Below are 57,671 nucleotides of genomic sequence, written 5' to 3' on the forward strand. Positions count from 1 at the left end.
ATGGTAATGCGTAGGGCGCGGGGCTATCTCGTAAGAGGTAGCCCTTGCTTTATTATGACTCCTAAGCGAACTTTTGTCTACATCGACGGATTTAACTTTTATTACGGTAAAGTTAAAAGTACAAAATATAAATGGGTAGACTTTGGAAAACTTTGCACTTTTCTTCTTCCTAAAGAAAAAAATAACATTATAAAAATTAAATATTATACTGCTATGGTTAAACCTAGGCAAAATGATCCTGGACAGTTACGACGCCAACAAGTCTATATTAAAGCATTAAGAACAATCCCAAATTTCGATATTTATTTCGGACATTTTCTATCTCATCCAATCAAAATGATGCGTTCCGATGGAAAAGGTTTTGTAGAAGTTATAAAAACGGAAGAGAAAGGATCGGACGTAAACTTAGCCTCACACATGATTTTTGACGGTTGTAAAAATGAATATGATACCGCTGTAATTATTTCAGGAGACTCAGATCTTTTAGAACCGGTTAGAATTATAAGAAACGATTTAAAAAAGTCTGTTGGTTATTTAAATCCGCAAAATAATCCTAGTAAAGTTCTTTTACAGAACTGTGATTTTATGAAATCCATTCGATTTAATACAGTTATAAACTCACAGTTCCCGGACACGGTTATAGACAAGGATGGAAACCAAATTACCAAACCACTTGAATGGCATTAATATTTCATATTTCTAATTAAATGCTTCCATCGGTTCCCAGTCCACGAGTTCGAATTCGATTTCTCTTCCGCTCATTTCGTTATTTAAGATACTAAATCCTTCCGTGTTGACTCCACCCGTAAGCATACCCACCCTTTTACCGCTTCTTTTTTCTATGATGAGAATGTCATAGAAATCGTCCGCATGTTCGTCGTTATACGTATCTATTTTGACTACACCTTCTACGGGAATCGTCAAAATATGAAACTCACCCGATGCGGTTCCTTGCCAATCGAGACTTTTTAAACCCTTCGGTTTTCTTGTTCCTAAAGCCTGTATCCTTCCTTGGTTGTTATTGATACTGACTCGAATCGATTTCATAAAACCGACTGTAAGACCGTTGATTTTAACGATTGCGTCATTTCCGGTTAAAACTTTAGGATTGGGTTTTGAACTTTTAGCCATATTCTAAACCTCACTTCTAGCGCCACGTACGACGTCTAAATTCAGTAGGAAGAACATATAGTTGATCGGAGTTACAATCTTACCGTCTGGGAATATAAAATAGATAACGTCACCGTCCCGACGTATCTCAAAATTCTCATCAAAGGCGTCTTCACCCGTATATATATTACGAGTCAACCAACCGTATTGCCTGATATACACATTACGAATCCTTTGTATTACAGCCGTTCGTATATCCGCATCGGTCAGACTTGTCCCGAGAGCTTCCGGATCTGTAGGTATTTCCCCCGTAAAGGTTACGTTTAACCATTCTCTTAAATCCTTTACCAAAGCCAAAGCGGTGCATACGGTCGAAGCTTGGTTTCTAATCAGGTTTTGGGACTGATAGGTTGTGAGTGCGAACTCTATCTTAAAAGGACCGGCATTCGGTTTTTTTGTGATTACAAGACCTCCCGCGCGTAATACGTTTTTAATCTGAGTTTTTGTTAAAATTTCGGGGGCATCCACTATATTCAAATCCTTGAATGTAGCAGTTTCCCTTACGTTCGAGGAAGCTTTAATTGCGTTGTGTAAGACCGCGATCATCCAACCCGGATAAGTTCTTAAATTGATTCGATCTGCTTTGTATCTGATAAGTGGTGAAAACCCGGCCACCATATATTCCGAGTTTAAAGACTTTATATCTTCTATTCTTTCATCAATCGACTTTTCAAGGTCAAGTCCTGCTCCTCCGAACCTTTCATCCGATCCTTCGGCTGAATTTCCGTTTGCGAGTTTATCCGCTAAATAAAGTCTTACCGGTTCAAGAGATGTACATACGTTTATATAAAATCCTTTGACTGCTTCCGTATCAAATACAGTATCAATCGCATCCAGATAACTTTTAGTGGTAGCGGCTCCTGTGACTCCACCCGACAAATACACAAATCCGGAAAGATCAGAAAGTGGTTTTTTATCTTGGGATATGATTTCTAAAAGTCCGCTTGAATTAAAAAATGATTCTTGTCTAAAGAGTAAGGACTTTAAAGTTTGAGGTATTGACTTTACGTCTAAGTTTTCCGTTAATTGTATATGATCGAGTGTGTTAGTTTTTCGATCGGGTTGGGAAAGTAATACGGCCGTATACCCGACCTGACTGGAAATATAGGATACTAACTCAGAAAGTGTCTCATAACTTTTTATATCGACTACTAAATCCTTACTTAGGTCCGTCGATGCCGTGCCAGATAATGTCACTCTTAAAGTAATGCCATCAAAACTCAATATAGCGTTTGAAGCGTTTCCTATGTATTGGATTCTAAGGTCGTTTGCCTCAAGGGTTTGAGAAGTTAAAATGCTTTCGTTGTCGGCGACTTGTAGTATGGTTCCGTTATTTGAGACCCTAAACCGTAGCTGATTCCCTTTAGGCCCCGGGGTTATCGCTTTTACAGTATTCGTTATTCCTAATGTAGTTGCAAAAACTAAAGCGCTTGCGGACTTATTTTGTGAAACGTTGAGTGCTTTGATCGTTTGTGGACCGTTTGCAAACCTGGAGTCTTTCGAGGGAGAGAACGCACAAACTACCGCATCTGCTAAATCCCCCGATCCTAGGATTTGTCTTGCTTCGTCTGGTCCTCCAAACTCCAATACCCTCTTCGTGAGTGGTAGTGATGGATCGTTTGTATAGGGTCCGTTATCGCTAGGTCCTATGAGTATTAGAGTATTAAAATCGGGTGATATTCCCGCACTTTGTGGTTTGGTACGAAAAGCGCCACGAGAACCGGGCTGGATGTATCCACGTCCTAAAAATTCTACTTCACGCGTTCCCACTTACGGCCTCCCAAACCGCTTCAAAGGAAGCGTTTGAGATTGCCTTTAGTTCTCTTTTAAAGTAATTCCGAAATCGGGGAGAGATGATTTTTCCTAATTCTTTTTCTTTTCTGGAAAGAAACTCATCCGGAGTTTCTTTTTTATTCGAGTTGTTTTTTGATTCCTTCTCCTTACCTTTACTTTGTTCTGTCTCCATTCTTTATGACCTTTTTTAAGAGCTTAAGTTTTTAAACTGACTTCTGCTTTTTGACAAATATAGGTCGAATTCCTTTGTATCGGGAAAAAGGAATTTAGGTTTTGTCCTAAAGATCGATTTTGTTTGTACGATTTTAACTTTGATTTCAAAACCCCAAAAAGGTTCGGCAAAATCGTTTGTTGTTAAGTTAGATTCTGTATCTTCGGGTAAAAATACGGTTACACCCGGATGCAGGACAGGTAAGTCGTTTGTCATGAGCAGGGTTAAAGCTAACGAAGAGTCGTATATAAACTTATTTGAATTTCTTCCGCTTGCACCCGATGAAAATCCGGTGATAATTACATCGGATTCGCAGTTAAACTGAAACTGTTGAAAGTATTTGTTACGTGAGAATTCGTCTAAAAAGGATTTTGTGGGTAGTCTTCTAGATTCTGGGGTTTGTGAAATTTCGGTAAGGTAGTTTATAAACTGTGCTGAGTTTTTGAAGTGGTGTTCGCTCAGTCCTAAAACTTGAGTGTGTCTTTCAGTTGCGCATTCAATTCCGATTTTTGGAAATTTAGTGTTTGGTCCTTTATTTGATATTCCTTCCTGGAATAATGGATGACCGTGAATTACCGGTACATTTAAATTTCTTTCTTCAAGTCCTGTTAAGGAAATAAAATTCCTAAAATAGTCTACGACAACGTCTTCCGGGGGTGCGGGGTATGTTATAAAAACGGCTCCTTTATCTTGGCCGCCCTGTCTTCTGACTTCTTCTTCCTTTAAACTGAAATCCATTTAAAGGGAAGCTTATTTTATTTTTAAATTATCGGTTTTTAAAATTTGGAATAGAGTAAATCTATGTTTAGATTTTTAGAAGGAAGAAAGTTATATCACTCCGTGGTCTTTTAGGTCTTGCTCTGTAAGTCCCGTAATCTTTAATACATATTCTAAACTGACGCCATCCAATAACATATTTCTGGCAGTTTCAATTTTACCTTCGATTTTACCTTCGATTTTACCTTTAATTTCACCTTCTTTTCTTAATTTTTCGGCTGTTGTCATGGCTAAATCCTCGTAATCTCTACTAATCTTAGAATGACTGAGTAAATTTGTAATTTCAGTCGGTTCAAGTTCTCTTACATTAAATATATACAAAAACAGTTTTTGTAAAATTTCAACCCTTTTCGATTCGTTTTTTAGACCTGCTAAGAGTTCAAAAACTTCACCTAAATGACTTAAAAAAGAAGTATCCCCTTCCCAAATTTTTTGAACCACTCCTAAAATGACTCTTAGGGTGATACTTTCCAATCGGCTTAGATCCACTTTGGACAGATCGAATAATTCTAGCTCAAAATCCGGAATGTATTTTTTAAATACTTCCTCTTCGTTTTTGGAGAGTATGAATCTATCTTGAAAACTATTTCCTAAAGTCCAAAACCTTTCACCGTGATAGAATACAAACGGAATCACGACTGAATATTTTTTATCCGCCCTATATTGAGACTTGTAAATCGCGGATATATAACCTAATAGTTGACTAAAGACTGCCTCATCCAAATAACTTTTGTGTTCAAATAATAGATAGACGTTTGTTTTTTTCCCGGATTTCAGTGGGATCTGAAAGAGTAAATCGGTTTGTTCTTCTTTTAGGTTTTCCGAAATAAAACTAGATTGTGTAAGTTCTAAACGTTTTAAGTCTAAAAGTTCGATTACATTTTCGGGTAAATTAAATTTAAAAAATGAAATCGCATCCTCTTTGTCCTGTAAAGCTTCCCGGATGAAACGATCATGTGGATTTGTCATATCAGACATGGTATTTTAAATAAATGAACATAATCTCTATTTGTAAAGGTTCATTTTCTTTTTTTACTGAGTAGTTCTTTGATTAAATCCTTAGTATCCAAGGCGACCGCTTTTTTTAACTGTTTGGATTTGAGTGCTTTTTTAACGTCCTCTTTCACTCCGCTAAATACCTTTTGCGCAGGAATGGCCGCTTGAAAAAAATCTCTGCTGCGTTCGTTGACTACTACAAATTTTACAAGAGACCTCTGAACGTTTCCATTTTTGTATCTTTGTTCTCGTGCAAATACATCTCCTTGTCCTGTCATACCAGGGTCTTGTCTGTACTTGTATTTGTTTCTTGTGACTAGTTGACCATGTGCGTTTTCTTCCTTAAAACTTCCTGTCTTTATAATGACTGAATTGATCGTATTTTTTTTAAAAGACAGAGGTGTTCCATCCTCGTTTTTTGTGATTGGAACGATTACATAGGGTCCATTTTTTCCCATACGTGCCCGACTCCCTCCCAGTAAAGATGGCCTCATGTCATACCTAGGTCTCCCCTTTTCAATCACAGCCATATAGTTATATTTTCCCTTGTTTGGGTGAAAAACTCGGTAACCTCCCGGAATTTCCTGGATTAAAATCCCACCTCCCCCACCCGACTTATTTGACATAGCCATTCTACCCCACCAAGATGGTTTTGCGGATAATACGTTATGTGTCCATGATTCCTTAGCGGCTAAGGCTATCGTACTCAGTATTTTTTGAGTTCTTGGAAATTTACCTTGTTTGTAAAGAGTTTCGTAATTCATAAAAAAGGGGTATTACCACCCCTTTAAAAGAAGGATACTGATCGTGGAATCAATTGCTAAAGTCTTACAGGTACGTTTGTAAACACGTGGAATTTTTCAGGAGCTAACTCTTGTAAGACGCTATACCCTTCTACGATTCCAAGCCTTGTTCGTAAAGCACCACCCGCACCATACGGAAACAGTGTTTTTGTATAGGGTAGAAGTTCGGACAAAATTAGAGTTCTTGTTTCGTCACTGGAAGATTTTGTGTTAAAGTCCCCCAAAACCATAATCGTGGTTCCTGGAAGATCCTCGTTTAGATCTTGTACGATCGTAACCGCTCCCACTAAATTCCTTTCCACCGTTTTCATATATAGAATCAAGCTGGAGCTTGGAGTAGTCTCCCTAAATATCACATAACGTGTTTCCAGAATACCTCCTACTCCCGGGGTTATACTTAACTCCGCAGCTCCTCCGTTTGGAATGGATATGTTTTCTACATTGGAAGGACCTGAAAAATGTCTTAAATTCCCAGCACAAACCCGGTAGCTATAATCTCCTACATAGGATCCGGTGAATAAAGAATTAGGAACGGAAGGAATTACAGTAAGGGTAAAACTAGGTGTAGGAGGAGCTTCCTTATCACTCGTCGGCCCTTCTACACGATTTCCGTTTTGATCGTAACGCATAGGAACACCCCATTCATGACTATCCATCCAAATATCATCGTCAAATTGTATAAAATTATTTTTGGAATTGGAATCGATCACACCATATACGTTATTCGACAAGGAAACGTTTCCAGGTGAATAACTGTTATTTTGAACCACCATTCCGGAACCGCTACGATCAAATGTTTGATCGTATAAGGCTTTGGTAGAAGGGTGCATTTTTGCATAATTCGTAAGTCCAAAATATCTGGTACGAATTCTAGACGTAATATATTTCATTTGATCGATTGAAGGTAATGAACCCCTACAATCCGTATAAAATTCATTCCCTAAATTTTTGGCATGGGTTTTAAAACCGTCTTGTTCGTTTCTATTGTGTTTTTTATTCCCGAACCAAAATCGTCGCATTTGGTTTTCCATTGCTCTTTTTAAAGCTGCATTTGACTGTATCAGTTCCGGATCTTGTATATTCTGTACAGTATCGACCACCCTGTTAAAAGAAAATCCTTCCGCGCTATAGTTCACCTCGCTATATATTCGTTCCATCTGTGCGTCTGTGAATGTGGGTTCGTCGGATTGTCCGATATTCGAAGTATGAAACCATCCACCACCATGAGATTTGTACCGGTTATATTCCGCTATGGTTTGAGTAATTTGTCGTCTTGGTACTTCGTTAAAAAATTTAAAATCCTTATCCGTGGAGGCAAGTGCCACAAAAACCTTATCCAAAGATTGCATGGATAATGTGGCACCCGATGAGTTAAAATCTACAAACGGAGAAGCTCCATTCAAAGCCGTGTTTGCCTGAAATCCTTTTTGAATTTCCACTAACTGTTCTAATGTATAGGGTCCTGTCATATTTGATTTTCCTTATATTCTTCGTTACAGAATTTTTGAACTCTTTCGGATAGTTTGTGTGTGGATTCAAAAAAAGAAAGATCCTCGATCCGGCATTTTCCTTGTTTAATTAGCTCAATGATTCTGTTCGAAATTTTGTCTTTATCTAAGTGGCTTATCACACCGTTTAGATTCGATTTTTGAATCTGAGTCGTAACAGGATTTTTTGTTTCGTTTTTTTCTTTGGATAAATTTCCGATTTGGGATTTTAAGGTTAAAATTTCCGTTTTTAGATTCGTATTCTCTTCTGATTTTTCCAAAAGATAGGAAATCGCTTCGGCAAGCGTTTCTTGACCTGCTTTAAGGATTTCGAATGTGTTTTTAACCTCTTCAAAAAATAGTTCTGATTTTTGAATTTTTTCTTCTAATTCTTTCTCTTTTTTTTCTTTGGATTTGGTTTCTTCCTCCGAATTCTCAAAATAAGAATTTACGGTATCTCCCGCAAATACAGTAGCTTCGGCCTCCTCCAAACCTTGAGAAAGTGCCCAAATTTCTATTTTTTCCTTTTCCGGTAAAAGACTCCCCGCTTCTAAAAGTTTTGTCACCTCACCGTTTAATTTTTCCAGATCCGGTTTTGTATCTTGAATATTCGATTTTGATATATTCGTATTCTCAGATACTTTTTCTTTGAGTCGTAAAATTGCGCTTTTAAGCATATTTTTCCCCGTTCAGTTTTAAAAACAATAGATCCGATAACGTCTCTAATTCCTCTCCTTCTAAGTGATATTCCTCAGAAAGTACGGATTTAAGGACAATCGATCCTAGATTCATTTCCTTATTTTTAAACCGATTTGAGATATCGGAGAAGATGGTTTTTAAAAATCGCTCTTGTAGTGTCGGGTCTAGTTCTATGATTTTAGTAAAAAACTGAAGTTTTTTTTCCACTCTTTGAATTCTTTCCACTAATTCTTTCTCTTCTTTTAGGATTTGATTTCGGTTTTTATACCCTTCCTGATTTGAATCCATTTCTTTATCTATGTCTTTTAAAAATACCGCACCTTTTAAAAGTTGTACTGACGTATTCGGGTTATACACTTCTTGTATGGGTGCAATCGCACATTTTTTAAGTTTGATTTTACGGATTTTATTTCCTTGTTTGTCGATGGGTCTTGCGTATCCGGATACGGATGCACCCCATCCGTGAAATCCTGCTTGTAGTCCTTTTCTAATTTCTTCGGCGAATTTATTTTCCGGAAATAAATTTCCCAGGATATACAATCCTTCGTCTGAAATTTTTAAATTTGCGGGAAAATCGTCCTTGTATCCGATCTGTACGGCTCCCCCTATGATCGATTCTATTTTAGATTTTTGTAATTCGACTAAATGAGACGCGGTCAGTCTATTTTGGGATCTGAGTTCTGTGATTTCCTTGTCGATTATATCCGTTAAATGGTTATAATCAAAATAACCCTCGTTTAAGAACTCCTTACGCATCAAAGGGTCTTGGTATGCGGATTTGAGGATAATTTCGCCTTGTTTGTCTTCTTCTTCCGTGGACGCTTTGACTAAAATTTTAATCGTGCCGCTTCTTTCTTCGGGACTTGCTTTTAAGATTTGAAAAGGATGTAAAAATACTGTCTCCATAAAGAAGACTTTAAACGGTTTAAAATCGTATCGGAAAAAAAAGACTTACTTTTATCTATATTCACCCAGTAAAAAACGAAATAATACCTTAAAATAACTACACTGATAAATAATTAAAAAATAACCGGCAGGATGGATTTTTAAACTTTTAATCACTCTTGCAGTAAAACCCATTAAAAACCAGTTCCCGGAAAGATAATAACCTTTTACGGGTAAACCCATGTAGAACAGGTTATATATTACACCTTCCTCTATTTTTAATTCAGGGTCCATAATATATTTTAAGACGTCTGGAACTTTTATTTTTTTCAAAGTTTTGTTTCAATTATGAATCATGTCCCTTTTTTATCGGATGAATTTTTAAATCAGATTTATTTTCTATTTGAATGTATGACTTACTTTCAAAAAGCTTGTTATACTCAATTAATTCCATTTTAATTAGTAGGGTTATCGAATAACTTCTACTGTAGTTTTTGGATTTTTATAGTCCGAAAACCTTTTTTTGTTTTAAAAAGAAGTGATTAAATACGCCTTTAATCTTCCTTTTATAGTATCTTTTGGATTCCAGTAGACTTTTGCTTGAGTCGCCGTATTTACACGATCATAACATTCCACTAAATATATTCCTTCCATCGAAAAGTCCAAACTGGAAGTATCTAACCAAATATCAGGTGATATCGTATTTCCGATCGTTAGAATGGGTAATTCGTTAAAAGCTTTATCCACTTTTACGATCAACTTGTTTACAATCGTTCCTATCGGTAATATTTCGCCTAGGTTGTAACTTCCGAGTGGGCTTGAAAAATCCAATTCCACCACTTGTGAGATTTTTAGACTTTTTTCCTGACTTTCCGTTAAAATTTCATCCGACGAAAACGGACCTAAAAAAGCGGGCATACTTGTCAATATAGCAAAATTGGAATGTATCGGTTTTCTTTTTTACTATCTCTTAATTTCGGATTTAAAGTCTAAATTCGGTCCCCATTTAAAGGAAATTGTCGTATTCGCACGCGCTTGACCTGGGCTAAACTCATCCACTACGTCCGTTATATATCCAAATTTACAGATTTCATTCGTATTGAATGGATATTTTTTTAGAGGATCAATATCGATCTGAAAAGGGATTCCCGGTCTTATGGGTATAAACGGAATTTCAAAACTTCCGTTTGTGATTTTTAATTCCTCTAAATCACAAAATATAGAAAATAATAAATCCCGAATGCTAGAAAGTTCCGTTTTATAATTCTCTTTACTCGATTGTCTTAGATTTTCCTCTCTAAAAATAAGACCCGGGATTTTTACGTGTAAAAACTTTGGTCCAAAAATCGACCGGATCCTATCCTCATACTTAGGTTCTGAAAGCACAGTCCCAAAGGTTTGAAACGTGTTTTGAATCACATGTACACCCGACACTATATTTTCCTCATTTTCCTCGATTCTATAATTTTGAATATCCTCTAAATCGAAACTATAAACCGCATCTATCCTAGAACTTTCTAAGTCCCTGTATTTACCGTCTGTTCCAAACATATAAAATGGAGTAGGTCGAAATATCACTTTGGATTCCTTATTTCCAACGTCATAGGTTTCGAGTCGATTGGATCCGATTTCCCCAAAACTTATTCCCTGTCCGAATACTCCCTCTATATCAAAAGTCTCTAATGGATCTACAAATAGTTCATAAAGTGGCTCACAAAGATAGGACCTTAGTATCTCCCAAAAGTTTACATACTGACCGACTGTAAAACTGGACAATACTTGAGACTCGTATACGAACTGTTCCGTGTATGCCCTTCTCGGTAATAGTATGGAAAGTAAGGCGTTCGGATCGTTTTCAGTTGTAGTCGGTTTTAAGACGTTATGATCACAATATCTTGAAACGTTTAATAGATTACAAAAAAATTCATCCCAAAAGTTTTTAATTAAATCACTAAGTTGTCCCTGTAAAAACACTTTTGTTGCACTCGTTATCACTCCTGCATAAGTACTTTGTGTTCTAGTTCCGGGTCTTCCTTGGGTTCGTTGGTAGTCTATAAAAAAATCTGTGTCTGTTAGGATCGTTTCTAGACTCGTTATATGTACGGATTTAAAAGAATTCGCTTCTGGTGAAAAATCTTTTGTGATTGTCTTAATTTTACCGGAATTGAGTTTTTTAAATCCGTTTGATTTTGATTTACCGTTTGAATTGTCGTAATAGAGTAAAACGATACTTCTGACTCGAAATATCTCCTGAAAACTTTTAGTTTCAAACGTTTTCATTTCCGAAATTGGAAGTGACTCGTCTTCCCCCACCTGTACGATATATTTTTCTTGCCAGGGAATTGTAAGTGTGATTCCACCTCTTCCAGGACTTAAAGATCTTTGTGACCGTATATGAGTCACATATTCCACCGGAAAAAAAAGATTTTCAGAGGAACCGGGAAGCCTGATTTCTATCGAAAACCGTTTAGGTGGAATGGAAATATCGGTTCTTTTGGATATTGATAATTTCTCCATAATATAAATAGAATATAGTTATGTTATATCGGAGGGGAAGTTTTAGAAGGTGGTAAGGGCCCTGGGTTATATCCGTGACCGTGTTCGTTAAATGATTTTTTATTGGAGATGATATCTTTTTCAGACTCGATTAAACCACTAGATTTTATATCCCCATCGACTTCTAAACTTCCGGTAATTTTGGTATTTGCGGTTATTTCTAAATCGTTTAGATTAATCTTTGCTTTTGAGTTTAAAAAATCGATTTCAAGAATTACTGTCTGGTCCTGGTCATACACCTCTATCTTATTTGTGGTTTGTCTGGTTAAATAACCGGATTCATGAAAATCGATTATATCTTTTTCAGGATTCAAAAAAGGATATTTTCTAGAAAACTCGTTTAGGTTTAATAAATCGGAATCTTTGGTCGGAAAAGGAAATACTTTCGTAACTACGGGACTACGATACGAACCTCCTATAAACTCGATTAAAACGAGTTGATTTTTTTTGATCCCATAAGCCCTACCGTGCGCTTTTCCATCCGGATATAAAAAGGGACCTAACGTTCTTACCTTTAAAAAGATTTCTCCGAAAGTGGTGAGTACGTTCACACGAAAACGAGGAAGTACTTCGGTAACGGTTGCAAACATACTAGGTGTAATTTTTGAATCCTTAGAATGCGGTTTTTGTTCAAACTCAAATGTGTCGTTTGTAAAGTTTCCCCTCATACGGATAGTATATAACTAGTTCCGGTTATCGACTCTATCTTTATGTTAAAATAATACGTATCCTTTTCCTGTAGAGTATTCAAAAAATTAACCGTTTTTACCCTAGGGTCTGATCTGAATTGACTTAATATATTTTGAATGTGTTTATTTTTTAACATTTCGTCTAAAATTTCCCCCGGTAAAATCGGATTACCTAACGTTTTATCCGAAAGATAAGAACCTTCCACCATGTCGATTATATCTAACTTTTCGTTGACTAACGCCTCATCCCCCATAACCAAAGCGAGATCTCCAGTAGGTGAGATTTCAATTCCCCTATTTTCGTTTAATTTTAGGTCACACCCGATAATTGCGATTTCTAAATCTTTCGGATTCGGGTTATCGGGTAAGGGAGTATATATATTCGTATTTTTTCCGTAGGGAATTTTAATCGCCCTTTTGTCTAAATTTACAGTATCCCTACTCATATTAAATCTTGCTAATGCTTGACCTAAGTTTTTATCTCCTAATGTTTTTTCAGCTACGTTTTCCCAGCTATCACCTGGACTTACTTGATAGATTTTATATTCGTTGTCTATGGATGAAGTATTCAAAAAGGCTTTGATTTCTGTTAAAATCTCTTGAATTGTAATCGTATATCTATACACGTCGTTATCGATCCAATCGCTTAGATCCGCGTTGGGCTGTAAGGACATCGCCTCGATGGATCCGGAAGAATCCACAGGGATTAAAACTTGTGCAATTAAACGAGTTAAGGAATTGGAATCATTGATTGCAGTATCTAGGTTTTGTCTAAATTCAGCCTCATGACTTGCGGATTTTTTAGAAGTAATCTCTATTTTCTCCAAAATTTCGTCTTCGCTGAGTCCCCTTTTTTTGGTTTTGATTCCTAATTCGTTTTTAGCGTTTTCGAATGTTTTTCTTGCTAGTTTACCTTGTGTATTAAATTGATCCTTCATCCGCGGCCAGGACGTCAGTACCCTTTTTGTAGAACTGGCAAATACTTGTACTCCGTTTGCAACTCCTAGTAAGGCACCTGATAGTTTTAGAGGTAGGTTGACTATATTTTCCAGCTCGTTCATAAGCCCGGATATGGTTCTAAAAACGTTAAAATTGGATCTTACCGATTTACTTGTGATTTGTGTTTCTAGTTCTTTTACGGTTACAAGGGTAAGAGAATACTTGTAAGTATTTGTATCGGAAACGGATCTTGAAATCGTAAATCCGTTATTTGGTATGACTACCTCTACGATTCTATTCCTGTCGTAATCTCGAAACACTAAAGCATGCGTTCTAAAACTGAATCTTTTTTCATAAAATAGGGAAACGATTTTAGAAGCTTGGGAATCGTTTGAAGTATATTCTACCCTTTCTAAACTTTTACTATAATGGAGTAAAAACATAAAGTCCTGGAATTCCTGTAGACCCGATCGAAAGTCTCCCCCTCCAAAACTCAAATAACTGCTTCTTAATTTGTTATAATAACTTGTAAGCTGATTTTTAACGATACTTTTAGCGGCTGTAAATGCGGACTGTACAAATCCAGATCCTCCCGAAATAGAACTACTCGGTTTTGAGGGGAGTCCTAAATGGTAGATATGAAATTCACCCTCTAGTTTTATTTCGTGGTTATCGGGTCCGTAGTCTATGACTACACTCGAACCGAACGTTTTAGAAATACTGGTTCTATACTTAAAATTTTCAGTATATGTTAGGGGTCCGTTTACAAAAAAATATTCGTTACTCTCGATTGTATTTAGGTTATAGTCTCCGTTTTTTTCTTTTTCATAAAAGGCAAACGAGAATACGTTTTGAGGCTCATACGAATTGAGTCCTAAAAGTGTATTTACACCCGATTGAGCAAGATCCGTGATTCCCACTTTTTCTATATTGTATGTAAATTGTCTTTATCGGGAATTTCCCGATAATTGTTTTTTGAATATACATTCAAAAGTTAGTGGCCCTACCTTACATTCCCAAAACGGAAACAGAATACAGACTAGCAATTCAAAACTATCTAATCGCTTCAGGTTCCAGGCTTTCTAATTTTAATCCGGGTTCTCGTATATATACCTGGATCTGTGCGATTGCAAGCGTCTTAGCAGAAGGAGATTTAAGAACCTTAAACGGATTTGATTATTCGATCCGGGAAGGAATATACAACGCATTAGGTTTTAATAGACTTCCCGGTCTAAAATCAATCGGTATCGTTCGAATAGAATATAAAGACCACTTAGAAAATATAGAAATTCCTATTTTCACTCTAGACCTTTTTGGTCTTTTATTTGAATCCATATCCCCCGTTACTCTTTTAGTCGGACAAGAATATTTAGAAATCGAGATTAGGGCCAAAGAACCTGGCACAGACTACAATATTCGTAGACTATCCATCAATACGGAAGAGGGATTAGGTTCTTTAAATATTCAACTGCCTACAAATACTAGGGTTTGGAATCCGAGTGATTTTACGGGAGGTAGCAACAAAGAGACCGAAGAAAGTAGACTTAAAAGATTTAGAAATTTTATCATTTCTCTGGGTAGATCCACTCCACTCGGTATCTATACGGCCGTGATTTCGATTCCTGGGATTGCGGGCGCTCAAATCACGACGAATAAAAATCCGTATTCCGGTACTCTTGAATTTGGTTGGATCAATATTTATGTATCCGATGGTACCTCAAACCCACCCCAAAGTCTTTTGAACTTGGTTTTAAAAACCATCGAAGGGGACTTAAACGATCCTGATAATTTTCCTGGCTATTCAGCAGCCGGTACTTGGGTAAACGTTTTTAAAATTCCAGTTCTTGGAATTACAGTTCGTTTTCGTCTGGAGGTTTTAAATATCTCTCAAGTTTCCTTAGAGGAAGCGAGTACAATCGCAACGAATGCACTTACCTCCTATTTAAATACTCTTTCCATCGGTTTTGACGTTTTACTCAAACAAGTTGAGGCGACGATTCTAAAAAGCCATTCCGATTTTTATAAAGTAACGATCCTAGAATTCTACGGTAAACTTGCAAATCAACCAGTCCCAAACCCGATTCCGTTTCCCAGTGACATTTCGGTTCCTCCTACCTATCTTCCCCGTACGGGAGGATCTTCCCTAGGTGTAATTACATGCGAAGTTTCTAAAGTAGATTCGTTATGAATAAATTACTCGATAAGCTACCTCAGTTTAATCCGACGGACCCAACCTTTCAAAGTCTTTGGGGAAATCTAGATAGACCCGAACTTTCCCCCGTTACGAATATCAACGATATAAACAAAGGTGCCCTCTATAACAGTGTGGAATGGCATTTATCCTTTCAGGAGCTTACTTCTAAGTGTTCCACTCTCACACAATCGGAGGGGCGTTTTTTGACCAAATGGGCAAACCTTTTAGGAATCGAAAGACCGACCGGAATGAACGATCCCGAATTTGTGGGATATATCCTAGGTTATGTGTTATCAAACGAACCTACTCTTACAAAAATCTCTCAAATTTTCCAAAGACCCGATTATGCGGTTTTAAGGTGTAACGAACTTGGATTTACAAGCGACGTTTCCGCAACCGATACGGGTCTTTTTCTTCCGGGTCCTAACACAAAAGCGGTCTCAAGTATCGTAACCCCTCTATTAGGAGTTAGTTATATACTCGTAGAGGATTTCTCATCCATTTCCAACGTTCAAATCACGGAACTTAATCGTATCTTAGCGGCGGGTACTGCCGTATACATAGGGGCTAAAAATGCAGACTGAAATTTCACTGACCAGTAACGAAATAAAAACATACTACCAAAACGTATTCCAAAAGATCAGTGCCGATGACATAAACAGGCTTTCAGGAGCTTTGGGTGACGATTCCTATGTTCGAATTCTTTTAACTTCGATCCTTTATAGTATCGGTAGAAATACCGACACTGCTATCGGTTTTCAGGTAAGATTACAAAATCAAAATACGATTTCAGTCGATAACGGTATTTTCATAAAATCGGATTCTGTTTATATTTTTCCGGAAATCTCCCTTACTCCGAACCCGAATTCGGTTGTAGGTATTTTTGAATTGGAATTTGAATCCGTTTTGACGGATGAAAAGTCCGTCGCCGTTTTTAACTCTCAAACGGAAAGATTTCAGCCACAACCAAAACCCACTCGTAAAACGTATAGAACCCGTCTTTATGAGCAATGGTTAAATACGAACGGTAATCCTTTAATCACTCAAAATAGAATCGGTCTTTTAAGATATACGAGAAACGGTGGAAATATTACAAATCTTGTAAGAACTCTTCCCGTATATGATCCGAAACTTGTAGGCGTAGACGTCGTTTTAAATCCGAACATATTAGATAACACTTCCTTATCCAGTGCTATAAACTGGCTTTATAATTATATAGAATCCAAAAACTTCATTAAAACCACTCCTTCACCCGGATTTGATAACGCTAATTTTAGGATCAGGACTCAAGGAAATTTTGCGTATTGGAGTAAGGACGAGGGAGCAAACTGGCTCCCTTTCGCATAACCCCACCTTTTGGCCCTTCCTCACCCGTAAGCGGTGCGGGAGGTCATTGGGTGGGGAATTTTGGTTCGAATCGTTATGACGTATATCCAAAAGGTACCTATTCTGTGGGAGATACCTGGCACGTCGTGGATGCTCATCTTGATTATGGTACGACAGTAAACGACTGTGATCTGTGCGGCGGTTATGATTCCTGCTATCCTCTAGGACCTTGGTTTACTTGTCCTGATTGTCCTGGAGGATACTCACAATCTACAAGTATCGGTCTTTGTTGGACGGGTGGTGGGTTTGTATTTTGTTGTACTTCCACTTGTTGTAGACATCTATGCAATTCTTGTTATATATCGAATTGGTATACTCGGTATAGAGTTTTGAAATACGAATTTTTTACCTGGAAACTACTTTCCACATACCAAATTCAAGGGCGTTTTTGGAGTTAAATATATGAATGAAAAAAAAGATTTAGATCTTCGTTTAGAGATTTGTTTTGCTTGTCCTTTACTTCTGAAAGGTTTCCTTTTGGAGCGTTGTAGCGTTTGCGGTTGTTTTGTTAGATTAAAAACAAAATTAAAATATGAGTCTTGCCCGATTAAAAAATGGATGTAAGGATATGAGTTGTTGTGGAGGTAAAACAAACACTATGAATCAGGATTTAATTTTTCAACAAATCGGGCAGGTTACTCAAATTGCCAAAAACAAAGGATTATCCGAAAAAGACGCATCAAACGAAGCGTATACATTTGTTAAAGGTCTACTATCTAAAACAAGTGAAATCATTCAAAAAAACCCTAGTTTAAATAAGGAACTCATTTTTCATCAAATGTCCACACAAGCTTTCGGTCTCTATCATTCTAAAGACGAAACAGAAGAGATTTTAGAATCGGTTTTTAAATCCATTTCGGAACAGATAAATTTGTCTAAAATTCTTTCGCAAGAGTTTTCAAACCTAAAATGAGCATAAAAGAGTTTTTTAAATTTATTTTTTCCGCAAGAGTCACCTCTATCGTATTGTTTAAAAAAAAGAAGTTCAGTTTAATTTTTAGAAACTATTTTTCCCTAGGCTTGATCGGTTTTCCGATTCTTTCTTGTAAAATAGAAAAACAGTTTCAATCCCGTTTTAAAAGTTTTTCTGTTGCATTATTCGGTTTAGAAGTAGTGATTCTTATTTTTTAAATTATTAAATTCGTATTGAAAGCTTTCTAAACCTATTATTTTAATTAAAAAATCAATATGAAATTTAGAATTTTATCTCATCATATTTTTTATAAATTAATCTTTATTTTTTTGTTTTCTTTTTGAATTACAATCACAACCCAAAGAAGAGATAATATATAAAAATCTTTCCGTTGTATTTAGAAATACCAAAAGAAATTGGAAAGTTAAAAAAGTTTAGTAGATTAAACCTACGGTATAATCCAAATTTAAAAAAACAGAGAAGAATATCCGAAAATTATTTCTGAATCAAAAAATAAATCAGATCCGTTAGTTATCCAATACTTGATTTATATATATATCAGAAGCAAAATTAATCATTTCTTCCCAGCTATTAAACTTCGTATTTTGACTTACAAAAGCATCCCAATCCGGGCTTTTTTCTAATTTCGTAAAATCATCCTCAGAATTTATTACAAATCCGGAAGAGCTAAACATTTCCTCTACGCTGGAATAATCCGTATATTTACTCATGAATTCAGTAGGAAATAATTCTAAAAATCCGATTTCCTTCTTTTCAGATAATTTTTTAAGATTATTTTCAAGATTTTTTAAACCATTTTGAAATTCGTCGAAACCCTCTAACTTTATCATATAAAAAACTCCTAAAGAATAGGACCGAATTTGATCTTTGCCGAACATTTTGTCAATTTTAGAATTTAATGTTTTAAAATATAATAATTGATTATATATCTCCAACAAAAACAGGGACTATTTTTGATTCTTGAAATTACTCAATTATTCGCATTCTTTCTGTTGCAAAAACTTTTCGTAGTCCCCGAGCAAATTCTCTTTTGTTATAAACTCTATAAGCCTATCTCTATCCTTAAATCTTTTGTCTACATTCATTAAAATATCATCAAAAATAGAATGAGTTAATTTTTGAAAATACAGCCCCTCCACAAGAAGGGCCCTTAAATGTAAAACTTCCGGGTGGTGTATAAAATGTTCCTGGTTCATATATTTTTAATATACTCAAAATATTCGGTATCGGTTGACTAAAAAAGAAATGGAATTATCCTCAATTTCTTTTAGTTTTGTCTGTTATGGACTTAAGTAGTTTGTAGAGTTCCGTTTTTTGGACTTCTATGTTTTGGAAATATTTACGTTCCTTTTTTAAAATAAAACGTAGATCTAAAAGTTTTGATTTTAAAATTTCTACTTTTGGGTTTATAAATTCTTTTGGAATATCCTTTTTATTTAAAAAAAATTGAAACCCTTCTTCGTCTAATGCAACAATACTCCCAAGACCCTTCCAATTTTTAGGATAGTGTTTTAGATATGCTTTTTTAGCGTCCTTTTCACTTCTAAACCCTAACATCAATTTATGCTCGTCAAAGTTTCCATCCTTGTCTTTTTGATTGATTAGGTAGTATGTATTCTTATTTTTTTCAGGCCCAAGAAATACTCCTATACCTTCGTCACCGCTAGATTTTTGTATATATCCATAGTCAAAAAATAACTTACACTTCCAACGTTTTCCATTCGAATCAAACCCTTCCCGATAACTTCCCTTTTCATTTTCAATTTTTACTACTATCGCATTTTCCTCTAATAGAGAGGATTTTTGTAGAAGAAAGTCATCGGATTCTTGATTTTCTAGATTTGTGTTTTTAAGGATCTCTACCAAATCCAAAGCACCTAAATTTTTGAATTCTTTAGAGAGTGCTATTTTTGCTTGGGGTGAGAGAGTTTTTTTGGAAGACTGAAATACTTTTTTTAAACAAGATTTTTGAAGTAAGTAAAGTTCTTCTCCAACCTCCTTGTCATCATCCATGACAGTATCTTGCCAATAGGTATTTTCCTTTGTCATGGCAAGGTGGACCTTATCTAAAATGATTTCCGCTAATTCAATTGTAATTTCTTCTGTTTGTAATACCTTCAAAAAATCTTACAAAATATCTTTAGGGGTTATGATTTCTTTATCCTCATAGATCACTTTTTTAAATTCTCTTTTTTGGTCCCTATCGAGAGAGGAATAAAAAGCTTTGATACTTCCGGTTTGTAAATTGTTTCCATAGGGTAAAACCAAAACGATTGGATTTATTTTATGAATTTGTCGAAACGGTTTTACGACTAACCTTTCCAATTTTTCCACTATATTCAAAGTATTGATTGTTCTTGGATCATAGTAGAGTAACATCACTTGACCTGGATTTTGAGTTTGTAACATTAATTTTTGATAATATATAGTAACCGCAAGCCGGATCATTCCAAAAAGATAAATTGGAAAAACAAATAGTAGTTTTAGTTTTTCCCTGATTTGTACTAATATTTCTTTTAGTGAATTTTTACATACCTGTTTCATTTTACTTTTATTCTCTCGTATTTAAATTGGACAGCGGTTTCATCCTGAATATTTTAGGTTTGTCCCTATCCTCTCCGCTTCCGGATTCTATAAAGCCGGTAATTCTAAAACTAGGATGATATTCGTAAATGATACTATATCCGTTTTTAGGTTTGTCGTTCTTCCACTTGATTTTAGAATCCCCAAAAACTTGAAAGTCCTGTCCTTGAATGTGTTCTTTAATAGAGGACTTTTCTTTTGAGATGATTTTTTCCACTTTTCTAATCGGTGAATAGGATACTTTGTCATAGCTACCGAATTGATAGGGGATAAACTCAGAATGTGTGAGTGTAGAGACAAGTAAGGTGATTATATCCCCTTGGCTCAAGTTATATCCTACACCCATTACGGCCATAAGTTCGCCATCGTTAAAAGTTATTTGGCTATTTCCAAAAATCTTTTTTGCGTCCTGTTCGTTACGGAATGTCTTGTATCCTACCTTTACCGGATATATAATCTTCAGTTTTAATCGAAAAAGTCCGTTGACCCTATTTGGAAACTGGATCGAATTGAGTGTAAAACCGGAACATTCCACACAACTTGTCTCTCCTAAATCATTCACCTTAAAAATTTCCACGACTCCTACGATTGCACCTAATGGTAATTTAGGAGAAAGAGAATATTCGTTCTCTCCAAAAGCTTCCACCGTGATTTCCTCGATCATGGAAATCTCATAGTGAAGTAAAACTGCATTCCAAAACTTTAATGCTTCTTCCACTTCGATATAATCTTCGTATATCCTTTTAATCGTCAGGGGTTTATGGGTTTCTCTTGAGATAAGATTTAAACTATGAACTTTATGAATGGGACTAAACCGGGTATATACCCGGTTATGTTCCACCTTGTAGGCTAGTTCTTCCTTTATTTCCAAGGTCTCTTGAAAATTACGTATGAGTCCGTCATAACAAAACTTACAATCCGGAAGTCTTTCTTCTGTCGGACAGGGACAGGGGGTCAGTCTATACCAAAGACAAGACTCCCCTCTTCTCTCCAACATTTCTTCATTAGTTAAAGGGGTTAAAACGTTCGGTTTTGTGGTGATGTTAAAGGGGGAAATACCCCCTTTGCCCGTTTTTCTCAAACCCTTTTCAGTCTTGTAGCCTGGGTTACGAACTCTTGATGTTTTTTGTCGTAACCTTTTCTAAGTTCGAATTCCACCCTTAAACCAATCGTTATGTCTTCGTTTTTGATCGATGAATATTTAGCGTTAAAAAAATATTCCCTACCATTTGATTCGATAAAGCCGTAACCTCCTTTATTGACGTTACGATTCCAAGGGATATAACGAATTACGTTTCCTGTTAGATTGTTTTTAGTTTCCAAGCGATATAATTTGAGAGCCAGGAACGTTCTGGTTCCATAGCGCACGTAGGTTCCTCCCAGGTCCCTACCCTGTAAATTACATCAGACTTTGTTATCGGGCCGTATTTTTTTTCTAATCGGATTCTTTCCCTGTTTGCTTCCATGTTTTGTTTAAAAATTTCATCGGTTCTCAGCCTTTCTTTTGCGTCTCTAATCTTACCTTGTCTAAATATTTCACTAACCTCGTCGTCTTCGTCCGTTTCTTTGAATGTGAATGTTTCGTATTCATGGGAACAGTTTGGGTGTAACGGACAACAGAATTGATAGTCTTTGAATTTTAGGTTTGCATTATTTTTTCCGAGCCATACCGCTATATTTGTGATTGGATCTCCGCTAAACTTATCACCTCCTAGAAATTTGAGTCCTAGGCTCTGCATATATTGGGGATCGTTTAAATGTTCTTCGGATATAAAAACCCGCGCGACTAGCCCTTTAAATTCAAGACACTTGTCACAACTGACAGGACGTAAAGTTGTATTCGCCAAATTGTTAGTAGTTTCCTCCTCCAAACTTTACATACGAAGGAGTATTTTTTTCGTTTATAAGGTAGAGTAGTTTTCCGTTGTTAAAATTTATCGATAGTTCCGTGTATGCAAAACGAGTCATGTCCCGGTTTAAGTGATTTGTGACTAACTCTTCGTATTCTTTTTCTCTTTTACTTCTTTGTTCTTCCGAGATATTTTCTTCGAATAAACCTAAAGCTTTTTTGATTTCTGTGTCGTCGGGTGAGAGCATCAAACTTCGGATTTCCTCTTCGGTTGCGTTTCTTTCCAGACATTGGGCGATCTGTTCCCTGTACGTTTTAGTGATGAGCTCATACGCCTTACCTTTTCTTTCCCCGTTATGATCATAGATCGCAAGCCACTCTGCTCCTTTTGATTTTCCATAGAGTAGACCGTAGGTTTGTTCGTCGGTTAGATGGAGTGTTTCTTTAAGTGCGTCTATATCCTCAAGTCCGGGTAAATTGTATGTTTTGGAGGTTTCTGAAAATTCAGGCAGTGTCATTTTTTTTAGATCGTCTTCATACTCCCCTTTTTCAATTAAAGCCTGTGCTATATATCCAAGGATAGACGTTTTATCCCTGAGTTCCAAATAGATCCGATTCCAGTCATTCGCCAAAAAATCAAAAATTTCCTGATCCGTTGTCTCTAAATCCTCTCGTCTAACAACACCTTGGGGAAATTCTAACCTGTCTTTTCTTTTTGAATATGAGCTATAATCCGTAAAAGGATCAGGTTTGATTTCAAGCTTTCTAGGATAGTAGGTAGGTCTTGATAGTAGTTCCCCGAAAAAACGTCTTCTTAAAACCCCCATCACATCCGACCAAAGTGATTTTTGGACGATTATCTCTAAATTATGATTACCTAATACTGTATATTGCAGACCTAAAAAATAATAGAGTAAGGCATAACTTAATTCCCTAAGTACCCTATATTCCGAGAGTGGGGATTCTCTTTTCATGATTTATTGGGTAAGTAGTTTATCCAATTTCCAAAGAAATATATGGAGAATCGTGTCTCTGTCGGAAATATTAGATATTGATGATACTAGACTATCATAGAGGGTTTGTCTTCGTGTTTCTTTCAGATTTAAAACCAGGTTTGAAATTTGGGTTTCTTCTTGTGCGGGCCTAAATCCCTTCTCATCTAAATATTTATATAACTTGATCAAAAAAACATAAAATAACGTGTCTCTTGGTTCTTTATTTAAGACCCCGGATGTAAGTTGATCGTATAGAATTTGTCTGTTTTTTTCCTCCAATTGTACGATCCATTTTGATAGTTCGAATTTATTTTCCGTTTCTTCCATTGGTTTTTTCCTACGTTTTATTAACTTAAATTCGAATATACTTCCCCTTTCATCTTATCGGGTTTTAAAAGTATAGGATTACCTTAGAAAATTTTGGCCTACCCCATATCTTTTCAGGATCTCTTTTCTTAAATTTTCAAGCGTCTCTGGTTTTTGTCTTCGAATCTCTTTTAATACGTCCTCTTTTTTTCTGGTTATGATTAGGTTAGATTTTCCCACAACTTTCAGTGCGAAATACCTAAGTGCATCCATTGCGTGATTATTATATTTGATCGGGATTTCTTTTGGGTTTTTTCCTTCTTTTGGTTCCTCCCAAGAGTATATGGAAAATTCCTCTAAGGTATGTACACACGTATCAAAAATTCTTAATTTGATTCCTTCTTTTGCTTCTAAAAGTTTGATCAAGGCTTGAATTCCCGTGGCTATATCCTTTTCAGCCGCTATGGTTAAATAACCACATTCCGCCATAGTGGCCCTGTCTTCGGAGTCATGATCAGCTATGATAAAGAGGTTCGGTTTTTTACTTTTATTTAATGTTTCACAGTGTACCCTTACCGTTTTTTCTGTTTGGTAGTGTTCGTTTGTTAAATACCAAGTTTCATTGGACTGATCATAATAAAGCCAGAGAAACACAAACGGATTTGTATATCCAAAATCAACCACACCCGCGCTGTCCCAAGTTTGTGGAATCTCGAACGGTTTTACGATCGCTTGTTCGTAGTTTTTATAGACAAGTCCTTCTACATCCACCCATAGCCCTTTATACAACCGATCCCTTTCGATTCCTGTGAGCTCCGATAACAGTAGTTTATATTCTTCGGTTAGATATGGATTATCAAGTGGAGTCCAAGACCTCCGGCTCATTTTTCCCATTCTTTGAATACTTAGTGTTTCACAAGTTTCCGGGTCTTGTTTTAAAACGAAATATTTGTAAATCCAGTGGTAACGATTTCTTGGATTACAATCGATTATGATTTTATTATTTAAATCCGGTCTTACGAATGAGAGTCTTGTTTTTAATTTTTGATAGGTGGAATAGGAAATTTGTGTAGCTTCGTTTATAAAGATCGTATTAAACTCGGTTCCCATGATCTTTTCCACTCTTGTGGAATCGTCAAGACCGGCCGTATAGATTTCGGAACCGTTTTGTAAAGTGATGATTAATTCGGATTCATTGAGTTCATAGTCCCTCCCCCTTCTAAATCCCATGTCCTTGATACAAGGAAGGATCGTTTGTCTCCATACGGACATTTTTAAGTGATTGAGTCTAAATCTGGCGATTAAGTGACGAGACTCCTTAGACAAAAACGCACGGGATAGGATCGATTTTATGACAAGGTACGTTTTTCCGCTTCTGGCTCCGCCGTCATAACAGATTTCCTGAATGTTACTGTTCGCCCAGTCTTCTTCTAAGGCAGTACACTGTTTTTCGGAAAAGATCGATTTTTTCGAAATTACATTTTTATGTATCTTCTTGTATTTGATTTCTTGTAGTTGTTTTTTTGACACCTACATGATCTTTACCGAGTAACTTTTCAACCGTTCCGGGCGTTTCCCCTACCCCCGTTACGATTTGAATGTTGACTTGATTTTTTTCTTCCGAGTTATTTTGTTCCGTTCGAATTGTATCAGGGACCGATAAAGATCGGAGTAACTCTTTTATATGTGTGTATCTTGATTTACTTAAAATTGATAATTCTAAATTCGAAGTTTTAGGATTTGTCATTCTTGATTTGTAAATTTCTAAGTATTTGGTCGCCTCCATATTGATTTTTGTGATTGCATCGGCCAAATTCGTCAAAATTTGGAGGTCTGAAACTACCCTTAAATTTCCTGAAATTTCCTTACGATCAGTATTCCATGAGTTGTATCGTATCAGATTGTCCAACTGTTTGTAACCAAGGCCGTATTTCCTACAGATACTTTCTCTTGAAGTCCCTTGTAAGTATTCCTTACGTAAAATCTCTAATTCTTTTTCAGAAAAAATTACGTTTTTTTTGACCCCACTTCTTTTTTTAATCCTTAGCTTTCCATTTTTAGCCGGTTCTTTTTTGGCTTTTTTCTTAATTTTCGGCATTTTTTTAAGACACTAAAATCATATTCGTTTCTTCTAAATTGTTTTTAGCCTCTATACAAGACCTTTCGTCTAAATCAATTCCCAAAAAGTCTCTTTCTAGTTTTAGAGAAGCTTTTCCTACGGTTCCTTCCCCCGTAAAAGGATCTAGGACGGTTCCGTTTTTTTTAGTTCCCGCTAATATACAAATCTCAAACAACTCGATCGGTCCCACTGCCGTATGCCTTGTTTTGGAATTTGGAGTCGGTATTTGCCAGACACTTCTTCTTTTTGCGGTAAACTCGTTATCTTTGATTTTATTTCTTAAGATTCTTTTTTGAATAAGAGTTGGATTTTCTGCTTTTGTGACTTCGTAATTTTTAAGTGACTTTGAATTCTTTACTAAAATTTGTTCCAGTTTTGTTTTTGGATCGATTCCATTGACTGCAAGTGGAACCGATACGTTTTTAAGATTTAGATAAAATTTCTTTAAATCCAATACGAAAAACAATACGTATTCGTGCGAATTCGTAAACCTACGATTTACGGACTCCGGTTTACAAGAACCTATATTTCCGTTTTTGGTTGTGATCGATTTTGCCCAAATGATTTCCTGTATATAGTAGTATCCAATACCCTCCATCATATCAATAAACTGACTCGGTATTTTTAATGCCTTTCCCCCTTTAAAAGTTTCTCCTATATTTACGAATACCGTTGCATTGATTTTCAGTAGTTTTTTAGCCTCTTTGAACACTTTCTCTAAATTCTTTAGATAGTGTGTGATACTATTTTCACAACCGATTTCTTGATTCTTTTCAGGGTGTAATTTTTCCAAATAATCCCTCTTTTGAAAATAGGGAACAGAGGTTACTAAGCTATCGATTTTGTTTCTGTATCCGGGAACATACGTCAACTCTTGTAAAATTTTTGAGGAATCGCCTTGTAGGATTTCAAAATTCATGCGATCCTCTCGTAACAATAACTAGCAATCGACTCGAACAGGTTTTCAGAGCACTGCCACTTTCCCGATTCCAGTTCCGCAAGGTAGGACTGTGAATACCCCAATGCCTGTGACAGCTGAAACTGTGTAAGCCCTGCGTCTATTCTTAGCTGTCTGATTTGTTGTGCGGCTTCTAGGTTTTCTTCTTTAAAGTTTTTATCATACCAGACAGATCTCGCCGCCTTGGCACTTTCGTGGATTATATTTCTTAACTTTCCTACCCATTCATAACTTAGATTTTTGCCGCTTACGTTTAAGAGATAGTTCCCGTTAGATAATCCTGAGAGATTGATCCTTAGATTTTTAATCCTCTTTTTGGACCAGAGTGTTTCCAACTCCTCTAAGTTCACGACTTCCGAGTTTTGATTGTGGAATTTTTTTAGATCCGATTGAATCGTTTGTAGGGAGAGGGATAATTTTTTGGAAACTTCCTCTATTTTATTCTTATTCGTGAATTTGAGGTTGAGTATTTCAGGACAATAGATCTTATACACCCTTAACCTCGCCTTGTGCCCTATATGAGGTTTTAATATATTTCTTCGGATCAAATAACTCAACTCGTCTTCCGGATTGACTTTATATCCGCTAATCTCGGTCCACCCTAGTCGTTTTACCGCCTCTACCCTATGTTCTCCTGATAGACAGAGATAGTTGTCATTTTGAAAATCATATTTTACGGATATTGGCTCGTGTAGCCCCTCTTTTTGTATGTTACTAGATAATTCCCTTATATATTCCGGTTTTCTTTTTTGGAATAACTCGTTATTTTTTTCGTGATACCTAATTTTGTGAATCGGTATCTGTTCTATTTTTAAATTGTTTTTGATTTCGTGTAAGAATGGTAATTCTTGCATACCCTTTGTTATTTTTTTCTATTTAAAAGAGTCCTTTCGTTTTTTTTAATCCTTAAAAAAAAATAAGGACTCTTTATTTTTACGGATGTAGTTTTAACAAAGTATGATTACGCGTTTTTTATTATCCCCACGTTAGTTTTGGCGATTAATCTTCTCCCTCTTTTTTAAGCCGCTTTACCGTTTTTCCAAACTCTCGTTTTTACGGGTCTGTAGTTCGTCTTTCTCGAATATACGTATTTTTGTACGGAATACTCGATTCCTAAAGGTGCGGTTTTTTGTAACTCTATAGCCTTCTCAATCGCTCTTTTTAAGCCGTCGTTTCCGGTAAAATATTCATGACCCGCAGATCCCCAAATTCTTGGGGAGGTGCTTGTTGGTTGAATGTGTTTGTAGATATGATATTCTATTCGTTGGTCCATATTAACACTTTACGCCACGTCGTCACAACCAACCTTTGGGGATTTTAGTATTCGGATTGCATCCATATATCTGATTGCATCACGGCGGTCCATATAGAGGTGTTCTTCGTCCTTTTCTCTCACAAAAAACGTATCTGTTTCTTCTAAGGGTTTTGGAACTTTATATTCTTTTTCTTTCTTGTACGAAATCGGTTCTAGTACATTTTGGTTGGTTAAATTTAAACGGCTCATGCGGCACTTCCCTGCGAATTTTCTTTCCCATTTTCAATTGTAGTCTTTTTAATTTCTGAGTTCTGAATAAGATCCGGATACACTTCGTTTACGAATTTTTCATACAGTATCTTTTTCGTTCCTTCGTATTTGAGAGGATCTGAGTTTTGTTCGTAATATTCTAATTGTTGTTTAAACAACTTTGTCTTACCCCACACTAAAAAACATTTGTAAGGATCTAGGTTGTTTAACTCTTCTATGGGTGTTTCTTGGATCGTCTTACTCTCGTTATATTTGGATTCAGTTCGTAATGATTTATTTTGTTGTTCATTTCGCTTTGGATTTTTTTCAGTAGGTTTTACTTTTCTTTCAAATAACCTAGACCAAAACTTAGAGATGGATTCAGGACTCAAAGACTGCTCATACCAAAACTGGGGATCTTGTTTTCTTAGTTGGATGAGGATTTGAATTTTACTTTCAATAACGTTCCATTCCCCTTTAGAAAACTCAAAGAGTGAGCTTAATGCTTTTAGTTCCGAGTCCGGTTGTCCCATTTCACTTCCATGTTCTTTTAAATAGTAATCCTGAAATTTAATAAGCCAAGCAGCCGGAAATTGAAAACGTGGATTCTCTTTTTGTTTGTGCTGATCTTGATTGTGTTCTTCTCTGTGCGTTTTTGCAGGCGGGCCGTACTCTCTAGAAGTATTTTGTATTTGATTAAAGAGTACTTGTTTTGATAGTCCTTGGTATATAGTATTTGATAGGGGTTGATTTTCCAGGCCTGGATTTACCGCGACTGGATTTTCCAGGTGCGGGTTTTCCAAGTGTGGTAAATCGATTCTATGATTTTCTTCTCTCTGAATTTTTATTTCTTTTTCTATTAAAAGTTCCTTTTGTTCTTCTCTGTGCGCTTGTGCGGGCAGGCGGTACTCTCTAGAAGTATTTTGTATTTGAGAAGAGAGTATTTGTTTTGATAGTCCTTGGTATATAGTATTTGATAGGGATTGATTTTCCAGGCCTGGATTTACCGCGACTGGATTTTCCAGGTGCGGGCTTTCCGAGAGTGGTAAATCCGGTCCTGGATTTTCCACTCCAGGACTTTTTATTTCTTCTTCTGCAAAAAGTTCCCCTTGTTTCAATTCCTCCTTTTTAGAACGGTTCGGCACAGATTGAACGTTTGGTTTTTGAGACTCTTCGAAAAAATACCAACCCGATTCAAATTTACCGGTTACAGTATTTCGAGTTTTTCGGTACTCTGCATATCCAAAGGCAACTAACTCCTTAAACCCGGATGAGATACTTGACTCTTTGTCGGATTTCAGTTTAGTCATCGTTTTTACGGACATTCTCCAGTTATCCGGATAACGTAAGGCAAGAAGTAAAATTGCGGTTGCCTTCAGGCTTAAGCGTCTATCATCGATAAAATTATTTTTGACTATCGAGAAGTTCCGGTCTTTTGATACCCGATACACTCTTTGATTCTCATTCATACATTAAACTCTTATTATGCGGCTTCGTGATTTCGACCGGAGGCTACTTGCAAATAACGGGAAAACGGTATATCGATTCCTTTTTTCTTTTCCTCATTCCATTTCGTTTGAATGTATTTCAGTACTCGTTCAGCATCGTTTACGGAATGCGTATAATAAAATAGATTTCCTCGATCCAAAAAGCTTAAACACGCTTCCCCGATTCGAATTTCAAAGTCGGGGATTCTTAAGTTCTTATAAAGTCCAGGGTCCGTTGTTTGTTCTCTGAAATCGTTTATGTATAACAGGATTTCAATTCTCGTTTTATTCCGAATCCGTAACCGGTCTACTAGATCCGGATTGTTTGCCTCAATTGGTTCCAACTATTTTTCCTTTTTTAGTGATTTCTATTTTTGCATTTTTGTAGATGGGCTTAACTTCTTTATCTCACGATCGATCTTTCGAAACTCTTATCTTGGATGATCCATTTCTGTTCCAACTCTGTTTTGTTCGGATCTTTAAAGTGAATTATCTCCGAATACCCAAACAAATTCAGATTGTTTAATATCTCATTCGTCTCGTTTGCAGTATTCCCAGTGTATTGAGAAAGTTCATTTACGGAGTAATTTGTTTGCGGTCTGAGATAAAGTGCGTTGTAAAGCAGTCCCAGTTCGGCCGGCCCTAACCTTTTATCATTCAAGAAATCCCCGTCCGCGCCAAACTGTTCGTTTATTTTATCTGCATAGTAACTTCGAATCGCCCGGAGCTTTTTCATACGGCCGCCTCCAATATACGGTTAGGATTTTCAATTTCGTCCAATTATATCGATAGAGAATTGATTCTAATCGAGCTCGTTTTGTAATTTCTATCCGAGTCATTTGTCTCGGAATTTCGTTTAAAGGTTCCAACTAATTTTTCCTAAATTGATGTTATTTTAGATTTCGCGTATTTTTTATTAATTTCCGTTAGTATCTGTCTTGGAGTCTGACGCTTAAATCGATATCGGTAAATTGAGAATCCGATATAGAATCCCCAAATGATTAAAATTGTTATTAAAAGTTCGTTCATTCCCCTACCCCTTTTTCATCCCCTCTTTGACTATATACCTCAAATGTTCTTCGATAACCCAATCGATACACCATGTACGCGAAGAGTGGCCGTAAACTATCACATCGGTCCTAGAGTCGTAGACTTCATAATAGCTTGCGCCCTCCCCTATCGGGTTGATTTTTAAATAATTTATGGGGTCCATTGGGCCATTTTTTGTTTAATTTGATTCCAAAACTGTTGTTTTGGGCACAATTAATTTATATTTTCCTAATATACTTCGTTTTTGTTTGTGCTAGTGTCTTTGAAAATGGGCCCAAATTTATCAATTTGGTAGTTTTGTTTTTGATTTTTTTAGCTTTAATGAACTAATATCTTTACGATTTCGTTTATATATTCGCTTACTTTAATGGATAATTCACATGACTTTCTTCAACTCGAAGTTACTCAATTCGATGCCGTATGTTGTTTTTCGTTCTTTTTTCTCCTAAATAGGAGACTATTTCAGTTCTTTAGTCTTTTCCTGTGGTTAGCACAGGAATGCTCTATATTTGCCATAAATGGGAATGATTCCCATTTGTATACTTTAATTTAGGATTTTTTCCCATTTATGAAACAAAAAAAGGTTAAAAATATTACTCAGAAATTTTTACTAATGGAGGAAGAACTTGGCAAAACGCCAAAAGAAATTGCTGAAATTTTAGAGGTGGATTTAAGCACTTATTACAAAACGAAGCGCGGGGCGATTTCTCTTAGCAGCCACTTTCTGGTTAAAGTCGAACATATCCTTGGGTACAGTAGAGATTGGTTAGAATTCGGGAAAGGCAATCCGAAAGTTGAAGATTCTAAACCTTTATCCGAAATCGCATCCCATCGGTCCATTTTAAATAAGCTCAAAGCTTATGACCTCATCCCTATTTTAGAAATCCTTCCGCACAATCCAGTCGCAGAAGACAAAAGAGTCCTGTTGGATCTTTTAAATCTTTTTGTTCAAAAATTTAGGTAATTGATTCTACCGCTTCAAACCCGTTTGTAGCTTTGATTTCGGAGTCGGAGTTCAGACAAAAGTTTTACAGGACTTTATCGGGGGATTTTTTCTTTATGGGTCCTGCGTTTTTTGCTTTGGTTCTGTTCGGTTTTTATTCCATTCTTATATTCTTGTATGCCCGATTCTTTCTCTTGTTGTGGATGCTTCCTGGGCTAATGGAAAAAGAATTTTATTTGAAATATAAACTTCCCTTACTCTAGGCTGGCTTATTTATTCACTATAAACAACTAAACGCCCATTAAGAACAACAGGTTGCACTTTACAAAATTAATACTTTAAAAAAAAATTCTTTTCTACTTATGTCTTATATCCAAAATTGCAATATGCCACCACAATTTGTTATTACAATCACAAACCCAAAAGGCGGAACCGGCAAATCAACTACCGCATTTCATTTGACAATCTCTATCTCCAAAAATGGGAAAACCTTGGCAGCCGATGTTGACATGCAGGCCGATTTTTCCGATGCTTTTTTTCCCGATACACCCATTGAAGATTTCGACGAAGCGAATACTTTTACAGTGATAAGAGGGGAAACTACGCTTAAAAATTCTGTTAGAAGCAAACATGGAATCGATGTTTTAGTGTCGTCTTTAGAAATGGAAGACTTCGCATATCATGCGACAAAAAATCAATCACTCATTCCAAAGCTTGGCTCCATTCTTCGAAATTCAGATTATGACTATGTGATTATTGATACTCCTGGTTCCGGATCTTCGGAAACAATATCCTCTATTATGGCAGCTGATTATGTTTTAATTCCCGTTAAACCTTCCAAGTGGGCAACAAGGACTATAAAAAGAGTATTAAAAAAAATAAACGAGGCACAACAATTTCTCAACACTATTCAATCTGGCAGAACCATTGAATCGTTTATAGTTCCAGTACAATGGGGAAAAGCCAAACAGCCCTCCGCACGAGCTATTCAAATCCTAGACCAACTCCAAAATTATAATGAAATTCTTTCTCTTCTCAAAAAAAAGGAAGTTGGTTTTGATTTAGTAAAATGTCCAATAGTTACCGACCCAATACCATATATTCAAGAAATGGACGACAGAACTGAAAATGGTGAGCCCTTTAAACCAAATACTATAGGCTCAGAACATTATGACCGATTAGTTGATACAATTTTGAATTTTCACCTAAATAAACCATCTAAAAAAGACACCCAGTTGTCCTTAACATACGACAAGTAAACCTTATGGCAAAAAAACGAGAAATCTTCAGCCTTTTGTCAACAGCTACGGGCAGTAAAATAGAGCTCGAAAAAGCCGAAGAACGTCTTCCTTCAAGAGCAAATGTATTTTTACAAGACTTAGCCAATTTAAACAGTCAGAATGGGGAATTAAGAAAGATAAAAATATCTTTAATAGATTCAAAAAATAATCCACGCAAAACATTTATACAAGAATCGATCGAAGGACTCGCAAAAAGTATAAAAGCACAAGGATTAATTCAGCCTATAGTTGTAAAAAAAGCAGGAAAAAGATTCAATTTAATAGCGGGTGAGAGACGAAAACTCGCAATGACTCTAAATGGAGAAGAGTTTATTTTAGCCCTTGTTCACGATGTTGATTATATAGAAGACGAATTCATACCGGAATACAAATTAACAGAAAATCTACAAAGAGAGGACTTATCAGATCTAGAATCTGCATTTTCATTATCCGAAATCAAAGAGAGAAAAAACTATACAGTAACCGAGCTTATGAATCGATTTGGGAAATCAGAGTCGTGGGTTAAACAAAAATTAGCTCATGCCAAGTTAGCCGATGATCTTGTATCCAAGAATATTGTTCCGTCTATAACATTACTAAATAAAGTTCCCACTTCACTGATTATGCAATTAAAACCACACATTGAATCGAACCCAAAAGAAATTTCCAATTGGCTTATTCCGAAATTACAGTCTACCGAATTGCCTACAAGGATTGAATTTCAGGATTTTGCAAACAATCTTAAAAAAACGATTACAAAGCCAACAGCAATCGATGAGACCAAAAAGCAATTAGATAAAAAATATAGGATAACGTTATTAATACAAAAAATCCAAAAAGACAAAGATTTGATAAGCGTTATTAAAAAAAGAATAACTCAAAATCAAAAGCTCCTTGATGAACTTCAAAATAAAAAAAAGAAAACCTAAGTTTTTTTATTTTTATTTAAAAAGTGCTGGTACTTGATTGGCAAACTATTAATGTCGTATTGAATCGAAATTCACCACGATTCACTGTTAATAGACCTGCTGAGATGTGGTAGTCAAAGCAGGTCAATTTCTCAAATTTAAATCTCAAAATAATAAATTATGTCTCTTTTTTGCTTGACACCCGTTTCGTACCTGATTCTAGTCCAAAATATCTTAGGCGACATAACTAAGATTGGCCACTACCACTTAGGCCACTAACAGTGAATCGAGGACCTACCGAAAAGGCTCATGCCTGACCTTAGTTCCCCGTTTCTTAATAGAGTAGGGTAATTCAAACTTTTACCGTGCTGCGCCCGCGCTATGTCCGGCACCGTAAAAAGGGAATAAAAGACTATGGGTGAAGCTTTGTCCACAAGTTGTGCGTTTACTATATCAAACGTAATCGAGTCACTACCATTAACAAGGGCCAAACGACAATTATTATCTAGAATCACCGATTTAGATATCGCAGGAAAAAAGCGGGGGCTTGGCGGTTGTATTGCAAAGAACAAATCACTCGGTAGAAAAGTAGGACTCGCTGAAACTACAGTTTCTAAGTATATCCGCGAAATGAAGGCGGAAGGATACCTGGTCGCTGGAACATTTCACGGACATTACCGAATACTCAATTCGAATCTGAGTAATGCCGTTGAAATGGAGAGATATCAATACAACCTATCAAAATTCCAAGAAAAAAATACTAGGCTGCCTAGTATTGAAATCCTAGAGAGCGGCTCCCAGGAGTACGGAGCAGCCCCGTACGAGGGTACGGAGCGTTGTTTTAGTAACCAAAGTACAAATACAACGAGTAATAAAAATAATGAAAAATCTTCTTCTAAAATTAAATGGTCAAATATCGCTGAACATGCAAAAACTCTTATATTGAACGAGTTTGGTGAATATGACTCTATTCCGGAGAAAGAAAAAGAAAAAATTAAACTCTGGCAAAAACTCTGTAATGAGAATTCTGAAATTTCACCAGAGACAATACTGGAAACAATCCGAAAACTAATCTATATCAAAGAGAAATACAAAACGAATACCTTTTGGAATTCCATACCGGTGAATATAGCATCATCCTACTCGTACAAAGATAGAATTAAAAGTACATACAATGCGCTTTTACAAGCGAATTCAAACACAGCGAAACAGCCCACAGAAGGAGAGAACGTTTCTCAAGAACAGAACTCGAGCGTAGCTCGGAGATACCAAGACCCCACTTGGGAGAGTTTCTTAAACTGGTCATCGAAACGGTTAACCAGATCCAGTATCGAAATTCTGAAACGAGTTCAAGTCCAGTTTAGAGATAACGGAACACTTTTGATTTTAAACACAGTGCCGAAATCTTTACAGATGATCATTACGAAGTATTTTACGGAGGAAGTTCATGTGTTTCTACCAGTTGAATTTTTAAACGGAACCAGATTGGAGGAAAAATCTAATAGTATAAATTCAGAAGCTAATGTGAACCGCAATGAAGAAACTTTTTCACATGAGGAATTTATGCAGGCACTTGCAAAACTAGGAAAGGGGAAATCTTGCAATATACAGTTAGTATCAGCACCTTTACAAAATCAGACAGGAATGGGTCGTCAAATAACAAACGATTACGTTTTCTTTCAAAGCAAGAATACAAAAAACAAATTCAAAACTGAAACGCAAGCAAGACCTGAAAGGATCCTTATGTAAATTAAATCTTTTCGGGATCAGTAGGGTAGGGCATTATTTAACAGTTTTACACGAGTAGATCTATGCCTTGCAATAGAAGACTCTTTCCGTAGCCAGAGATATGAGTAACAAAAAAACGAGAAATAGGTACACTCAATTCAAGACGAAGAAAGGCAAACCTTTGCGATGGAAAGAAGTTTCACCGATCGACGAAAAGTAAGAAAAAAGAATTTCGTTAAATTTCTGTCATTGATTTTATAGAAGCGGTTAGAGGCAGAAAACTATTGTAAAGATAGAAATCAAACCCAGAAAGAGTTTTCCTTTTTTAGCTTCTTCCTGCCTAAGCGGATGTAAGAATATATTTCGTGTTTACGAAAGTCCAAATACTGGCATCGGGTTTTGAAAACCGATAGAATAAGCGGAATCGGTGGGAGTGTAGAGTGCAAAGGCAGCCGTACCGTTTTAATAGAAGTTGGTACGATTTGTCGTAATCGGTTAGAGTGTGTTTGCACGGTAGAACCTCCGACGACAGAAATCCATAGGGTAGGGGACGAAGAATTTTTTGTGATGATTTTTTTCGTTCGACAATACGCAGTACTATTATGTAGTCCCCGGTTGCTTCCTCGTTTCTAGAATATTTACTATCCGGACGCATGAAAAGAATACCGTAGTAAGTTTGATTCAAAAGTTAGAATATTCGATCTTCTTCAAAAAAGCCTACAATTTCGGATCCTTCGCAATTTTGTGAGACTTTTTTTGCAAAAACCGCCTGTTCCTTTTTGGTGCCATTTTCAAACGTCCGAGTAGTAATTGATAGTTTTAGTATCCTGTTCTAAATGACCTCAAACTGCAGGCGTTTGATTTTTCAGCACTCTTTGTTATAAGATGAATTTAAATAAGAATCAAAGACGTGAAAATCAAATTCGTTTTCATACAACTTGAAACAAAAAGAACTTAGTATCCATAACAAACATTTGGCGGAATCGGTAGAACGTACTCGAATTCAATCAAAAATTTGATACATTTTTAGTAGTAACATCACAAAAAAACAGAATTTTTTGAAATGCTGTGGTCACAACGGGGCTTATTTTTTTCATAGTCGAAATGAAACTTTTGTAATTGGGACGTTTCTCGTCTTTTCCATTTGTAGCATAGATATAAGAATCGTAATGTGTTTTCAGCTAACAAATGTATATCGGACGAGGACGTAAGAAATCAAAAGCGTAAAACAAAGAGGTGAAAGATGTTGAAAGTTCGTTGGGTGTCGTATATTCATTTAATATCATTAATATTCATACCACTTTTTGCGACCTGTAGTTGGTTGGAAAAGGACCATAACACGATGGATAACGTGGATCTGGCGGGAGCGATTTGGCTGGCCGCGGAACCTGTAAAGACCCAAGTGAACAACGAAGGTGTGCCTGTAAAACCGGGTAACTCCGGATCAGGAGGAACTGGATCCACTCCAGTAACACCCGTAGACGCAATTTTTAATCTACCTCCGGGAAGATCGGTAAACGCCAACGCTCTGATGGGAACGATCGATCCAACGGGTACAAACATAGTAAACGACTTTGACGGAGACGGGATCTTAAATCAAAACGAAACACTGACTAACGTATGGGTGGCGGACTATCCGCAAATTGAAACAACGATCGCACCTCCTGTGACTTTAAAGATACAGATCTTAAAAAACTCAAGCAACCAAAGCGATCAGATCGTAAGTGAAATCAACTCAAACGATTTTGAAGCTTCTAAAAACGAAGGATCCGAAAAAATACACCAGAACGAGTTGAATGAAAGAACCGTACAGTTTCAGGATTCTTTTAGTTCAGAAACGGAAACGGGACTGTCCCACGAAAGAAGCATATCCGCAGGAATGAATTCGGGATTTGGAATGGGACTTGTTTCTGTGGGTATGAACTACAGCAACAGTACTAGAGACAGTTGGAACGCAAAAAATGCTACGTCTTCAACTACAACCAAATGGGCGGATCGGCCTTTTAAAAACAATATCGATCGGGACGCTTGGAATTTAAAATCGGATTCGTCCACAAACAAAGCCAGAAAGTATCGATCCGATAAATCCTCTAAGATCAACGAAACATCCACGGTAGAACCGAATGCGGGAGTAGTCAGAGCCGCTTTGTATATTAAAAATCTATCAGTCAATATGCCCGTAAAAATATCGAATATACTCTGTTCTTTGATGTTTGAAACACCCGGAGGGGAACTGGTTCCCATGTCTTCTTTTAGACTGAGAAACGACGACTACAGTCTTTTTGAAGTGGAAGTATATGGAGGATCCGACTTTGGCCCTTACGTAGTAGAATTAACGAATTTGAATACATCGGAAGTGGAAAAGGCGATCGCAGCGGGATATACACCTAAGATCATGATCGTGGACTATACCATGACTCACGTAGCGGATTCCAATTACAAATCGTCTTTATTGAGTTTTACTGGAAACAATCTAAAGATCATCGAAGAGAACGCGAAAGGAAGAACTGCACTCGTAAAAGTGTACGGACCCGGAATCAGAGAGATGTATCGTGTGACCGCATTTGATACACCGAACGTATCCAATCCGTGTAACACAAAGTCTACGGACGTATTTTCTCCTGGGATCAGTTTAAAAAAAGCTTTGGAAAGAATTTCCTGTTCGGGTGAGAATATTACATTTAAGGATTATGTAATAGACTTGTCGGAATCGGCTCCAACTCTTGCGGAATCCAGAGTGTATTTAAAAGGGATCGAATCTTTTGGAGGAATTAGTACAAACCTTCCCTGTGCGGATGAAACGAGTACGGGATCGGATGGTGTTACAAGAACCGCCTGTGTTCAAAAACCGTATAGCCAATGGACGGAAGCCGAAAAAACGAACTCAGGAGTTTGGGCGATTTATTCCAAGGGTAAATTTTATTCTCCCACGGACTACTGGACCGACTCCGGAAGTGTACGTAAATTTGATCCTTGGAGAGGTGCGTCTGCGGCTCCTGTTTTAAAGGGTGTGGATTCCGTCATTTGGGCGGGTGATAACTACGACTTAGTTTACATTTCCTTTAAGGACTTTATCAAAGTGGAACAGAAGTTCGGAACCAATCCTTTGGAAACGGGAAACGGTTATCCTTTGAATACGAAATGGGATCTTAAAATTTTAGGAAATCATCCTTATTATCCGGATACGAATTCCCTTTATTTAGGCGAGGTTGGTTTTGGAGAAAGGATTGAATTAAAAATCAAATTAGACAAAACGAAATATCTTTCGCCTAACTTCGGTTCTGCGGTGGACACAGGACCGTATCAATACTTCACGAATTTCACTTACAATCCTCAAGTGTCTTCGGATCGTTACAATATCAACCAAGCCGCCGATTTTGAGATCAGTCTGGGTTTTGGCGGGAATCGTACGGATTGGTTTCACGTCATTAAGGACTTGAGTTCGAACGATCCTTACAAACTGAAAAACTGCGGGACTACTTTGGATTTTATCAGCCAGACGTATACCCTTTGTGTCCAACTTCCTACTTTGAGTACTTCTGTGGATCCTGCGATCAGTTTAGTTAAATTGTATGTTCGGCCTTCTTTGAATAGTGCGTATCGTAAAACGATCTGGCCTTTGCACTTCTCCCAGGTTCGTAAGTTAAAAGGAGAAGCGGGTGTTCCGATTGTTAAAGGTACAAGCCTTGTGAAAGTGGCGAGCTCTTACGGTTCCGTAAACGTAGGTGACAACTTTTTTATCCAAGGAGATTCCACTAACTACAAAGTGGTTCAGGTTTTACCTGCGGCACAGGACGGCTCTTTTGACGTTCAGTTGGATCGTCTGATTCAAATAGACGCTCCCAAAACGACTTCTATGTATGTGCCTGGAACTTTGACTTCTCCGGATGTCAGGCTTTCTATGGATACAGGGTTTACGACCGACTGGAACAATTTTGTGAATTCTTCCTTTAATTCCACCTCTTTTGATCTGGTTCAATACAAACCTTTTGTTTCAAGCGGTAACGTTAACTGTTCTTCGATTCCTTTCCATCCCGGTTCTTGTTTGGGTTTTACTCCGGAGCTTAATTCTCTCAATTGGATGGGGATTTTCAACGAAGGTGTGGCGCTTTGGAATTCCTGGGCCGATGGCGGTGACTTTAGCAATTTCTTGTATTCTGGTTTGGTTCGTTTGACGGCTCCGAGTGGTAAGTCGTATCGTTTGGAAAGTACAAACACTGATTTTCCGATCAGTGCGGACGTGAATGCTCAGAGTTTGGATCATCCATCTGTAGTGAATTACGGGGACGTTGCGTTGACTGTTTGGAGACAAGGCACAACTCTGATTGGAAGATATAACCAGGTCAATACAGGTCAAGCGATCGGAAATCCGTTTAACATCAACAGTGCTGCAGCTACTAATAATTTTGTAGTCAAAGCAAAGAATGGGAAAGCGGTGATTGTATGGGAAAGTGGATACAATATCTATGCAATTGTCAAAGATTTGAATACACTGGCTTCAGTTGGAAGTGAGATCTTGGTTGTAACCAGACTACAACCGAGTAGCGTCGGATTCTATTTTTTAAGTCCGGGAAATCCTCCTTTCGGTTATAGCTTTGATGTTAGTATTGGAAATGATCGAGCTGCGATCGTTTGGAACGACTTTACCACTACATTTCAATATACGCTAACGGCTTCGCCAAACCCTTACATGGATCTCAACACCTATTGCATGCAGTATAGTTGTACCTTTGATGAAATTAAAACTTATCAAGCTAATGCTCGTATTTTACGTTTAGATACGGGTGTCTTTCAAGGAGGGAATATTTCCATTTGGAGTTTTGCAAATACTAGAACCAGTTATTTTTGGGGTGAATTTCCAAGTCTTACACCAGTTTATCAAATTGACATTGCAGCAAACGCAAACGACAACAACCACCTTGTGTATGCTTGGAATGTTCGACTATCATCCGGTGGCGATTCTCATACTACCTATGGCTCGGTATACAACCTGAGTACGGGAGCCAAAATCGGTTCGACTCAGACCATTGTCAGCGAAGCCACAAGGCCCGTGGATTCCTTACAAGTAGGAGCTGCTACGGGAAGAGGAATGGTACTTTGGAGAAGAAACGACGGGATGATTTTAGGAAGAGGAATCGATACTTCGAATTCCAATTTATTAGGAACTTCGAATATTGAAGTGGAATCCGGAGGTGTGGATTCTCTTAAACTCAATAGTTTTGGAGATAGAGGACTTTTTACATATAGAAAGAACGGTAAGGATTTGTTCTTAAAGGTTCTAGACTTGCAAGCGGGACAGTTATTGTATCCGAATGCGTTGTCTCTGGCTCAGGCCAATGTGGATTCTAGAAACTTTGTTAACTCCGTATTGACGGGTAATAAAATTTTAACCACCTGGGATCAAGTCAATGGGACAAGACGAACCAATTGGGGTAGAGTCAGCGATCTATCCACATTTACAGTAGACGGTCCGAAGGAATTTCAGATCAGTACTACAAACGAAGGAGTTCAATACAGGGGAACTGCTGTTGTAGACAACGGTTTTGGACTTGTGACTTGGCTTTCTCAAGACAAAACACAACAGAGAATTAGAGGTTACAAAGTAGATCTTGCCAACCCGGGCGCTTTGAAATACGGTCTGAATAACTTCTTTGTGTCTCCTTTGATCGAAAGGGACTTTACGATCCGAGCGAAGATCAAGTACTAAAACGTTTCGTTAGAGGGATGGGCGGTTTTTAGAAATAAAGCCGCCTATTGTGTTTTTAGAAATGGAAATGAAATTATATAAATATAAAAATTTCAATTTGTCGGAGTTACTACAATTTTTTGTAATACTCGGCCCCTCCCTTCTTTGGGTGGGGGGTGAGGTGGTGGGAAAACTCGGGTGATTTTTCTCTACCACAAAATCATACTTTTTGCAAGCGCGAAGTATGATTCCTGTCGGAACATTTACAAAAAAAGTCTCCGGGGAACATACCCATTTCCAAGATTTTTAGAAGGTAGTATAACGGGGTTAAAACGCTGAAAGGAAAATTTGTCTTCAAACGATTGAGGTTTTATTATATTTGAGAGTTTGTTTTACGGATTTTTAGACAATTGAGTGTCTCGATTTTGATTTCAAATCTATGTTTAAACGCTCTGTTATACGGTTCCGAGTAAAAACAAACAACAAATGATTATATCATAAAAGTAACATGTACTAAAGTTGAAAGAGAAACAAAGACAAACGCGAAACTAAAAGATTCGATAAAAAACGAAAAGAAACAAGCAAACAAAAATGAGCGAAAAAGAACCAAACAGAAACACAAAGAAAAAACAGAATGCGCAGATAAGAGAAACTTCGCCGCAAAAGAAATGGGGAGGATTCTCTTTTGATTCTTTTGAAATATTCTGGGAACCTGGTCGCACTCATACATTCAAATATATAAATATACTACTCTTCTCCTGTATTTTATTCGTAACAACAACGTGTGGAATTTTGCCCGGAAAAAAAGGAAAGTCCAACAATTGGTGGTGGGCTTTACTCGGAATACCAAACGGAACGAGTTTTCCATCCTCTGGAAGTGGGGTAGGCGGTGGTCCCGGTTCCGGGAACGGATCACCCGGAAGCGCACCGGCGCCGGAAGGAAGTGACCTTTTTTCTATCTCCACTAACTACGCGCAAGCGATCGACGCACCCGAAACAAAAGCGGAAGCGATTGTGGGAGCTGCCTTTGTAGCACCTCCCGAAGTGAACCACTTCGGAGGAATCAGTCTAACGTATCCCATACATACACCTCCTGGACGTGCGGGAGTAGAACCCAAGCTAAGTCTAACGTATTCCTCCACGGGAGGAGACGGATGGTTAGGAATTGGATGGAGCCTGGGACTTGGATCCATTACAAGAACACCGGAATACGGAGCCCTTTACTACGATACAAGAGACAGTTTTACCTGGAACGGACAAAGGCTCGTAAAAGTAAGCGGAAATACAACAAACGAAAACGGAGTCTATCGCCCTGAAATTACAAGTGATGATTTAGTCGTATTAAAACTTTCTCAAATAGAGAGTGGTGGGATTTGGGAAATACTCGATTCATCCGGAACGAAAACCTTCTACGGTGAAAGTTTCGAAAGCAGAATTTTTGACCCGAACCTCTCCAGCCAAACGTATAGCTGGTATTTGACAAGGACCGAAGACAAAAACGGAAACTATCTCCAAGCGAATTATGACAATTCGGAATATTCAAAAAACAGAAATCTTTTTCTAAAAGAAATCAGATATACCGGGAACTCTAAGAGTGGTGTGCCCGCACGCCAATACGTAAAGTTTTTCACAAAACAAAGAGAGGATTTTTACGTTTCCACTTCTCCCGGATTTCTCATGAGGATGGACAGGATTCTGGAAAGAATCGAAATCGGCTGGGACAACGGAGGGAAACTCTGGGACTACACTCCCATATATGAAACTTCTTCCGACTCAGGAAGACCTAGAATCAAAACCATACAATCGAGTAAACACACGACAAAGCCGGAGTTTGAATACCAAACATCCAGTCGTTACTTGATCTGGCAGAATATAGTCAATCAAACGTCATCCGAAATCGAAGAAGATCCGAACTCCACACAATACTTCGAAGGAGATTTTAACGGAGACGGGATCAGTGATTTGCTCTTTTTTAATCCGAAGTCAGGAAATTGGAAAGCGGCGGAAGGAAGAAAGGAAGGAGGCTACAACTTCAAACTGTATGCAAACCGGTATCAAGGATATACAAACGAGGAAAAGATAAAATTCTTCAAAGGGAATGTAAGCGGAGATTACAACGGAGACGGAAGAAGCGACATCGCATTCTACTTGCCGGAAACCAGAGATTTCATCGTAGCGGAACACGACGGAAGAGTATTTCAATTTAAATCGTATGGAAGACTGATGAGTTCCGTTCCGGACATTTTCAGAATGGAATGGTTTCCAGGAGATTATGACGGAAACGGACTGAGTGACTCCGTTCTTTTTGACGAACCTAGCGGTCAGTGGACTTTGATGCTCAACAAAGGAGGAAGTTTTGAATTTTTAAGGTTTAGTAAGAAGTTTCAAAACGTATTCAGAAACGATTATACACCGGATGGAAACTTAGACAGCATTAGCACAAACGATTCTTCTAAACCTGGAAAGGATCACGACAAAGTAAACTTTCTCGTAGGTGATTACAACGGAGATGGAAGAACAGATATTTCTCTCTACGATTCAAGATCTGGGAAGTGGTTTGTAGGTGAGAATTATCGTAACGAAAACAAATCCGATCCGGTTTATTTTAAACTTCAGTGGAAGCTCTACAAAGTGTTTACAGCCCCCGAACAGTCGTTATTCGGACACGACCGTTTTAGTGGGGACTTTAATGGAGACGGTTTTTCGGACTTTCTCATATTCGATCGAAGTAATGGAGAATGGACGTTAGGTGAAACGGGTGACAGAACGATCAATTTCAAGATTTGGTCGAGAACTCCTCAGTTCAAAACCGTAACTCGTTGGATCCAAGGGGATTTTAACGGAGATGGAAGATCCGATATTGGATTTTACTCCTCAAGCGACAGCAAGTTTTGGATCGGAGAAGCGACACAGAACGGGTTTAGATTCAAGATATATAACGATCTAAGCTATGGACCCGATCAGGACAGAATCCTAAAAACTCCTCTTCCTAAGGACGAGGTAAAAATAGAATCGGGTAGAACTAGTTTTGCAGTATCGAGCAACACTAAGACAGTTCTGCTGAATTACAAATATGACGGAAATCTAAACTCTGGAAAAGGAGAACTTGTATTTCCGGGATGCTTTACCACAGATGATTGTTCTAATTCTCCCGAGCTTTTGATCTTTAATCGTAAAGATAACGTATGGAATTTGAAACAAGGAAACTCGTTTGTACCGAGGGTCAATACATCTTTGAATCCGGAAGGAACAGGAATTACGACCTTCTTCGGTGGAAAACCAGACCGCTATACGAACAATTTAAAAGACGAGGTTCTCTTTTACAAAAAACAGGGAACTACAAATCAGTTTTTTGTGTTAAAGCACACGAACGGAAATGCATTCGACATTTCTAATTTAGCTTCCTTTAGCGATACGGACGTTTCTAAGTTTGATCCGAATAACAGCGGAACCGTGATAGACTATTTTGAGAACAATACTTCCCAGTCGGTTCTCATCTTGGATGATCAGACTGCAAGTGGAACTGCAAGGTTTGTACTTTCCGGTCTAGGTGGCACTAAGTTTTTAACTCCGAATGGAGATTTAACTACTACCGACTTAAACGACCTCTTCCAAGCTGGAACAAACGAGAATAGACAACGTAGAAAAGAATTCAGTTTCTTTTCAGGTAAGTTTACAACCACACAAGCTCAGCTTGTGATCGTAGATCGAAGAAGCACGGTTCACAAATGGTATTTGGGAACGATTTCTTCCAATCAGATTCAGTTCAAGAAACTGACCGGAGACATACAACTTCCTATCACAACTTCGGAATACAACGCAGCAAGCCCCGCGGGAATTGTATATGCGCTCACTTCCGACGGCTCGATCGTGTTTGGGAAAAACTTAGACAACGGGACTTCGTTTACCAAAGTTAAAATTAATACGACTTCCGTTTCCAGAACCCTCTACAATGCGGGAACGATATCGTTTAGCGATCGTTTCGACAATTACGGAAATCCGATTCTCATCTCAGGCGGGGAAGACAAGCTGTATGACTTAGCACAGAGTAGAATTGTATCTCTTCCTAACAATGTTGTTGTGAAGAATTTAGAGAGGCCTGATCTGATCGCGCAAGTCTATGTTTTCCGTTGGATCCAAGGAGATTACAACGGGGATGGACTTACAGACATTGGAATCTTTCATTTGAAAGAACCGACTTGGTATTTTGCACTTTCTACCGGAAGTGTTCCAGACATCATCGAAGGGGTGAAAAACGGAATCGGAGGCATTTATGAATTTGAATATACCAATTCCACGAAGTTTGACAATACGGGGGACGATGATATTCCGGATTTGCCAACGAGTTACAGAGTTTGCACCCAAGTTAAGTTAAACGACGGATTTTCAAATCTCATCACAAAGAATTACGAATACAAGAATGGATTTGCGTTCTCTGCATTTTTAAACGGAAAAAAAGAAACGGATTACTTTGGGTTTTCTGAGTTTACCGTTCAAGAAGCATATGGAGAAAGAACAACTCACAAATACCATACGACTCCGTATTCTGACTTTCTAATGAACCGAGCACTTGGTGGGGCGGAGAAAGAAATTCGTATCATCGGAAACGACAACAATGACTATGGTATCATTCAAACAACGCATGATGTAAAACAGATTACGAATACACCGGGAATCACAAGTTACCTTCCTGTTACGACTAAGATTGAGAAGTTTTTGAGTGGCCAAAAAACTTCCACACAAACCTCCGACATCGTTTTTAGTGGAGCCAAGATCAGTCGGAAAACCGACAGTGTTACCGATCATTTTAGTGATTCCGTGCACGGTGTTACGACCACAACGAGCGTTACTGATTTTGAAACGGATGATACGACCAATCAAAGAAGAGCAACGCGGAGTGTTACATTCAGTGGGAGTTCCCATGAGATTACTTCGCTCTTGAGTTACGACAGTCGTGGAAATCTGACAAAACGTGTGAGTTCCTACACGGGAAGTGGACTCAGTCCTGTGGGATCTCAAACAACCGAGTATGAAACCGACAATCACGGGAACCAAACGCTAGAAAAGGATACGAGTTCCAGTCCTGCGCGTGGGAGTTCCTACGTTTATGACAACGAACTGAATCAATTTGTAACGCAGGAAACAAAATTCGGTGGAAGTATTTCTTTTACGACGACACATCAGATCCATTACGGATCTGCGTTTGGAGTCCCGACTTTAACTACGGATCCGAACGGAAATCAAACGTTTTTTGAATATGATGATTTTGGAAGGCTGGTTCGAACGAGTTCCGACACGGATGATGGAACTACTACAACTGCAAATTATTCTTACGACGCTTCTTTTCCTTTGAGTGCAAAAACAACTTTCCCGACAGGCAACGGAGATCCTGACTTTGTATCTCGCACCTATTCCGACGGAATGGGTCGTAACATCTATACGGTCAAATCTGCGTCTAACGGTAATTTTGCGATCACGGGAAGACTTGTGTATGACGGGACTGGAAAGGTAGTCCGTAAAGGTCAGTCGAGTTGGGCAACGTCGGGAGAAATCGACCGATTTGTTTTACACTTAGAAGAAAGAAATCCAACCAGTTTTGAGTATGACCCGATTGGTCGGGTGAAAAAAACAACGTTGCCGCTTGCCCAAGGGGAAACTTCTCCTGTGGTCGTAACAACGACCTACAACTCTGCATTTGAAACTACGGAGACTCACAGTTCTGGTACAAGCAAACGAATTGCAAAGAACGCAAAAGGAGAAGTCTTGTATGTAGAAGATTTTTCTACCGACGGGACTGCAGCCAAGATTGGTTTTTGTTACGACATTGCGGGAAACAGAATCAAGAAAAGTGACTTAAACGACGCAAGTTTGATGAGTTGCCCCAATCCAAGTGGAGGAATTCCCACAAAAGACGTCAGTGGCAAGAACCAAGCCTATTGGAGTTACGATGCATTCGGGAAATTGCATGCCGAAAGTGATCCTGACTTGGGTGTGAGCTCCTACAATTACAACGCATTTGGAGATCTGACATCGAGCACGAATGCAAAAGGTGTTACGACCAATTTGTCGTATGATCCGATCGGAAGAATCCTGACTAAAAATATCCCAGAAGGGAACATTGGATATACGTATGATTCGTATCCAGGTAGTGAGAATTCTGTCGGAAGACTGGTACGTATAGAAGACTCCAATCAAAACAAAACCTTTAGTTATGACAAACTAGGAAGAGTCAAAAAAGAAATTCGCACAATTCTGGCAACTTCCGCAGGAAACCCTCTCCCGACAGAAACACAGGGTCCATACATTACAGAAACTAAATACGATCTACTCGGTCGTGTGACTCGGATCGATTATCCGGAACATCCGATCAGTCACGGACGGATGCGTGCTTGTTACGAATACGGTTCTGCGGGTTACATCTCTGGAATTTCTGTTCAAGTAAACACGAACGGAATTTTTCCGGGATATTGCAACAAAGACATCGTTGAAAATATCAGTTACAACGAGTTTGGTCAGACTTCAAGTTTAACCCTTGGAAACGGGATCACCACGACCTACGGATATGACGTCAAAGGTAGAATGGTTCGCATTAATTCTTCCGGGGATGTGGGGGGTAATGCGAAAGTCTTGCAAGACGCTGTCTATTCTTTTAATCCGAACAACAACATTACAAACGTTGTTAATAATTCTTCAGATTTTAACACTCAGTTTGTCTACAACTACGACGGTTTGGGTCGTCTTATATCGGCTAACGGTATTTATTTAGGAATTGCGGATGGGAATCTTTCCAGAAAGTTTCAGCAGTCTTTTGAATATGCAAAGAATGGAAACTTGATTTCTAAAAGAATTCATGAACCTGCGAGTAACAACGTCTCCGACGAGTGGAGTTACCAATACACAAATCACCAAGTAACAAATATCGATTCTACAAAAACAGGAAACGATACGTTTACCCTTCAATATGATGCAAATGGAAATCTCACAAGACAAAGAGACAATTCGAAAGATCTCACCAAACGGATCAGCATCGACTCTCAAGATCGTATTACTCAGATTCAGGATGGCAACAATGCGGTCCTCGGTAGTTATTGGTATGACGAGAGTGGTTTTCGGATTCGAAAGTCTTCTTTAGAACCGAAGAACAATGTTTTTTCTAACGTTGAGATTTTGTATCCGAGTAAGTTCTTTGGTTTGGAGTTCATTGAATCCGAAAATGTGATTTCAAGTGTGAACAACGTTTATCTGAATGGGGTTCGTATTGCTGCGTTAAATGAGGCGGGTGCTCTTGCGTATTATTTAACCGATCAAGTGGATTCCGTCTCTCACGTGTTAGACGACGATGGAAATACTCTTTCTCAAATCCAATACCAACCTTACGGTGAGACCTTTATTCAACGGGGGGATTTGAACTTTTCTCCTAAGTTCAATTCGCAGGAGCTTGATCGCGAGTCTGGGTTTTACTTTTTCAATGCGAGGTATTATGATCCTGGGATTGCTCGATTTACAAGTGCGGATACGATCGTTGACGGTGAGTTTGATACGCAAGGTTGGAACCGCTTCTCGTATGTGAAGGGAAATCCCATTGGGGCTAAAGATCCGACGGGACATGAAGCGAATGCTGGTATTGGGATTATGATGAATTCCCAATGTAAAGGCAATGCAAGTTGTAACTCCGCTGGTTTGAATGCTGTTTCAGAAGGTGCTAAAAAAGCTGTCGTTGGCACCGCTGTTGTCGGCGCTACTGCTGCAACTGGTTATGCTGCTGCGGCTGAAGTTGGTTCCGCTGCTCTGCCATCTGCTATTTATTTAAGTAGTAGACTAGGTAGTTCTAATATTACAAATTCTTTATTAAATAGGCTCCCTCAATCCCAAAATGCAGTTGCAAATTCTGTAAATGCTACGAAAGAAGCGTCTAAATATGGTAAGATTGTTCCGACGAGTGACTTGGCTACGATAAAAGAGAAGGGTCTTCCTAAACAGGGATGGCCAACCATAGCAAAGTTAGATGATTTAAAGAAAGTGAATTTAAATAACCCAAAGGAAATTGTTTCTACTTTGTATAACAAACAGCTTCAAGCAGATCCGAAATATACTGAACGATTTAAAGGTGGGGCTACCTTATTGGAATTAACAATTCCTAAAAACACAACTATAAATGCAGCTGGTATAACTAACAAAGGTCCGAATGGTATTCCTCAGTATCGAGTTAACGGGGAAATTCCTTATAAAAATATAAATTACGACGGGAAAACGAAATGAATCCTGTTAATTTTGAAAAAACAATTTTAGAACTTCGGAAAATAGCAAAAAAAAATACTCGAGATAAATCTAAAAAGCAATTTGATGAAGAACTATTCGAATGCCAGTTTTTTAACTACATTAAAGAAAAAAAAATCGAGCCAGATACTTTATATAATATTGCATCTTCGTTGATGCAAGGGAAAGATAACTTTGATAAAGATATGGCGATTTTTATTATAAGCTCCTCTGGCATCCCTCGAAAATTAGTTTTAGACTTTATTGAAAATTATTTATCTATTCTTAATAAAGAGCAAACCAGTTCAGCAATGTTTCTAATTAACAAACACCAATTAGCAACCTTATATTATCCGCTTCTTAATCACCTTAAACTTAATTCATTTTACAATTCTGAAAGCTTTAAAAAACGTTTAACGTATAGTGGTATTCTTTTTGATAAAGAAGAAGGTTACAAAGAATTTCAAGAAGCTTTAGAACATGACTTATCAATTACCACTTTGGAAGAAGGAAACATTGAACTTGATACAGGTAATATTTTATTTCTTTTTGTTGCTAACAAAAACTACGAAAAAATTCATAAAATATTTTTACGTTATCTCAACCAAAAAACAAAAAAGATTTTAAAGCAACAAACTTTTATAGCAGCAAAAAGATGGAATGCAGGATTTAAAGAAAGATTCATGATTAAAAAAGCAATCATCATAGCGCAAATTAAAAATCTTGTTTGAGCCTCGCAAAAATTAAAATGCGATCTCGTTTGAACAACGGCAAAACGCTACATTCACAAAGCGGAAGAAACTCAAGCCGCCGCACTTTCTTTCCATGCGGCAGGGATCGAGCGGAGTCAATAAATTGGGACTGAAGATAATACTTTGTATCACGTTTTTTTCATACAATTTATTGACTGGAGCGGAGAGCCCGGTTTCGGAGAAACGAGAACAGCAATACAAAGTTGAATATGCAGAAAACTTAAATAAAAAAGAAGTGTTTCTCCGAAAGCCGCCCTTCTGTCCTCAGTCCTTGAATGTCGACACGGATGTAGGAACTACTACAACTGCAAACTATTCTTACGATGTTTCTTTTCCTTTGAGTGCAAAGACAACTTTCCCGACAGGCAACGGAGATCCTGACTTTGTATCTCGCACCTATTCCGACGGAATGGGTCGTAACATCTATACAGTCAAATCTACGTCTAACGGTAATTTTGCGATCACGGGAAGACTTGTGTATGACGGGACTGGAAAGGTAGTCCGTAAAGGTCAGTCGAGTTGGGCAACGTCGGGAGAAATCGACCGATTTGTTTTACACTTAGAAGAAAGAAATCCAACCAGTTTTGAGTATGACCCGATTGGTCGGGTGAAAAAAACAACGTTGCCGCTTGCCCAAGGGGAAACTTCTCCTGTGGTCGTAACAACGACCTACAACTCTGCATTTGAAACTACGGAGACTCACAGTTCTGGTACAAGCAAACGAATTGCAAAGAATGCGAGTGGAGAAGTCTTGTATGTAGAAGATTTTTCTACCGACGGGACTGCAGCCAAGATTGGTTTTTGTTACGACATTGCGGGAAACAGAATCAAGAAAAGTGACTTAAACGACGCAAGTTTGATGAGTTGCCCCAATCCAACTGCGGGAGTTCCCACAAAAGACGTCAGTGGCAAGAACCAAGCCTATTGGAGTTACGATGCATTCGGGAAATTGCATGCCGAAAGTGATCCTGACTTGGGTGTGAGCTCCTACAATTACAACGCATTTGGAGATCTGACATCGAGCACGAATGCAAAAGGTGTTACGACCAATTTGTCGTATGACGGTGTGGGAAGAATCCTGACTAAAAATATCCCAGAAGGGAACATTGGATATACGTATGATTCGTATCCAGGTAGTGAGAATTCTGTCGGAAGACTGGTACGAATCGAAGATTCCAACCAAAACAAAACCTTTAGTTATGACAAACTAGGAAGAGTCAAAAAAGAAATTCGCACAATTCTGGCAACTTCCGCAGGAAACCCTCTCCCGACAGAAACACAGGGTCCATACATTACAGAAACTAAATACGATCTACTCGGTCGTGTGACTCGGATCGACTATCCGGAACATCCGATCAGTCATGGACGGATGCGTGCTTGTTATGAATATGGTTCTGCGGGTTACATTTCAGGGATTTCTGTTCAAGTAAACACGAACGGAATTTTACCGGGATATTGCAACAAGGACATCGTTGAAAATATCAGTTACAACGAGTTTGGTCAGACTTCAAGTTTAACCCTTGGAAACGGGATTACAACCAGTTACAGCTATGACGTCAAGGGTAGAATGGTTCGCATTCATTCCTCTGGGGATGTGGGTGGTAATGCGAAAGTCTTGCAAGACGCTGTGTATTCCTTCAATCCGAACAACAACATTACGAATGTTGTTAATAATTCTACGGATTTTAACACTCAGTTTGTCTACAGCTACGACGGTTTGGGTCGTCTTACATCTGCTAACGGTAGTTATTTAGGAATTGCAGATGGGAATCTTTCCAGAAAGTTTCAGCAGTCTTTTGAATATGCAAAGAACGGGAACTTGGTTTCTAAAAGAATTCATGATCCTGCGAGTAGCAACGTCTCCGACGAGTGGAGTTATGTTTATTCCAATCACCAAGTAACAAATATCGATTCTACAAAAACAGGAAACGATACGTTTACCCTTCAATATGATGCAAACGGGAACTTAACAAGACAAAGAGACAATATTAAGGATTTAACGAAACGGATTCAAGTTGATTCCCAAGACAGGATTACTCAGATCCAAGACGGAAACAATGCGATCCTCGGTAGTTACTGGTATGATGAAGGTGGGTTTCGGATCCGGAAGTCTTCTTTAGAACCGAAGAACAATGTTTTTTCTAACGTTGAGATCTTGTATCCGAGTAAGTTCTTTGGTCTGGAGTTTATCGAGTCTGAAAATATACTCACTTCGGTGAACAATGTTTATCTCAATGGTGTTCGTATTGCTGCGTTAAATGAGGCGGGTGCCCTTGCGTATTATTTAACTGATCAAGTGGATTCCGTCTCTCACGTGTTAGACGATGAGGGAAATACTCTTTCTTTGATGCAGTATCTTCCTTATGGGGAAACCTTTGTGCAACGGGGGGATTTGAACTTTTCTCCTAAGTTCAATTCGCAAGAGCTTGATCGCGAGTCTGGGTTTTACTTTTTCAATGCGAGGTATTATGATCCTGGGATTGCACGATTTACAAGTGCCGATACTTTAATTCCGGATGAATACAATTCGCAAGCTTGGAATCGTTTTGCTTATGTTTATAACAACCCGATTGGTGCTAAGGACCCCACTGGCCATGCTCCTCAAGACGAGAATGCTGGTTTTAAAGACGCTTCGAAAAATATTGCAAAGAGTGCGATAGATTCTGTTAAGTCTGCTCTTTCTGCTCCGACTCCTGTTGATGCTGCTGTCAATTCTGCTGTTGCTACGGTTAAAGGGGCAAAAGAACTTTATGATAACCGAAAGGAAGTTTACGCAAGTGCTAAAGATTTTGCTGGTAAATTAACGAGCAAAGACGACAAAGTCCGTGATTACGCCGTTGGGCAAGCTAAAGCTTACACTATGAGCGCGGTTCTTGGCGGTGCTGCGACAAGAGCGCTTGGCACTAGGTTGCCTAAGCCAAATGTGCCGAGTTCAACGGGGGCGAGTTCTGCGACTAATTCGGTTAAACTGAGTAAGAGTTTAGCAAGTGAAGCTCAGATGACTGGTAAAGGAGACGCTATTATAAAATCTGATAAATTAGAGCGAGCAGGCAATTTAGCAAAACAATATGGAGGCGAAAGTAGGGATTGGGCGAAGATGTCGAGTAAGTCCTACACTGCAAAAGATGGTACAAAATTTGAAACCCATTGGTATGAGAACGCTTCTACCGGCCAAAGAGTAGAACCCAAAACCAAATTGTTTAAAGATACTTCTATAAAATGAGTTGTGATATATATTATTATTCTATAATTAATTGATTTTATATTCTAAAGGAACATTATGAAAGTTAAATGCATTAAACTCAAAACGGAAAAAACATATCAAATCAAACATGTTCCCAATTGGATGGAAGAATCTATGAAAGTTGGAAATGTATATACGGCATTCGGCCTGGAATTCAATTTAGATCTATTATATGTTACCATATTCTTTGATGAACGCCATTTGGTTGATGTCCCGATGGAAATTTTAGAGATTATAGATGAAAGAGTGAGCAATGAGTGGAAGGCAAAACTTTGGAGAGATGGTAGATTTACACTTTGGCCGGAAATGTTTTACGAAAAAGATTTTTTTGAAAATTTCTCAGATTGGCAAACAGACGAAAGAGAAAGGTTTAAACTTCTAAGGGAAAGAATGGAGAGCGAAAGTTCGGAACCGCGTGAAGACTAAAATGGAATCTAACAAAGACCACGATGAAACATAGACCCACAACGCGGCAGGGATCGAAGCGGAGTCAATAAATTGGGAATGAAGGTGATATTTTGTATCACGTTTTTAGCATGCAATTTATTGACTGGAGCCGAGAGCCCGGTCCGCGAAGCGGAGCCGCCCTATCCATTGCAGAAGGCACACTAAAGGTAGAGAGTGGAATCCGGAAAACCGGAGTTTCGTATAAAAAAGTAAAATGATAAGATGACAACTTCATGGAGGTGAGATAAAGAAAGGCCGGGAACTTAAAATTAACCGATGCTTGAAAGAGAAAGATCGGTATTTGCTAAACCTTTATTGGAATAGGGGAATGATTGGAACAAAGATCTTGTTTGTTGATATTAGGTCTCTGGAAGCGGCCTCTTTGATTTGATCGACAAAACGGTATTTGTCTGGAACTTCCCCGTTTAAAACTTGTAGCGGCGAGAAACCGAACAAGACACCGCTTGGACGGGAGTTGTATTCTGGAACCGCGTCTTTGAGAGTATCGATCACTTCCTCAAATGAAATTGGATTTTTAGGAAATAGAAATTCATATTTCATTTTCTTGTTCACGGCTTCGATCATACTGTTTGAGTAGGAAATGTCGACCTGAGCGATTAGTTTTTTGATGAATAGATTGGGCTGGTCTAAGAAACCGTTGACCGCACCTTGATTTTCGGAACCGTCATCGCAAAGCAGACGGATAGGTTTGTGAAAGAGATTGAATTTTTCGCAAACCTCTTTCAGATTTGAAACCGTATTCTTTGCGTTCCATTCCAGTGAAGCTTTCCATCCGAGAATCGTACGGGAAAAATTGTCCATGATGAAGTGGATGTAAGCCTTAGAACCGTCTTGCACGCGTAAGATGGTAGTATCCATATGAAGAAGAGTTAAAGGAGAAGAAGCACGAATCCCAATTCTTTGTTTAGGTTTTCGGAAACGTTTGAAATCCGGTCTTAAAGCCCGAGCATACTTGTAAAAGGTGCTTAAATTCATAAAAGCCTGAGAGTCGTTTAACATTTGATAGAAGATAGATCTAAGCGGCCAATGTTGAAGCTCCGGTTTTTTAAGATATCCTGCAATGATCGTTTGCTCTTTGGAAGTGAGTTGTTTGGGATGTAATTTTCTACAAAGATTAAAAGTAGAAGTGAAACAGTGAAACTCGTTTTTCCAACGATAAAAACGTTTTGAAGAGATCTTCAAAAGCTTGCAAGCGGCTTTGATACCGATGAGAGGAGAAATTCTTGTAACAATGGAAACGATGTTTTTCTTTTGTTCGCTCCAAATTCTTCTTTTTCCTCGCATGTTTTCCGTTAAGGAGAAGTAGAATTGAAAAACTAAAAGAAGAGCGGAAAGAGTTTTTTTGAAGGTTTTACTTTCCGAAATCTTTCTGTAGACTTCGTCTTTAAAATGAGCGGGATCATCTTCGGTAAACCCGACGACTAAAGAGAGATTCCGTTTTTTCCAATCGGAGAAAGTCGAGTCCGGAATACGGGATCTTTCCTTTTTAGATAACATTCCTAATTGCGCTTTGAGAACAAGGGCGGTGTGATACGAGTTTTTGGTTTTCATGATTTTGCAAAAAACGATTTCGAAGGAGATTTTGTAAAGTAAAAAATAAAAATAACATAAAAGTAATGTGATATACTAACTTTAAAAATGAAACCCTCATCTTCACCGGGACTTAGTTTTCCTAAAATAAAAACAGTAAATAAAAACAGTGCATCGCGAATTCCGAATAACGTTTAAAAAATAAAACCCGTACCGAAGTAGAAAAGATTCAAAGAATCCGACTTATTCTGAGTATATTCGTGTTTTTTTAACTCGGAAGAGACGGAAGTATAAAAATCGAAAGAATTATTGGACTCGTTGAATTGTAAAAATTTGGCTTTAGATAAGATTAATTCATATCCTAGAAATAACCTGAGATGATTAAAAAGAAACAAGGAGATCTCGGTATTCAAATCGAGACCATGAAATTGAATTTTATTGACCGCTTTTGAGGAAATAAATTCGTTTGTATTAAAATACTCGAAATTGGATTTAGAAATACCCTGAAGGAAGAAAACATCCAGATTTGTTCTAAAGGAAAGACCTCTGAATAATCGTAATTCGGATCTTACGCTGACTTGAGGCCCGTATGTTTTAGTGACATCGGAAAAAGTGGAGACACTGGAAATCAATTGAACGTATTCGGGAATAAAAATCGGATATTGTTGTTTTTGGGTAATAGATAAAAATCTAGCACCGCCGCCAATTCTAAATACAAAACGATCATTGTTGAAAATTTCCTTAGTAAGTGCGAATTTATTTTCCGTTCTAAAAGGGTGGATGTTGTATAAAAATCCAGAACCGAAAAACGGATGATTCTCGCCCGGGAAGATTCCGGCATAACTGTAGTTGACTTTAAAATATTGAGAAAAAGACAGATAGTTATAGTCAAGCATTAGCTTATAAAAGTTATTTTTATACACAAATCCGAAACTTTTAAAATCAGGATTTTCAAACTTTTTGTCTCTACTCGGTGGATCATAATTGGTGAAAATGCCGTAGTTGGCGGAATGTCCCAAGGAGGAATTTGCATCCGACGTTCTTCGGATAAATTCAGGCAACCAAGAGCCTCGATTGAATCGAAGGAACAATTCAAATGAATGCTTTTTCGAATTGTCTTTCGATGTGGTTTTGTAATTTAATTGGTCAACATCGTCTGAAAAAATTTCCGTGGCGAAAGAAATGAACAAAGTAAATAGTAATAGTTTTTTAATCATTGTTTTTATCTGTTTTGATTTTGTATAAATTCGTAAGTTTTCAAATAAGAAAGATAACGTGTAAAAAATTAGAATGAGAAGGTTATAATCCTGATTTTTAAGAATCCGATTGAATTTCTTTTTTAAGATCCCGAGGAGATTTACCCGTATATTTAACACAAGCTCTGTGAAACGAAGAAGCGGAATTGAAACCGCATTCAAGAGCAATGTTTAGAAGATTATAATTCGCGTTTATACGAATCATATCTTTGACTTCGTTGATTCTGTGGAATTGGAGGAAATCGGTAAAACGCATATTCAAATATTGATTCAAGTAGTAAGAAGCTTGATGAGTGGTAAGACCTAAGTCAGTGGCAAAATCAGGAAGTCTCAGTTCTTCGTCGATAAAACCTTTAGAATCTAAAAAATGATTCAATTTAATTTCGACTTTGTTTAAATCGATTCCTTCCAATAAGTTTCGACTTTGAAGTTTTCCTTCTATTTGGAGTTCTTCCGAAAAATGGGATTCTTCCGGATCTGTAATTATGTTTTCAGCTGTAGATTTATCGAATAAAAAGGGAGAGCTCCATTCTAAGATAACGATGTAGCAGATGAGCGACCCGGCGAGTAATTCCGCAATAAAAAAGAAATCCTTCTTATCAAACATCGTACCGAGAAAATCTAAAACGAAACAGATAGAAATTAAAAATGAGAACAAAGAAAGGTTGAGATAAACAATAGGTTTTTTAGATATTAAAACATTTTTAAAAAACCAAACGGTCGTAAATACGGAAACGCCAAACCCAAGAATGTCAATGAATGAAATAAAGTAAAGTTGCGGAATCAAATAAGAGAGTAGAGTGGTAGCAGGAATCGTTCCTAAAAGTCGTTTGCAGTAATTCCAAGGATGATCTAAAGTTTCTAACACATAGCTGAAACAAACCAAAACTGCTCCGCTGGAATAAAGAAAAACGCCGTAATAAAATCCGAATGTAATTTTGTTTTCAGTTCGTAAGTTTCCTTGGTCGAAAAGAATTCCATTGTTTAGAATCAAAAAGAACGAGAAAGAATAAAGAACCGTACCGTAAGATTTTTTAAAATCATCATTTGTAAAAAGTTTTGAAAATCCTAAAATTATACCGATAACTACACTGAAAAAGTGGAAGTAGGTGATACCTAATTCTATAAAATTCTTGTAATTATTAATTTCGAAAGTGTTCATATCTGGTATTGGAGAAGATTCGGGTTCGATTGAATTTATCCTTAAAAGCGTTATCGTAACTTATTTTTACTGGTTACTTCTTAAATC

At 37.7% G+C, this 57,671-nt stretch carries 50 protein-coding genes and 2 pseudogenes; 17 read left to right on the forward strand and 35 right to left on the reverse strand.

What is annotated here, in order from left to right:
- Nucleotides 1–54: 54 nt before the first annotated feature.
- Complete coding sequence (locus tag LEP1GSC190_RS19000; RefSeq protein ID WP_173380644.1) at nucleotides 55–687, forward strand: NYN domain-containing protein; 633 nt, start codon at nucleotides 55–57, stop codon at nucleotides 685–687.
- A 12-nt stretch (nucleotides 688–699) separates the two neighbouring features.
- Here the strand turns inward: LEP1GSC190_RS19000 and LEP1GSC190_RS19005 are convergent, their stop codons facing one another.
- The 14 genes from LEP1GSC190_RS19005 to LEP1GSC190_RS19070 form a co-directional block, all read right to left on the reverse strand.
- Nucleotides 700–1,131, reverse strand: coding sequence for a hypothetical protein (locus tag LEP1GSC190_RS19005; RefSeq protein WP_002746272.1), 432 nt, complete (start codon nucleotides 1,129–1,131; stop codon nucleotides 700–702).
- Between the two features lie 3 nt (nucleotides 1,132–1,134).
- Nucleotides 1,135–2,940, reverse strand: a complete 1,806-nt coding sequence (locus LEP1GSC190_RS19010) for a hypothetical protein (protein ID WP_173380645.1) — start codon at nucleotides 2,938–2,940, stop codon at nucleotides 1,135–1,137.
- Complete coding sequence (locus LEP1GSC190_RS19015) at nucleotides 2,927–3,136, reverse strand: hypothetical protein (protein ID WP_002746199.1); 210 nt, start codon at nucleotides 3,134–3,136, stop codon at nucleotides 2,927–2,929. The genes LEP1GSC190_RS19010 and LEP1GSC190_RS19015 overlap by 14 nt, the downstream gene beginning before the upstream one ends.
- A gap of 15 nt (nucleotides 3,137–3,151) precedes the next feature.
- Entirely contained in the window at nucleotides 3,152–3,913 is a 762-nt protein-coding gene (locus LEP1GSC190_RS19020) for a hypothetical protein (protein ID WP_002746247.1), read from the reverse strand.
- Between the two features lie 90 nt (nucleotides 3,914–4,003).
- Entirely contained in the window at nucleotides 4,004–4,930 is a 927-nt protein-coding gene (locus tag LEP1GSC190_RS19025; RefSeq protein WP_002764787.1) for an Rpn family recombination-promoting nuclease/putative transposase, read from the reverse strand.
- 41 nt (nucleotides 4,931–4,971) lie between these two features.
- Nucleotides 4,972–5,712, reverse strand: coding sequence for a hypothetical protein (locus LEP1GSC190_RS19030; RefSeq protein WP_002746231.1), 741 nt, complete (start codon nucleotides 5,710–5,712; stop codon nucleotides 4,972–4,974).
- Between the two features lie 56 nt (nucleotides 5,713–5,768).
- The gene (locus tag LEP1GSC190_RS19035; protein WP_002746220.1) at nucleotides 5,769–7,220 is read right to left on the reverse strand and encodes a hypothetical protein; all 1,452 of its coding nucleotides are present in this window, start codon (nucleotides 7,218–7,220) and stop codon (nucleotides 5,769–5,771) included.
- Nucleotides 7,217–7,915: a hypothetical protein gene (locus LEP1GSC190_RS19040; protein ID WP_002746295.1), complete on the reverse strand. Its 699-nt coding sequence runs from the start codon at nucleotides 7,913–7,915 to the stop codon at nucleotides 7,217–7,219. Before LEP1GSC190_RS19040 ends, LEP1GSC190_RS19035 begins: the two co-directional genes overlap by 4 nt.
- Nucleotides 7,908–8,843 carry a hypothetical protein gene (locus tag LEP1GSC190_RS19045; protein ID WP_002746262.1) on the reverse strand — a complete coding sequence of 312 codons (936 nt, stop codon included), beginning with the start codon at nucleotides 8,841–8,843 and terminating at the stop codon, nucleotides 7,908–7,910. Before LEP1GSC190_RS19045 ends, LEP1GSC190_RS19040 begins: the two co-directional genes overlap by 8 nt.
- 51 nt (nucleotides 8,844–8,894) lie before the next feature.
- Nucleotides 8,895–9,116: a hypothetical protein gene (locus tag LEP1GSC190_RS19990; RefSeq protein WP_126160291.1), complete on the reverse strand. Its 222-nt coding sequence runs from the start codon at nucleotides 9,114–9,116 to the stop codon at nucleotides 8,895–8,897.
- Nucleotides 9,117–9,350: 234 nt separating this feature from the next.
- A complete protein-coding gene (locus LEP1GSC190_RS19055) occupies nucleotides 9,351–9,740 on the reverse strand; it encodes a hypothetical protein (RefSeq protein WP_002746250.1) in 390 nt (129 codons plus the stop codon).
- 45 nt (nucleotides 9,741–9,785) lie between these two features.
- Nucleotides 9,786–11,339: a hypothetical protein gene (locus LEP1GSC190_RS19060; protein WP_002746219.1), complete on the reverse strand. Its 1,554-nt coding sequence runs from the start codon at nucleotides 11,337–11,339 to the stop codon at nucleotides 9,786–9,788.
- A gap of 23 nt (nucleotides 11,340–11,362) precedes the next feature.
- Entirely contained in the window at nucleotides 11,363–12,046 is a 684-nt protein-coding gene (locus LEP1GSC190_RS19065) for a hypothetical protein (protein ID WP_002746267.1), read from the reverse strand.
- Nucleotides 12,043–13,926, reverse strand: coding sequence for a hypothetical protein (locus tag LEP1GSC190_RS19070; RefSeq protein WP_002746289.1), 1,884 nt, complete (start codon nucleotides 13,924–13,926; stop codon nucleotides 12,043–12,045). Before LEP1GSC190_RS19070 ends, LEP1GSC190_RS19065 begins: the two co-directional genes overlap by 4 nt.
- A 77-nt stretch (nucleotides 13,927–14,003) precedes the next feature.
- Here LEP1GSC190_RS19070 and LEP1GSC190_RS19075 point away from each other — a divergent pair, with 77 nt between their 5' ends.
- The 7 genes and pseudogenes from LEP1GSC190_RS19075 to LEP1GSC190_RS20900 all read left to right on the forward strand — a co-directional run.
- Complete coding sequence (locus LEP1GSC190_RS19075) at nucleotides 14,004–15,194, forward strand: baseplate J/gp47 family protein (RefSeq protein ID WP_002746228.1); 1,191 nt, start codon at nucleotides 14,004–14,006, stop codon at nucleotides 15,192–15,194.
- Entirely contained in the window at nucleotides 15,191–15,784 is a 594-nt protein-coding gene (locus tag LEP1GSC190_RS19080) for a hypothetical protein (RefSeq protein WP_002746310.1), read from the forward strand. The genes LEP1GSC190_RS19075 and LEP1GSC190_RS19080 overlap by 4 nt, the downstream gene beginning before the upstream one ends.
- Nucleotides 15,774–16,547 (forward strand): hypothetical protein, encoded by a 774-nt coding sequence (locus LEP1GSC190_RS19085; protein WP_002746204.1) that lies wholly within the window; start codon nucleotides 15,774–15,776, stop codon nucleotides 16,545–16,547. The genes LEP1GSC190_RS19080 and LEP1GSC190_RS19085 overlap by 11 nt, the downstream gene beginning before the upstream one ends.
- A 50-nt stretch (nucleotides 16,548–16,597) precedes the next feature.
- Nucleotides 16,598–16,984 carry a hypothetical protein gene (locus LEP1GSC190_RS19090; protein WP_081586379.1) on the forward strand — a complete coding sequence of 129 codons (387 nt, stop codon included), beginning with the start codon at nucleotides 16,598–16,600 and terminating at the stop codon, nucleotides 16,982–16,984.
- Between the two features lie 4 nt (nucleotides 16,985–16,988).
- Entirely contained in the window at nucleotides 16,989–17,150 is a 162-nt protein-coding gene (locus tag LEP1GSC190_RS20525; protein WP_002746230.1) for a DUF6171 family protein, read from the forward strand.
- Nucleotides 17,151–17,184: 34 nt separating this feature from the next.
- Entirely contained in the window at nucleotides 17,185–17,499 is a 315-nt protein-coding gene (locus tag LEP1GSC190_RS19095; protein WP_002746249.1) for a hypothetical protein, read from the forward strand.
- 275 nt (nucleotides 17,500–17,774) lie between these two features.
- A pseudogene (locus tag LEP1GSC190_RS20900) lies at nucleotides 17,775–17,992 on the forward strand (leucine-rich repeat domain-containing protein); the annotation flags it as partial.
- 34 nt (nucleotides 17,993–18,026) lie between these two features.
- On the opposite strand, the gene LEP1GSC190_RS19105 reads toward LEP1GSC190_RS20900, so the two are convergent.
- The 18 genes from LEP1GSC190_RS19105 to LEP1GSC190_RS19190 form a co-directional block, all read right to left on the reverse strand.
- A complete protein-coding gene (locus tag LEP1GSC190_RS19105) occupies nucleotides 18,027–18,455 on the reverse strand; it encodes a hypothetical protein (protein ID WP_237578405.1) in 429 nt (142 codons plus the stop codon).
- A gap of 39 nt (nucleotides 18,456–18,494) precedes the next feature.
- Nucleotides 18,495–18,716 carry a hypothetical protein gene (locus tag LEP1GSC190_RS19110; protein ID WP_002746270.1) on the reverse strand — a complete coding sequence of 74 codons (222 nt, stop codon included), beginning with the start codon at nucleotides 18,714–18,716 and terminating at the stop codon, nucleotides 18,495–18,497.
- 61 nt (nucleotides 18,717–18,777) lie between these two features.
- Complete coding sequence (locus LEP1GSC190_RS19115; protein WP_002746293.1) at nucleotides 18,778–19,641, reverse strand: hypothetical protein; 864 nt, start codon at nucleotides 19,639–19,641, stop codon at nucleotides 18,778–18,780.
- Nucleotides 19,642–19,647: 6 nt separating this feature from the next.
- Entirely contained in the window at nucleotides 19,648–20,064 is a 417-nt protein-coding gene (locus tag LEP1GSC190_RS19120; RefSeq protein WP_002746275.1) for a hypothetical protein, read from the reverse strand.
- 7 nt (nucleotides 20,065–20,071) lie between these two features.
- Nucleotides 20,072–21,184, reverse strand: a complete 1,113-nt coding sequence (locus LEP1GSC190_RS19125; RefSeq protein ID WP_002746291.1) for a hypothetical protein — start codon at nucleotides 21,182–21,184, stop codon at nucleotides 20,072–20,074.
- Entirely contained in the window at nucleotides 21,181–21,426 is a 246-nt protein-coding gene (locus LEP1GSC190_RS19130) for a hypothetical protein (RefSeq protein WP_002746298.1), read from the reverse strand. Before LEP1GSC190_RS19130 ends, LEP1GSC190_RS19125 begins: the two co-directional genes overlap by 4 nt.
- On the reverse strand, nucleotides 21,405–21,950 hold the full coding sequence (locus LEP1GSC190_RS19135) for a hypothetical protein (RefSeq protein WP_002746281.1): 546 nt from the start codon (nucleotides 21,948–21,950) through the stop codon (nucleotides 21,405–21,407). The genes LEP1GSC190_RS19130 and LEP1GSC190_RS19135 overlap by 22 nt, the downstream gene beginning before the upstream one ends.
- A 4-nt stretch (nucleotides 21,951–21,954) precedes the next feature.
- Nucleotides 21,955–22,926 (reverse strand): hypothetical protein, encoded by a 972-nt coding sequence (locus LEP1GSC190_RS19140; RefSeq protein WP_173380646.1) that lies wholly within the window; start codon nucleotides 22,924–22,926, stop codon nucleotides 21,955–21,957.
- Nucleotides 22,927–22,929: 3 nt separating this feature from the next.
- A complete protein-coding gene (locus tag LEP1GSC190_RS19145; RefSeq protein WP_002746302.1) occupies nucleotides 22,930–23,274 on the reverse strand; it encodes a hypothetical protein in 345 nt (114 codons plus the stop codon).
- Between the two features lie 78 nt (nucleotides 23,275–23,352).
- Nucleotides 23,353–24,783, reverse strand: coding sequence for a PBSX family phage terminase large subunit (locus tag LEP1GSC190_RS19150; RefSeq protein WP_002746316.1), 1,431 nt, complete (start codon nucleotides 24,781–24,783; stop codon nucleotides 23,353–23,355).
- Entirely contained in the window at nucleotides 24,737–25,351 is a 615-nt protein-coding gene (locus LEP1GSC190_RS19155; RefSeq protein ID WP_002746195.1) for a hypothetical protein, read from the reverse strand. Before LEP1GSC190_RS19155 ends, LEP1GSC190_RS19150 begins: the two co-directional genes overlap by 47 nt.
- 4 nt (nucleotides 25,352–25,355) lie before the next feature.
- The gene (locus LEP1GSC190_RS19160; RefSeq protein WP_002746311.1) at nucleotides 25,356–26,291 is read right to left on the reverse strand and encodes a DNA-methyltransferase; all 936 of its coding nucleotides are present in this window, start codon (nucleotides 26,289–26,291) and stop codon (nucleotides 25,356–25,358) included.
- A complete protein-coding gene (locus LEP1GSC190_RS19165) occupies nucleotides 26,288–27,184 on the reverse strand; it encodes a helix-turn-helix domain-containing protein (RefSeq protein WP_002746201.1) in 897 nt (298 codons plus the stop codon). Before LEP1GSC190_RS19165 ends, LEP1GSC190_RS19160 begins: the two co-directional genes overlap by 4 nt.
- Nucleotides 27,185–27,348: 164 nt before the next feature.
- Nucleotides 27,349–27,603 carry a hypothetical protein gene (locus LEP1GSC190_RS19170; protein WP_002746278.1) on the reverse strand — a complete coding sequence of 85 codons (255 nt, stop codon included), beginning with the start codon at nucleotides 27,601–27,603 and terminating at the stop codon, nucleotides 27,349–27,351.
- Between the two features lie 9 nt (nucleotides 27,604–27,612).
- Complete coding sequence (locus LEP1GSC190_RS19175; RefSeq protein WP_002746258.1) at nucleotides 27,613–27,834, reverse strand: hypothetical protein; 222 nt, start codon at nucleotides 27,832–27,834, stop codon at nucleotides 27,613–27,615.
- Nucleotides 27,831–29,303: a helix-turn-helix domain-containing protein gene (locus LEP1GSC190_RS19180; RefSeq protein ID WP_002746265.1), complete on the reverse strand. Its 1,473-nt coding sequence runs from the start codon at nucleotides 29,301–29,303 to the stop codon at nucleotides 27,831–27,833. The genes LEP1GSC190_RS19175 and LEP1GSC190_RS19180 overlap by 4 nt, the downstream gene beginning before the upstream one ends.
- A 14-nt stretch (nucleotides 29,304–29,317) precedes the next feature.
- Complete coding sequence (locus tag LEP1GSC190_RS19185; protein WP_002746319.1) at nucleotides 29,318–29,665, reverse strand: hypothetical protein; 348 nt, start codon at nucleotides 29,663–29,665, stop codon at nucleotides 29,318–29,320.
- 59 nt (nucleotides 29,666–29,724) lie between these two features.
- On the reverse strand, nucleotides 29,725–30,057 hold the full coding sequence (locus LEP1GSC190_RS19190) for a hypothetical protein (protein ID WP_002746211.1): 333 nt from the start codon (nucleotides 30,055–30,057) through the stop codon (nucleotides 29,725–29,727).
- Between the two features lie 882 nt (nucleotides 30,058–30,939).
- Between LEP1GSC190_RS19190 and LEP1GSC190_RS19200 the strand changes: the two genes are divergently transcribed.
- The 9 genes from LEP1GSC190_RS19200 to LEP1GSC190_RS19240 all read left to right on the forward strand — a co-directional run bounded on the left by LEP1GSC190_RS19200 (nucleotide 30,940) and on the right by LEP1GSC190_RS19240 (nucleotide 53,594).
- Complete coding sequence (locus tag LEP1GSC190_RS19200; RefSeq protein WP_002746303.1) at nucleotides 30,940–31,335, forward strand: helix-turn-helix domain-containing protein; 396 nt, start codon at nucleotides 30,940–30,942, stop codon at nucleotides 31,333–31,335.
- A 365-nt stretch (nucleotides 31,336–31,700) separates the two neighbouring features.
- Complete coding sequence (locus LEP1GSC190_RS19205) at nucleotides 31,701–32,573, forward strand: ParA family protein (protein ID WP_002746315.1); 873 nt, start codon at nucleotides 31,701–31,703, stop codon at nucleotides 32,571–32,573.
- 5 nt (nucleotides 32,574–32,578) lie between these two features.
- The gene (locus tag LEP1GSC190_RS19210; protein WP_002746254.1) at nucleotides 32,579–33,523 is read left to right on the forward strand and encodes a ParB/RepB/Spo0J family partition protein; all 945 of its coding nucleotides are present in this window, start codon (nucleotides 32,579–32,581) and stop codon (nucleotides 33,521–33,523) included.
- Between the two features lie 393 nt (nucleotides 33,524–33,916).
- Nucleotides 33,917–35,251: a hypothetical protein gene (locus tag LEP1GSC190_RS19215; protein ID WP_002746223.1), complete on the forward strand. Its 1,335-nt coding sequence runs from the start codon at nucleotides 33,917–33,919 to the stop codon at nucleotides 35,249–35,251.
- A 1,222-nt stretch (nucleotides 35,252–36,473) separates the two neighbouring features.
- Entirely contained in the window at nucleotides 36,474–40,937 is a 4,464-nt protein-coding gene (locus tag LEP1GSC190_RS19220; RefSeq protein ID WP_237578406.1) for an LIC12048 family lipoprotein, read from the forward strand.
- Nucleotides 40,938–41,507: 570 nt separating this feature from the next.
- Nucleotides 41,508–49,175 (forward strand): SpvB/TcaC N-terminal domain-containing protein, encoded by a 7,668-nt coding sequence (locus LEP1GSC190_RS19225; RefSeq protein WP_126160293.1) that lies wholly within the window; start codon nucleotides 41,508–41,510, stop codon nucleotides 49,173–49,175.
- Nucleotides 49,172–49,903, forward strand: coding sequence for a hypothetical protein (locus LEP1GSC190_RS19230; RefSeq protein WP_002745097.1), 732 nt, complete (start codon nucleotides 49,172–49,174; stop codon nucleotides 49,901–49,903). The genes LEP1GSC190_RS19225 and LEP1GSC190_RS19230 overlap by 4 nt, the downstream gene beginning before the upstream one ends.
- 124 nt (nucleotides 49,904–50,027) lie before the next feature.
- Entirely contained in the window at nucleotides 50,028–53,147 is a 3,120-nt protein-coding gene (locus LEP1GSC190_RS19235; RefSeq protein WP_237578398.1) for an RHS repeat domain-containing protein, read from the forward strand.
- A 57-nt stretch (nucleotides 53,148–53,204) separates the two neighbouring features.
- Nucleotides 53,205–53,594, forward strand: coding sequence for a hypothetical protein (locus LEP1GSC190_RS19240; protein ID WP_002748945.1), 390 nt, complete (start codon nucleotides 53,205–53,207; stop codon nucleotides 53,592–53,594).
- Between the two features lie 325 nt (nucleotides 53,595–53,919).
- On the opposite strand, the pseudogene LEP1GSC190_RS19245 reads toward LEP1GSC190_RS19240, so the two are convergent.
- The 3 genes and pseudogenes from LEP1GSC190_RS19245 to LEP1GSC190_RS19255 form a co-directional block, all read right to left on the reverse strand.
- Nucleotides 53,920–55,245 (reverse strand): annotated as a pseudogene (locus tag LEP1GSC190_RS19245) (DDE-type integrase/transposase/recombinase).
- A 115-nt stretch (nucleotides 55,246–55,360) separates the two neighbouring features.
- Nucleotides 55,361–56,383, reverse strand: a complete 1,023-nt coding sequence (locus LEP1GSC190_RS19250) for an LA_2444/LA_4059 family outer membrane protein (RefSeq protein WP_002748946.1) — start codon at nucleotides 56,381–56,383, stop codon at nucleotides 55,361–55,363.
- Nucleotides 56,384–56,480: 97 nt separating this feature from the next.
- On the reverse strand, nucleotides 56,481–57,584 hold the full coding sequence (locus LEP1GSC190_RS19255) for a helix-turn-helix domain-containing protein (RefSeq protein ID WP_002748953.1): 1,104 nt from the start codon (nucleotides 57,582–57,584) through the stop codon (nucleotides 56,481–56,483).
- Between the last annotated feature and the right edge of the window lie 87 nt (nucleotides 57,585–57,671).

This window comes from Leptospira mayottensis 200901116, from assembly GCF_000306675.2.
Classification (GTDB): Bacteria; Spirochaetota; Leptospiria; order Leptospirales; family Leptospiraceae; genus Leptospira; species Leptospira mayottensis.

What these genes read in the sequence shown, in the direction of transcription:
- LEP1GSC190_RS19035 (WP_002746220.1), bottom strand. Translation starts at nt 7,220, where the DNA reads ATGACAGGACCCTATACATTAGAACAGTTAGTGGAAATTCAAAAAGGA.
- LEP1GSC190_RS19110 (WP_002746270.1), bottom strand. Translation starts at nt 18,716, where the DNA reads ATGAACCAGGAACATTTTATACACCACCCGGAAGTTTTACATTTAAGG.
- LEP1GSC190_RS19085 (WP_002746204.1), top strand. Translation starts at nt 15,774, where the DNA reads ATGCAGACTGAAATTTCACTGACCAGTAACGAAATAAAAACATACTAC.
- LEP1GSC190_RS19200 (WP_002746303.1), top strand. Translation starts at nt 30,940, where the DNA reads ATGAAACAAAAAAAGGTTAAAAATATTACTCAGAAATTTTTACTAATG.
- LEP1GSC190_RS19060 (WP_002746219.1), bottom strand. Translation starts at nt 11,339, where the DNA reads ATGGAGAAATTATCAATATCCAAAAGAACCGATATTTCCATTCCACCT.
- LEP1GSC190_RS19040 (WP_002746295.1), bottom strand. Translation starts at nt 7,915, where the DNA reads ATGCTTAAAAGCGCAATTTTACGACTCAAAGAAAAAGTATCTGAGAAT.
- LEP1GSC190_RS19015 (WP_002746199.1), bottom strand. Translation starts at nt 3,136, where the DNA reads ATGGAGACAGAACAAAGTAAAGGTAAGGAGAAGGAATCAAAAAACAAC.
- LEP1GSC190_RS19140 (WP_173380646.1), bottom strand. Translation starts at nt 22,926, where the DNA reads ATGAAAAGAGAATCCCCACTCTCGGAATATAGGGTACTTAGGGAATTA.
- LEP1GSC190_RS19220 (WP_237578406.1), top strand. Translation starts at nt 36,474, where the DNA reads ATGTTGAAAGTTCGTTGGGTGTCGTATATTCATTTAATATCATTAATA.
- LEP1GSC190_RS19065 (WP_002746267.1), bottom strand. Translation starts at nt 12,046, where the DNA reads ATGAGGGGAAACTTTACAAACGACACATTTGAGTTTGAACAAAAACCG.
- LEP1GSC190_RS19145 (WP_002746302.1), bottom strand. Translation starts at nt 23,274, where the DNA reads ATGGAAGAAACGGAAAATAAATTCGAACTATCAAAATGGATCGTACAA.
- LEP1GSC190_RS19250 (WP_002748946.1), bottom strand. Translation starts at nt 56,383, where the DNA reads ATGATTAAAAAACTATTACTATTTACTTTGTTCATTTCTTTCGCCACG.
- LEP1GSC190_RS19045 (WP_002746262.1), bottom strand. Translation starts at nt 8,843, where the DNA reads ATGGAGACAGTATTTTTACATCCTTTTCAAATCTTAAAAGCAAGTCCC.
- LEP1GSC190_RS19095 (WP_002746249.1), top strand. Translation starts at nt 17,185, where the DNA reads ATGAATCAGGATTTAATTTTTCAACAAATCGGGCAGGTTACTCAAATT.
- LEP1GSC190_RS19055 (WP_002746250.1), bottom strand. Translation starts at nt 9,740, where the DNA reads ATGCCCGCTTTTTTAGGTCCGTTTTCGTCGGATGAAATTTTAACGGAA.
- LEP1GSC190_RS19020 (WP_002746247.1), bottom strand. Translation starts at nt 3,913, where the DNA reads ATGGATTTCAGTTTAAAGGAAGAAGAAGTCAGAAGACAGGGCGGCCAA.
- LEP1GSC190_RS19215 (WP_002746223.1), top strand. Translation starts at nt 33,917, where the DNA reads ATGGGTGAAGCTTTGTCCACAAGTTGTGCGTTTACTATATCAAACGTA.
- LEP1GSC190_RS19230 (WP_002745097.1), top strand. Translation starts at nt 49,172, where the DNA reads ATGAATCCTGTTAATTTTGAAAAAACAATTTTAGAACTTCGGAAAATA.
- LEP1GSC190_RS19025 (WP_002764787.1), bottom strand. Translation starts at nt 4,930, where the DNA reads ATGTCTGATATGACAAATCCACATGATCGTTTCATCCGGGAAGCTTTA.
- LEP1GSC190_RS19160 (WP_002746311.1), bottom strand. Translation starts at nt 26,291, where the DNA reads ATGAATTTTGAAATCCTACAAGGCGATTCCTCAAAAATTTTACAAGAG.
- LEP1GSC190_RS19080 (WP_002746310.1), top strand. Translation starts at nt 15,191, where the DNA reads ATGAATAAATTACTCGATAAGCTACCTCAGTTTAATCCGACGGACCCA.
- LEP1GSC190_RS19190 (WP_002746211.1), bottom strand. Translation starts at nt 30,057, where the DNA reads ATGAAAAAGCTCCGGGCGATTCGAAGTTACTATGCAGATAAAATAAAC.
- LEP1GSC190_RS19000 (WP_173380644.1), top strand. Translation starts at nt 55, where the DNA reads ATGACTCCTAAGCGAACTTTTGTCTACATCGACGGATTTAACTTTTAT.
- LEP1GSC190_RS19225 (WP_126160293.1), top strand. Translation starts at nt 41,508, where the DNA reads ATGAGCGAAAAAGAACCAAACAGAAACACAAAGAAAAAACAGAATGCG.
- LEP1GSC190_RS19205 (WP_002746315.1), top strand. Translation starts at nt 31,701, where the DNA reads ATGCCACCACAATTTGTTATTACAATCACAAACCCAAAAGGCGGAACC.
- LEP1GSC190_RS19255 (WP_002748953.1), bottom strand. Translation starts at nt 57,584, where the DNA reads ATGAACACTTTCGAAATTAATAATTACAAGAATTTTATAGAATTAGGT.
- LEP1GSC190_RS19990 (WP_126160291.1), bottom strand. Translation starts at nt 9,116, where the DNA reads ATGGACCCTGAATTAAAAATAGAGGAAGGTGTAATATATAACCTGTTC.
- LEP1GSC190_RS19005 (WP_002746272.1), bottom strand. Translation starts at nt 1,131, where the DNA reads ATGGCTAAAAGTTCAAAACCCAATCCTAAAGTTTTAACCGGAAATGAC.
- LEP1GSC190_RS19210 (WP_002746254.1), top strand. Translation starts at nt 32,579, where the DNA reads ATGGCAAAAAAACGAGAAATCTTCAGCCTTTTGTCAACAGCTACGGGC.
- LEP1GSC190_RS19180 (WP_002746265.1), bottom strand. Translation starts at nt 29,303, where the DNA reads ATGAATGAGAATCAAAGAGTGTATCGGGTATCAAAAGACCGGAACTTC.
- LEP1GSC190_RS19170 (WP_002746278.1), bottom strand. Translation starts at nt 27,603, where the DNA reads ATGGACCAACGAATAGAATATCATATCTACAAACACATTCAACCAACA.
- LEP1GSC190_RS20525 (WP_002746230.1), top strand. Translation starts at nt 16,989, where the DNA reads ATGAATGAAAAAAAAGATTTAGATCTTCGTTTAGAGATTTGTTTTGCT.
- LEP1GSC190_RS19030 (WP_002746231.1), bottom strand. Translation starts at nt 5,712, where the DNA reads ATGAATTACGAAACTCTTTACAAACAAGGTAAATTTCCAAGAACTCAA.
- LEP1GSC190_RS19165 (WP_002746201.1), bottom strand. Translation starts at nt 27,184, where the DNA reads ATGCAAGAATTACCATTCTTACACGAAATCAAAAACAATTTAAAAATA.
- LEP1GSC190_RS19240 (WP_002748945.1), top strand. Translation starts at nt 53,205, where the DNA reads ATGAAAGTTAAATGCATTAAACTCAAAACGGAAAAAACATATCAAATC.
- LEP1GSC190_RS19175 (WP_002746258.1), bottom strand. Translation starts at nt 27,834, where the DNA reads ATGAGCCGTTTAAATTTAACCAACCAAAATGTACTAGAACCGATTTCG.
- LEP1GSC190_RS19120 (WP_002746275.1), bottom strand. Translation starts at nt 20,064, where the DNA reads ATGAAACAGGTATGTAAAAATTCACTAAAAGAAATATTAGTACAAATC.
- LEP1GSC190_RS19155 (WP_002746195.1), bottom strand. Translation starts at nt 25,351, where the DNA reads ATGCCGAAAATTAAGAAAAAAGCCAAAAAAGAACCGGCTAAAAATGGA.